At 56.6% G+C, this 55,781-nt stretch carries 53 protein-coding genes and 2 pseudogenes (2 of these 55 running past the window's edge); 28 read left to right on the forward strand and 27 right to left on the reverse strand.

What is annotated here, in order from left to right:
* Positions 1–147: the 5' portion of a tonB-system energizer ExbB gene (exbB, locus tag ATI02_RS16405; RefSeq protein WP_095187913.1), read on the reverse strand. 807 nt of this gene lie to the left of the window's left edge; 147 of the gene's 954 nt are visible here — the first part of the coding sequence; the start codon lies at positions 145–147; its stop codon lies off the left edge, out of view.
* A gap of 188 nt (positions 148–335) precedes the next feature.
* Between exbB and ATI02_RS16410 the strand changes: the two genes are divergently transcribed.
* Positions 336–1,193: an SDR family oxidoreductase gene (locus ATI02_RS16410; protein ID WP_100846811.1), complete on the forward strand. Its 858-nt coding sequence runs from the start codon at positions 336–338 to the stop codon at positions 1,191–1,193.
* Between the two features lie 141 nt (positions 1,194–1,334).
* Here the strand turns inward: ATI02_RS16410 and ATI02_RS16420 are convergent, their stop codons facing one another.
* The 6 genes from ATI02_RS16420 to ATI02_RS16445 form a co-directional block, all read right to left on the reverse strand.
* Positions 1,335–2,075: a putative periplasmic lipoprotein gene (locus tag ATI02_RS16420; RefSeq protein ID WP_095187915.1), complete on the reverse strand. Its 741-nt coding sequence runs from the start codon at positions 2,073–2,075 to the stop codon at positions 1,335–1,337.
* 69 nt (positions 2,076–2,144) lie between these two features.
* Positions 2,145–2,525 carry a deaminase RidA gene (locus ATI02_RS16425; RefSeq protein ID WP_003229509.1) on the reverse strand — a complete coding sequence of 127 codons (381 nt, stop codon included), beginning with the start codon at positions 2,523–2,525 and terminating at the stop codon, positions 2,145–2,147.
* A 24-nt stretch (positions 2,526–2,549) separates the two neighbouring features.
* Positions 2,550–4,655, reverse strand: coding sequence for a bifunctional GTP diphosphokinase/guanosine-3',5'-bis pyrophosphate 3'-pyrophosphohydrolase (gene spoT / locus ATI02_RS16430; RefSeq protein WP_095187916.1), 2,106 nt, complete (start codon positions 4,653–4,655; stop codon positions 2,550–2,552).
* Positions 4,656–4,712: 57 nt separating this feature from the next.
* The gene (rpoZ, locus tag ATI02_RS16435) at positions 4,713–4,976 is read right to left on the reverse strand and encodes a DNA-directed RNA polymerase subunit omega (RefSeq protein ID WP_007894670.1); all 264 of its coding nucleotides are present in this window, start codon (positions 4,974–4,976) and stop codon (positions 4,713–4,715) included.
* A 167-nt stretch (positions 4,977–5,143) separates the two neighbouring features.
* Positions 5,144–5,764: a guanylate kinase gene (gene gmk, locus ATI02_RS16440; protein ID WP_100846812.1), complete on the reverse strand. Its 621-nt coding sequence runs from the start codon at positions 5,762–5,764 to the stop codon at positions 5,144–5,146.
* 12 nt (positions 5,765–5,776) lie between these two features.
* Positions 5,777–6,640, reverse strand: a complete 864-nt coding sequence (locus tag ATI02_RS16445; RefSeq protein WP_095187979.1) for a YicC/YloC family endoribonuclease — start codon at positions 6,638–6,640, stop codon at positions 5,777–5,779.
* 270 nt (positions 6,641–6,910) lie between these two features.
* Here ATI02_RS16445 and rph point away from each other — a divergent pair, with 270 nt between their 5' ends.
* The 3 genes from rph (at position 6,911) to gltS (ending at position 9,631) form a co-directional block, all read left to right on the forward strand.
* The gene (gene rph / locus ATI02_RS16450; protein WP_095187917.1) at positions 6,911–7,633 is read left to right on the forward strand and encodes a ribonuclease PH; all 723 of its coding nucleotides are present in this window, start codon (positions 6,911–6,913) and stop codon (positions 7,631–7,633) included.
* Positions 7,634–7,661: 28 nt separating this feature from the next.
* Positions 7,662–8,030, forward strand: coding sequence for a DUF4870 domain-containing protein (locus tag ATI02_RS16455; RefSeq protein WP_095187918.1), 369 nt, complete (start codon positions 7,662–7,664; stop codon positions 8,028–8,030).
* Positions 8,031–8,422: 392 nt separating this feature from the next.
* The gene (gene gltS / locus ATI02_RS16460) at positions 8,423–9,631 is read left to right on the forward strand and encodes a sodium/glutamate symporter (protein ID WP_095187919.1); all 1,209 of its coding nucleotides are present in this window, start codon (positions 8,423–8,425) and stop codon (positions 9,629–9,631) included.
* Between the two features lie 103 nt (positions 9,632–9,734).
* Here gltS and ATI02_RS16465 read toward each other — a convergent pair whose 3' ends face one another.
* Positions 9,735–10,514, reverse strand: a complete 780-nt coding sequence (locus ATI02_RS16465; protein ID WP_007920349.1) for a catabolite repression control protein Crc — start codon at positions 10,512–10,514, stop codon at positions 9,735–9,737.
* 82 nt (positions 10,515–10,596) lie between these two features.
* On the opposite strand from ATI02_RS16465, the gene pyrE reads away from it, so the two are divergent.
* The gene (pyrE, locus tag ATI02_RS16470) at positions 10,597–11,241 is read left to right on the forward strand and encodes an orotate phosphoribosyltransferase (protein WP_095081295.1); all 645 of its coding nucleotides are present in this window, start codon (positions 10,597–10,599) and stop codon (positions 11,239–11,241) included.
* 167 nt (positions 11,242–11,408) lie between these two features.
* Here the strand turns inward: pyrE and ATI02_RS16480 are convergent, their stop codons facing one another.
* The 6 genes and pseudogenes from ATI02_RS16480 to coaBC form a co-directional block, all read right to left on the reverse strand.
* On the reverse strand, positions 11,409–11,792 hold the full coding sequence (locus tag ATI02_RS16480; protein WP_100846813.1) for a hypothetical protein: 384 nt from the start codon (positions 11,790–11,792) through the stop codon (positions 11,409–11,411).
* Entirely contained in the window at positions 11,779–12,351 is a 573-nt protein-coding gene (locus ATI02_RS16485) for a hypothetical protein (protein WP_095187921.1), read from the reverse strand. Before ATI02_RS16485 ends, ATI02_RS16480 begins: the two co-directional genes overlap by 14 nt.
* A 422-nt stretch (positions 12,352–12,773) precedes the next feature.
* Positions 12,774–13,679, reverse strand: a complete 906-nt coding sequence (gene argB, locus ATI02_RS16495) for an acetylglutamate kinase (protein ID WP_003229488.1) — start codon at positions 13,677–13,679, stop codon at positions 12,774–12,776.
* A gap of 17 nt (positions 13,680–13,696) precedes the next feature.
* Positions 13,697–15,073, reverse strand: a pseudogene (locus tag ATI02_RS16500) (phosphomannomutase/phosphoglucomutase); the annotation flags it as partial.
* Positions 15,074–15,403: 330 nt separating this feature from the next.
* Complete coding sequence (gene dut / locus ATI02_RS16505; RefSeq protein WP_095049326.1) at positions 15,404–15,859, reverse strand: dUTP diphosphatase; 456 nt, start codon at positions 15,857–15,859, stop codon at positions 15,404–15,406.
* 5 nt (positions 15,860–15,864) lie between these two features.
* Positions 15,865–17,073 carry a bifunctional phosphopantothenoylcysteine decarboxylase/phosphopantothenate--cysteine ligase CoaBC gene (coaBC, locus tag ATI02_RS16510; protein ID WP_095187925.1) on the reverse strand — a complete coding sequence of 403 codons (1,209 nt, stop codon included), beginning with the start codon at positions 17,071–17,073 and terminating at the stop codon, positions 15,865–15,867.
* A 134-nt stretch (positions 17,074–17,207) separates the two neighbouring features.
* Between coaBC and radC the strand changes: the two genes are divergently transcribed.
* A complete protein-coding gene (gene radC, locus ATI02_RS16515) occupies positions 17,208–17,882 on the forward strand; it encodes a RadC family protein (RefSeq protein WP_095187926.1) in 675 nt (224 codons plus the stop codon).
* A 130-nt stretch (positions 17,883–18,012) separates the two neighbouring features.
* Here radC and ATI02_RS16520 read toward each other — a convergent pair whose 3' ends face one another.
* Entirely contained in the window at positions 18,013–19,599 is a 1,587-nt protein-coding gene (locus ATI02_RS16520) for an ABC transporter substrate-binding protein (protein WP_100846815.1), read from the reverse strand.
* A 448-nt stretch (positions 19,600–20,047) separates the two neighbouring features.
* Here ATI02_RS16520 and rpmB point away from each other — a divergent pair, with 448 nt between their 5' ends.
* On the forward strand, positions 20,048–20,281 hold the full coding sequence (rpmB, locus tag ATI02_RS16525; RefSeq protein WP_007920377.1) for a 50S ribosomal protein L28: 234 nt from the start codon (positions 20,048–20,050) through the stop codon (positions 20,279–20,281).
* Positions 20,282–20,292: 11 nt separating this feature from the next.
* Positions 20,293–20,448, forward strand: coding sequence for a 50S ribosomal protein L33 (gene rpmG / locus ATI02_RS16530; RefSeq protein WP_003177274.1), 156 nt, complete (start codon positions 20,293–20,295; stop codon positions 20,446–20,448).
* 179 nt (positions 20,449–20,627) lie between these two features.
* Here the strand turns inward: rpmG and ATI02_RS16535 are convergent, their stop codons facing one another.
* Positions 20,628–20,990 (reverse strand): cupin domain-containing protein, encoded by a 363-nt coding sequence (locus ATI02_RS16535; RefSeq protein WP_100846816.1) that lies wholly within the window; start codon positions 20,988–20,990, stop codon positions 20,628–20,630.
* A 237-nt stretch (positions 20,991–21,227) separates the two neighbouring features.
* Between ATI02_RS16535 and ATI02_RS16540 the strand changes: the two genes are divergently transcribed.
* Together ATI02_RS16540 and ATI02_RS16545 are read left to right on the forward strand one after the other, a co-directional pair.
* On the forward strand, positions 21,228–22,721 hold the full coding sequence (locus ATI02_RS16540) for an aldehyde dehydrogenase (protein WP_095187929.1): 1,494 nt from the start codon (positions 21,228–21,230) through the stop codon (positions 22,719–22,721).
* Between the two features lie 187 nt (positions 22,722–22,908).
* Complete coding sequence (locus ATI02_RS16545) at positions 22,909–24,054, forward strand: MFS transporter (RefSeq protein ID WP_100846817.1); 1,146 nt, start codon at positions 22,909–22,911, stop codon at positions 24,052–24,054.
* A gap of 115 nt (positions 24,055–24,169) precedes the next feature.
* Here ATI02_RS16545 and ATI02_RS16550 read toward each other — a convergent pair whose 3' ends face one another.
* Positions 24,170–25,738 carry a phospholipase D family protein gene (locus ATI02_RS16550; RefSeq protein ID WP_100846818.1) on the reverse strand — a complete coding sequence of 523 codons (1,569 nt, stop codon included), beginning with the start codon at positions 25,736–25,738 and terminating at the stop codon, positions 24,170–24,172.
* A 60-nt stretch (positions 25,739–25,798) separates the two neighbouring features.
* Entirely contained in the window at positions 25,799–27,220 is a 1,422-nt protein-coding gene (locus tag ATI02_RS16555; RefSeq protein WP_100846819.1) for an aminotransferase-like domain-containing protein, read from the reverse strand.
* Positions 27,221–27,399: 179 nt separating this feature from the next.
* Between ATI02_RS16555 and ATI02_RS16560 the strand changes: the two genes are divergently transcribed.
* On the forward strand, positions 27,400–27,645 hold the full coding sequence (locus ATI02_RS16560; RefSeq protein WP_100846820.1) for a DUF1127 domain-containing protein: 246 nt from the start codon (positions 27,400–27,402) through the stop codon (positions 27,643–27,645).
* A 98-nt stretch (positions 27,646–27,743) separates the two neighbouring features.
* Here ATI02_RS16560 and ATI02_RS16565 read toward each other — a convergent pair whose 3' ends face one another.
* Positions 27,744–29,054: an NAD(P)/FAD-dependent oxidoreductase gene (locus tag ATI02_RS16565; RefSeq protein ID WP_100846821.1), complete on the reverse strand. Its 1,311-nt coding sequence runs from the start codon at positions 29,052–29,054 to the stop codon at positions 27,744–27,746.
* A 147-nt stretch (positions 29,055–29,201) separates the two neighbouring features.
* Here ATI02_RS16565 and ATI02_RS16570 point away from each other — a divergent pair, with 147 nt between their 5' ends.
* Positions 29,202–29,555, forward strand: coding sequence for a YkgJ family cysteine cluster protein (locus ATI02_RS16570; RefSeq protein WP_095187935.1), 354 nt, complete (start codon positions 29,202–29,204; stop codon positions 29,553–29,555).
* A gap of 118 nt (positions 29,556–29,673) precedes the next feature.
* Here the strand turns inward: ATI02_RS16570 and ATI02_RS16575 are convergent, their stop codons facing one another.
* Entirely contained in the window at positions 29,674–30,162 is a 489-nt protein-coding gene (locus tag ATI02_RS16575; protein ID WP_010465173.1) for an Lrp/AsnC ligand binding domain-containing protein, read from the reverse strand.
* A 155-nt stretch (positions 30,163–30,317) separates the two neighbouring features.
* Between ATI02_RS16575 and dadA the strand changes: the two genes are divergently transcribed.
* From dadA to ATI02_RS16605, 6 genes are all read left to right on the forward strand, one after another.
* Positions 30,318–31,622: a D-amino acid dehydrogenase gene (dadA, locus tag ATI02_RS16580; protein WP_095187936.1), complete on the forward strand. Its 1,305-nt coding sequence runs from the start codon at positions 30,318–30,320 to the stop codon at positions 31,620–31,622.
* On the forward strand, positions 31,594–31,947 hold the full coding sequence (locus tag ATI02_RS16585; protein WP_042561737.1) for a RidA family protein: 354 nt from the start codon (positions 31,594–31,596) through the stop codon (positions 31,945–31,947). Before dadA ends, ATI02_RS16585 begins: the two co-directional genes overlap by 29 nt.
* 95 nt (positions 31,948–32,042) lie before the next feature.
* On the forward strand, positions 32,043–33,116 hold the full coding sequence (gene alr / locus ATI02_RS16590) for an alanine racemase (RefSeq protein ID WP_100846822.1): 1,074 nt from the start codon (positions 32,043–32,045) through the stop codon (positions 33,114–33,116).
* Between the two features lie 88 nt (positions 33,117–33,204).
* Positions 33,205–33,753: a type II toxin-antitoxin system RelB family anti-toxin gene (locus ATI02_RS16595; RefSeq protein ID WP_025112726.1), complete on the forward strand. Its 549-nt coding sequence runs from the start codon at positions 33,205–33,207 to the stop codon at positions 33,751–33,753.
* A 182-nt stretch (positions 33,754–33,935) separates the two neighbouring features.
* Positions 33,936–34,349: a c-type cytochrome gene (locus ATI02_RS16600; protein WP_064389547.1), complete on the forward strand. Its 414-nt coding sequence runs from the start codon at positions 33,936–33,938 to the stop codon at positions 34,347–34,349.
* Between the two features lie 135 nt (positions 34,350–34,484).
* A complete protein-coding gene (locus ATI02_RS16605) occupies positions 34,485–36,407 on the forward strand; it encodes an acetyl-CoA hydrolase/transferase C-terminal domain-containing protein (protein WP_100846823.1) in 1,923 nt (640 codons plus the stop codon).
* Positions 36,408–36,539: 132 nt separating this feature from the next.
* Here ATI02_RS16605 and ATI02_RS16610 read toward each other — a convergent pair whose 3' ends face one another.
* Complete coding sequence (locus ATI02_RS16610; protein ID WP_007920398.1) at positions 36,540–37,112, reverse strand: xanthine phosphoribosyltransferase; 573 nt, start codon at positions 37,110–37,112, stop codon at positions 36,540–36,542.
* A gap of 56 nt (positions 37,113–37,168) precedes the next feature.
* A complete protein-coding gene (gene rep, locus ATI02_RS16615) occupies positions 37,169–39,178 on the reverse strand; it encodes a DNA helicase Rep (RefSeq protein ID WP_095187939.1) in 2,010 nt (669 codons plus the stop codon).
* A 262-nt stretch (positions 39,179–39,440) separates the two neighbouring features.
* Between rep and ATI02_RS16620 the strand changes: the two genes are divergently transcribed.
* Positions 39,441–41,114, forward strand: coding sequence for a putative bifunctional diguanylate cyclase/phosphodiesterase (locus ATI02_RS16620; RefSeq protein ID WP_095187940.1), 1,674 nt, complete (start codon positions 39,441–39,443; stop codon positions 41,112–41,114).
* 111 nt (positions 41,115–41,225) lie between these two features.
* Here ATI02_RS16620 and ATI02_RS16625 read toward each other — a convergent pair whose 3' ends face one another.
* A complete protein-coding gene (locus ATI02_RS16625; protein WP_100846824.1) occupies positions 41,226–42,620 on the reverse strand; it encodes a NorM family multidrug efflux MATE transporter in 1,395 nt (464 codons plus the stop codon).
* A gap of 158 nt (positions 42,621–42,778) precedes the next feature.
* Here ATI02_RS16625 and ATI02_RS16630 point away from each other — a divergent pair, with 158 nt between their 5' ends.
* From ATI02_RS16630 to ATI02_RS16640, 3 genes are all read left to right on the forward strand, one after another.
* Positions 42,779–43,699 (forward strand): LysR substrate-binding domain-containing protein, encoded by a 921-nt coding sequence (locus ATI02_RS16630; protein WP_100846825.1) that lies wholly within the window; start codon positions 42,779–42,781, stop codon positions 43,697–43,699.
* Positions 43,700–43,883: 184 nt separating this feature from the next.
* Positions 43,884–45,860, forward strand: coding sequence for a methyl-accepting chemotaxis protein (locus ATI02_RS16635; RefSeq protein WP_100846826.1), 1,977 nt, complete (start codon positions 43,884–43,886; stop codon positions 45,858–45,860).
* Between the two features lie 219 nt (positions 45,861–46,079).
* The gene (locus ATI02_RS16640) at positions 46,080–47,294 is read left to right on the forward strand and encodes an aldose 1-epimerase family protein (protein WP_100846827.1); all 1,215 of its coding nucleotides are present in this window, start codon (positions 46,080–46,082) and stop codon (positions 47,292–47,294) included.
* Here ATI02_RS16640 and ATI02_RS16645 read toward each other — a convergent pair.
* Positions 47,291–47,836, reverse strand: a pseudogene (locus tag ATI02_RS16645) (magnesium chelatase subunit ChlI family protein); the annotation flags it as partial. The gene ATI02_RS16640 and the pseudogene ATI02_RS16645 sit on opposite strands and share 4 nt — an antisense overlap.
* A 225-nt stretch (positions 47,837–48,061) precedes the next feature.
* On the opposite strand from ATI02_RS16645, the gene ATI02_RS16650 reads away from it, so the two are divergent.
* On the forward strand, positions 48,062–49,228 hold the full coding sequence (locus ATI02_RS16650; protein ID WP_100846828.1) for a hypothetical protein: 1,167 nt from the start codon (positions 48,062–48,064) through the stop codon (positions 49,226–49,228).
* A gap of 176 nt (positions 49,229–49,404) precedes the next feature.
* On the opposite strand, the gene ATI02_RS16655 is transcribed toward ATI02_RS16650, so the two are convergent.
* Both ATI02_RS16655 and ATI02_RS16660 read right to left on the reverse strand, forming a co-directional pair.
* On the reverse strand, positions 49,405–50,136 hold the full coding sequence (locus ATI02_RS16655) for a hypothetical protein (RefSeq protein WP_100846829.1): 732 nt from the start codon (positions 50,134–50,136) through the stop codon (positions 49,405–49,407).
* 343 nt (positions 50,137–50,479) lie between these two features.
* Positions 50,480–50,914: a hypothetical protein gene (locus ATI02_RS16660; protein ID WP_100846830.1), complete on the reverse strand. Its 435-nt coding sequence runs from the start codon at positions 50,912–50,914 to the stop codon at positions 50,480–50,482.
* 421 nt (positions 50,915–51,335) lie between these two features.
* On the opposite strand from ATI02_RS16660, the gene ATI02_RS16665 reads away from it, so the two are divergent.
* From ATI02_RS16665 to ATI02_RS32030, 5 genes are all read left to right on the forward strand, one after another.
* Positions 51,336–52,280 carry a replication initiation protein gene (locus ATI02_RS16665; RefSeq protein ID WP_192886606.1) on the forward strand — a complete coding sequence of 315 codons (945 nt, stop codon included), beginning with the start codon at positions 51,336–51,338 and terminating at the stop codon, positions 52,278–52,280.
* Positions 52,281–52,308: 28 nt separating this feature from the next.
* Positions 52,309–52,704, forward strand: coding sequence for a hypothetical protein (locus ATI02_RS16670; protein ID WP_100846831.1), 396 nt, complete (start codon positions 52,309–52,311; stop codon positions 52,702–52,704).
* A 14-nt stretch (positions 52,705–52,718) separates the two neighbouring features.
* Positions 52,719–53,372, forward strand: a complete 654-nt coding sequence (locus ATI02_RS16675) for a hypothetical protein (protein ID WP_100846832.1) — start codon at positions 52,719–52,721, stop codon at positions 53,370–53,372.
* A 17-nt stretch (positions 53,373–53,389) separates the two neighbouring features.
* The gene (locus ATI02_RS16680; protein WP_100846833.1) at positions 53,390–54,019 is read left to right on the forward strand and encodes a hypothetical protein; all 630 of its coding nucleotides are present in this window, start codon (positions 53,390–53,392) and stop codon (positions 54,017–54,019) included.
* A 282-nt stretch (positions 54,020–54,301) separates the two neighbouring features.
* Complete coding sequence (locus tag ATI02_RS32030) at positions 54,302–54,838, forward strand: hypothetical protein (RefSeq protein WP_146166133.1); 537 nt, start codon at positions 54,302–54,304, stop codon at positions 54,836–54,838.
* A gap of 24 nt (positions 54,839–54,862) precedes the next feature.
* On the opposite strand, the gene ATI02_RS16685 is transcribed toward ATI02_RS32030, so the two are convergent.
* Positions 54,863–55,781, reverse strand: partial view of a relaxase/mobilization nuclease domain-containing protein gene (locus ATI02_RS16685; protein WP_238156310.1) — the 3' portion only. It continues 779 nt past the right edge of the window; only the last 919 of its 1,698 coding nucleotides appear in the window; its start codon lies beyond the right edge, outside the window; it ends in the stop codon at positions 54,863–54,865.

A 55,781-nucleotide genomic window follows, 5' to 3' on the forward strand; every position in this document is an offset into this window, starting at 1 on the left:
CTGTTCGGTAGCAGCCGGTGTCGCAGGCGCTTGAGCGTCGGCGAAAGCAGCGGTCGGTGCCAGCATCAAGCTGAGCAGCAGAGCCGCCAGAGCGCTCCAGGCGCGAGGTCGGTTGGTTGGCGAAGCGGGGTTTTGATTACGTGTCATGCTGGCCGGACCTGAGATAGAAAAACGGTAATGCTCTTCCAGGCCTCGTGAGGCCGAGAACAAAAGTGGCCTGCATTATTGCAAGTAATTCTTGTTAACAAAAGTAATAGAGTATCTTTTTTTCCTTGATTGCTAGCCGCACGACTCGTGCCAAGGCTAGTCTGTCGCTTTCCGATGGGAGTTTTTTGATGTCCGCGCCTTCTGTTTTGATTGCTGGTTGTGGTGATGTCGGCAGTCGACTGGCTACGCAATTGCTGACCGCTGGCTGGGAAGTTCATGGTCTGCGCCGCAATGTCTCGTGCTTGCCGGACGGTGTTGTCGGCGTTGCCGGCGATCTGTTCAACGAAGACTGCCCGGCGACCTGGCCGGTGGGGGCCGTGGATTATCTGGTGTATTGCGCAGCGGCGACCGATCACGATGAGGCCGGCTATCGCGCGGCTTACGTGCAGGGTTTGCAGAACGTGCTGAGCTGGCTGGGCGACTATGGGCAAGTGCCTGAGCGCCTGATCTTCGTGTCCAGCAGCAGTGTCTACGGGCAACTGGACGGCGAGTGGGTGGATGAGACTTCCGAAACCGTCGCCACCGGTTACTCAGGTCGATTGATGCTCGAAGCCGAGCAGGTGGCACTCAATAGTGGAATCCCCGCGAGCGTCCTGCGCCTGACCGGTATCTACGGCCCGGGCCGTGAATGGCTGCTGACGCAGGTGCGTCGTGGTTATCGCGTCGCCGTTGATCCGCCGTTGTATGGCAATCGCATACATGCCGACGATGCAGCCGGATTGCTGGCGTTCCTGCTGGAGAAGGATCGTCAGGGCGTGAAGCTGGAGGATTTCTATATCGGCGTTGATGATGCACCGGCGCCGTTGGCTGAAGTAGTGGGTTGGTTGCGCGAGTATTTGGGTGTAACGGAATGGGCGGAAGATGCCAGCGTGCGGCGCACCGGCAGCAAGCGCTGCAGCAATGCCCGGGCTAAAGCGTTGGGCTGGATGCCGAAATACCCAAGTTATCGCGAAGGCTATGCTGCGATCCTCGAAGGTAAATGCTGACTCCCAGACACCCCTGAAAACAACTGTGGGAGCGAGCTTGCTCGCGAAGAGGGAGTGTCAGGCAACTTTAATGTCGACTGATCCACCGCTTTCGCGAGCAAGCCCGCTCCCACAGGTTTATGTGTTGTTCTCAGCGCGTGCTTACTGCTTCTCGAGCAACCACTTGCGCTCGCCCGGCGTGTACTGCGGCATTTCATCCGCCAGCGCGGTGTTCACCGCCTGGAAGATCTCCAGTTCCTTGCCCTTGCGCGCAAAGATATAGGCATTGCCCTGACCATTGAGTTGCAGCCACATGTTGTCATTGTTGCTGCTCATCGAAGCGCAATCGCCCGCCAGGCACAAGGCATAACGGTCGGCGCCCGGCAGGCCGCTGACTTGGCCGTCGGCCTGGAACTGCACGGTGCCGCCTTCTCCTTGGCCGCTGGCAATCTTCCAGTTGCCGCCCATGTAGGCGGAATACAGTGCGCGTTCGAAACTGGCGCCAATCGGCGCGCCTTCCGGTACCGGAATCTGCGCGCGGTCAAAAACCTGTTCCGGTTCGTTTTCGCTGGCGGCTTGTTGCAGTTGCCCGCCGTCGCGTTTCAGTTCGCTGGCCGAGCTGCCATAGAAGTCGACTTTCCAGGCGCCGGACTGTTCGCCCAGCAGCCGTCCTTCGACGTTCTCAAAACCGTTGGTGTAGCGGGCCTGACTGGCCTTGGTGTTGACGTCCCACTCCAGGTTCGGGCCGTAGGCCTGAAGCGCTTCGCGCAGGGGGCCGCCCTTGGCTGCGGCATCGATCGCCACCTGATTGATCCAGGTGCCGCTGATGTCACGGTCGGCGGGGTTGCTGGCGCAGCCGCCGAGGAAAATGGCGAGCAGCGGGAGAGCTAGCGCTTTGCGCATGGTGGAATCCTTTCAAAACCTTTTCTTGCTGAGCAGTCGGCGCGGCGTTTGAGGGCCGCGCCGTGCGCATCACTCGATGACCAGAATGGCATCCATTTCAACCTGCGAACCCTTTGGCAGGGCAGCTACGCCGATGGCGGCTCGGGCCGGGTATGGCTGGTCGAAGTACTTGCCCATGATCTCGTTGACCTTGGCGAAGTGGCTCAGGTCGGTGAGGAAAATGTTCAGTTTGACGATGTCCTTGAACGAACCGCCGGCGGCTTCGGCCACGGCTTTGAGGTTCTCGAACACCTGGACGGTCTGGGCTTCGAAGCCTTCAACCAGTTCCATGGTTTTTGGGTCCAGAGGAATCTGACCCGACATGTAGACGGTGTTACCGGCCTTGATTGCCTGAGAGTAAGTACCGATGGCGGCTGGGGCCTTGTCGCTGGTGATAACAGTCTTGGTCATGTATGACTCCTTGTTAGGTGTGAGTTATGCACGCATGCGGGTGATGCGGATCACCCCGGTCAAGGCGCGCAGCTTCTTGATTACGCGGGCCAGGTGCACACGGTCGTGGACGCTGACCACCAGTTGCACGACGCTGATGCGACCATCGCGTTCGTCCATGCTGATTTTCTCGATATTGCCGTCGGCTGCGTTGACGCTGCTGGCCAGCAGCGCAATCAGGCCGCGCTGGTGTTCCAGCTCGACGCGCAGTTCGACGTTGAATTCGCCGGTGACATCCTTGGCCCACGAGAGCTGGATGCATTTTTCCGGGTTGTGCCGGACCTCGCTGATGTTGCGGCAGTTGTCCAGGTGCACGACCATGCCTTTGCCCGCCGACAAGTGACCGACAATCGGGTCGCCCGGGATCGGCGTGCAGCATTTGGCGTAGCTGAGAACCAGGCCCTCGGTGCCGCGAATCGCCAGCGGGCCTTCGGGGCTTGGCAGTTGTTCGCCCTCGCCAAGCAGGCGGCGCGCCACTACATAGGCCATGCGATTGCCCAGACCAATGTCTTCGAGCAGGTCTTCGATCAGTTCGAGGCGGTATTCGGTGAGCATCGCCTTGACGCGCTCGGCCGGGATCTTTTCCAGGGCGCTGTCGAAACCATTGAGCACCTTGTTCAGCAGGCGTTCGCCGAGGCTGATGGATTCGGAACGGCGCTGCAGTTTCAGTGCATGGCGGATGTGCGTGCGCGCCTTGCCGGTAACCACGAAGTTGAGCCACGCCGGGTTTGGTCGCGCGCCGGGCGCGCTGACGATCTCGACTGTGGAGCCGCTTTGCAGCGGTTCGGACAGCGGTGCGAGGCGGCGGTTGATCCGGCAGGCAATGCAGCTGTTGCCGACGTCGGTGTGTACCGCGTAGGCAAAGTCGACCGCCGTGGAGCCTTTTGGCAGCTCCATGATCCGGCCTTTTGGCGTGAAGACGTAGACCTCGTCCGGGAACAGGTCGATCTTCACGCTTTCGATGAATTCCAGCGAGTTGCCGGCACGTTGCTGCATTTCCAGCACGCCTTTGACCCACTGACGAGCGCGGGCATGAGTGCCTTTGGGCTGCTCGTCACCGCTGGACTTGTACAGCCAATGGGCAGCGATGCCGTTGTTGGCCATCTCTTCCATTTCGCGGGTACGGATCTGGATCTCGATCGGTACGCCGTGCATGCCGAACAACGTGGTGTGCAGCGACTGATAGCCGTTGGCCTTGGGGATCGCGATGTAATCCTTGAAGCGCCCCGGCAACGGTTTGTACAAATTATGTACAGCGCCTAGCACGCGGTAGCAGGTATCGACCTTGTCGACGATGATCCGGAACGCGTAGACGTCCATGATCTCGTTGAAGGCCCGACGCTTGCCGCGCATTTTCTTGTAGATGCCGTAGAGGTGTTTCTGGCGACCGCTGACTTCGCCCTGGATGCCGTCGATTGCGAGGCAATGGCCGAGGGATTCTTCGATCTTGTTGACGATTTCCTTGCGGTTGCCCCGGGCGCGCTTGACCGCCTGGTAGATCCGCGCGGAACGCATCGGGTGCATGGCCTTGAAGCCGAGGTCTTCGAATTCGATACGAATCGCGTGCATGCCCAGGCGGTTGGCGATGGGTGCATAGATCTCTAGGGTTTCTTTGGCGATCCGACGGCGTTTTTCGCCGGACAGCACTTCCAGCGTACGCATGTTATGCAGGCGGTCGGCGAGTTTGACCAGGATCACGCGAATGTCGCGTGCCATGGCCATGGCCATTTTCTGGAAGTTTTCCGCCTGGGCTTCGGCCTTGGTCTCGAAATTCATCTGGGTCAGTTTGCTGACCCCGTCGACCAGTTCGGCCACGGTTTCACCGAACTGCGCTTGCAGCGCTTCTTTGGCGATACCGGTGTCTTCGATCACATCATGCAGCATCGCCGCCATCAGGCTCTGATGGTCCATGTGCATGTCGGCAAGAATATTGGCCACGGCAAGAGGATGCGTGACGTACGCCTCGCCGCTGCGGCGGCGTTGGCCGTCGTGGGCTTGTTCGGCGTAGAAATACGCTCGGCGGACCAGGTTGACCTGGTCATTGCCGAGGTAGGTCGATAAGCGATCGGCGAGGGCGTCTATGCTCGGCATGATGACTCCTGCCGTTGGCTGTGACCCCGCGCCGTGCTACGTCGACCAGGCATAGACTTAGACGGCCTCGTTGGACTCGTCCTCGAACGCTGCGAACAGCGGTTCGTCTTCGACGATTTCAGCGTTGGCGATGAACTCGTAGCTCATCAGGCCTTCAGCGATTTCACGCAGCGCTACAACGGTAGGCTTGTCGTTTTCCCACTGAACCAGTGGCTCTTTGCCGCCGGTGGCCAGTTGACGGGCACGCTTGGTGGACAGCATGACCAGCTCAAAACGGTTTTCCACGTGGTTCAGGCAGTCTTCAACGGTTACGCGGGCCATGGTATTCCTCGGAGCGAATGCAATATGCGCGCTGCCCGGTTGGGCGAGCGGACTCAACAGTTTAAAAAATCACCAGCGATTAGGGAAGCGCTGATTTTTTGACCAAGCCCTTCAACGCGCTGCAAGTGCCAATGTAAAGCCCTTGCAGCGGTTTTGGGAAGCTCTGTTTAGCCGAGCAGTTCAGCCAGCAATTTGCCGAAACGCACCTGTTGGCGCTTCTGTTGCAGCTGATTGGCGCGGAAAATCGCCTTCAGATCGTCCAGCGCATGAGCAAAGTCGTCGTTGATGATCAGGTAGTCGTACTCAACGTAGTGGCTCATCTCATTGACCGCTTCGCGCATCCGCCCGTCGATGATCTCGTCGCTGTCCTGGCCGCGATTCGTCAGGCGCTGGTGCAGCGCTTGCAACGATGGCGGCAAAATGAAGATCGAGCGGGCCTGCGGCATCAGCTTGCGCACTTGCTCGGCGCCCTGCCAGTCGATTTCCAGAATCAGGTCGTGGCCTTCGTCCAGCGTTTGTTGCAGATGGCTTTGCGAGGTGCCGTAGAAGTTGCCGAACACTTCGGCGCGCTCGAGGAAATCACCGTGCTCGCCCATCTTTACAAAGGCTTCGCGGGTCACGAAGTGATAGTTCACGCCGTTCACTTCACCCGGACGCATGGCGCGGGTGGTGTGCGAGATCGAGACGTGGATCTCCGGGTTGGCGTCGGTCAAAGCCTTGACCAGGCTGCTCTTGCCCGCGCCCGATGGCGCGGAAATGATGTACAGGGTGCCGGTGCTGTGGGTCATGTCGGGGTAGCCTTACTCAATATTCTGCACTTGTTCGCGCATCTGCTCGATCAACACCTTGAGGTTGACGGCGGCCTGGGTGCTGCGCGGGTCGAAGGCCTTTGAGCCCAGTGTGTTGGCTTCGCGGTTGAGCTCCTGCATCAGGAAGTCCAGGCGACGTCCGGCCGCACCACCGGACTTGAGCACCCGGCGAACTTCAATAATGTGGGTGCTCAGACGATCCAGTTCTTCGGCCACGTCGCTCTTTTGCGCGAGCATGACCATTTCCTGTTCCAGGCGCTGCGGATCCATCTCGGCCTTCATGTCGGCGAAGCGGTCGAGAACCTTCTGGCGCTGGGTGGCGAGCATCTGCGGAACCAGTTCACGCAGGGTCACGACGTCTTCTTCGATGGAAGTCAGGCGCTCGTTGATCAGTCGCGCCAGTTCCGCACCTTCACGTTCGCGGCCGGCCTTGAGCTCTTTCAGACCTTGAGTGAACAGGGCCAAGGCTTCGGCGTTCAGCGCTTGCGGGTCGGTTGCATCGGCAACCAGCACGCCAGGCCAGGCCAGCACTTCCAGTGGATTCAGCGCGGCGGGGTTTTTGATCAGGCCGGCGATCGTCTCTGCGGCAGCGACGAGTTGCGCGGCGCGCTCGCGATCGACTTGCAGCGGCTTGCCGGTGCTTTCTTCAGTGAAGCGCAGGGTGCATTCCAGTTTGCCCCGCGACAGCCCCTGACGCAGCGCTTCACGCACGGCGCCCTCGAGGTCGCGAAACGACTCTGGCAGGCGCAGGTGCGGTTCCAGATAGCGGCTGTTGACCGAGCGCAATTCCCAGCTCAGGGTGCCCTGGACGCCGGCTTTTTCGACGCGGGCGAAGGCGGTCATGCTGTGCACCATGGCGGTGACCTCGCAATGCAGATCGGCGCAGAACTTCAGTTCCGCAGACGCGATATGAATGAATTTAAGCCGACTGGCAGCAAAGGCGCAGGATTGTAGCGCAGTGCGGCGAATGCGCCCAAACACACGGTGTGACAAAGGGCTGCAGCCCGTCGGTAATCAGTGTTTCAAGGCCTTGAGTCGTCCGCGCGGATTTTTAACCAGTGCCCACTGGCGGTGCACCGCTCTATAATGCTCGGCAGTTTTCCGTCCCCAGTACAGGTATTCCCTATGAAACGTCCAAGTGGTCGCGCTGCCGATCAGCTCCGCTCGATCCGCATTACCCGCAACTACACCAAACACGCCGAGGGATCCGTACTGGTCGAATTCGGTGATACCAAAGTCATCTGCACCGTCAGCGTCGAAAACGGCGTGCCGCGGTTCCTCAAAGGCCAGGGCCAAGGCTGGTTGACCGCTGAGTACGGCATGCTGCCGCGCGCCACCGGCGAGCGAAACCAGCGTGAAGCGAGCCGTGGCAAGCAGGGTGGTCGTACCCTGGAAATCCAGCGCCTGATCGGCCGTTCCCTGCGCGCGGCTCTGGACATGTCCAAGCTCGGCGACGTCACTCTGTATGTCGATTGCGACGTGATCCAGGCTGACGGCGGCACCCGCACTGCGTCGATCACTGGCGCCATGGTTGCGCTGGTCGATGCGCTGAAAGTGATCAAGAAGCGCGGCGGCCTGAAAGGCGGCGATCCGCTCAAGCAAATGATCGGTGCGGTATCGGTCGGCATGTATCAGGGCGAGCCTGTGCTGGATCTGGACTATCTTGAAGATTCCGCTGCCGAGACTGACCTCAACGTGGTGATGACCAGCTCCGGTGGCTTCATCGAAGTGCAAGGTACTGCTGAAGGCGCGCCGTTCCAGCCTGAAGACCTGAACGCCATGCTGGAACTGGCCAAGAAAGGCATGAACGAAATCTTCGAACTGCAGAAAGCCGCACTGGCCGACTGAGCAGGTTCTAACCCGCAAGGAGGACGCGATGAGTGACGAGCAAGAGCTGCTGCCCAAACCGAGCCAGGAGGTTCGTCAATGGGCGATGTTTTGTCACCTGTCCGCCTTGCTGGGGATCTGGATTCCGTTTGGCAATCTGATCGGCCCGCTGATTCTGTGGCAAATGAAGCGTGAGACGGATCCGTTCATCGACGCTCAGGGCAAGGAAGCGCTGAATTTTCAGATCACCGTGGCGATTGCTTCGGCCATCTGCCTGTTGCTGATGTTGTTGATTATCGGCTTCTTCCTGTTGGGCCTGCTGGCCATCGGTGCGCTGGTCTTGACGATCATCGCTGGAGTGAAAGCCAATGACGGGTTCCCTTATCGATACCCGTTCACCTGGCGACTGATCAAATAACGATCAATTCGAAACCTCAGCGCTTCGCAAGGTTTTAATACAAATGCCCTGACTTATCGGGGCATTTGTGTTTCTGCAACTTGACTAATTACTCTTTCATGTAGGACTGGTTCTACGCGCGACAAGTGGTAGTAAATGTTTGTATGTATATTTCAACGCTTACACTTTTAGTCACAACTACAATGGGTTAGCGCGATCTCAGTCCTTGGCAATAAGACTTGGCGATTGTTAAGGTTACTCCGCACAACGTTGCTTCAGAAATATCTCGTTATATTCAAGCCATCGAAGGCTCTTGAATTCCAATTCAATCAGTGTTGAGACAATCAGCCGATTCTGTGGGCGTGCGCGGGTAAAAAGTGCGCCTGATGAATATACAGCCAAGAATAATCCCAATGATTCAGCTCGATTTTTATGGAACGCTCGTCGCCGCCTCTCTGGTGCTTTTGCTGGGGCGCGGACTTATTGCACGAGTCGGTTTCCTGCGTAATTACAATATTCCTGAGCCCGTGGCTGGTGGCCTGGTGGTTGCTCTGGTTTTATTGATGCTGCGTACTTTTGATATAGAAATCAGATTCGATACTTCGCTGCAAACGCCTTTGATGCTGGCATTCTTTGCCACTATCGGTTTGAGCGCAGACTTTGCCAGCCTGAAAAAGGGTGGTCGCGTAGTCGGCATTTTTCTCCTGGCGGTTACCGGGCTTCTGGTGGTTCAGAACGCCTTGGGTATTGGTCTGGCCAAAACGCTGGGGCTTGATCCGTTGATGGGCCTGCTGACGGGCTCGATCACGTTGGCGGGCGGTCACGGTACGGGGGCTGCCTGGGGAACGGTGTTCAGTGAAAAGTACGGCCTGGCTTCGGCGTCCGAACTTGCTATTGCTTCGGCAACATTCGGCCTGGTCCTGGGTGGCTTGATTGGTGGGCCGGTGGCTCGGTTACTTATCAAGCGCGTGCAAGTACCGGGTTGCCAACCTCAGGAAACGCCACGGTTGCCAAAGGGTTTCGAGCAGCCGAACAAAGAGCGCTCGATTACTCCTTTTTCGTTCATCGAGACACTGGCTCTGATCGCCGTCAGCCTGTTGGCCGGCAACGTTCTGAACGGCCTGCTATACGGAACCGCTTTCGAATTGCCAACGTTTGTCTGCGTTTTGTTCGTGGGCGTGTTGCTGCGTAATGGTCTGTCGGCGCTGGGCCTGTATCAGGTATTCGAGCGTGAAGTGTCGGTGCTGGGCAATGTCAGCCTGTCGCTGTTTCTGGCGATTGCCTTGATGTCGCTAAAGTTATGGGATCTGGCTGCGTTGGCATTGCCGATCTTTATCATCCTGGCTGCACAAACACTGGTCATGGCGCTTTTTGCGATTTTCGTGACCTTCAGAGTAATGGGCCGCAATTACGATGCGGCGGTATTGGCGGCTGGGCACTGCGGTTTCGGGTTGGGTGCGACGCCAACGGCCATCGCTAACATGCAGGCGGTGACGCAGCGCTTCGGCCCTTCGCAGATCGCTTTTCTCGTCGTGCCGATGGTGGGGGCGTTCTTTATCGACATCATTAACGTCATCGTGATCAAGCTGTATCTGTCGCTGCCGTTTTTCGTCGCAGTGTGATCTACGGACGTTTACAGCGTAGATGGGGCTGCTTTCGCCCCACAGACGCATAAAAATGCCCGTATATTTCGATACGGGCATTTTTATGTCGGCGAAGCGACGCTTAGATGGTCAGCGTCCAGTCGTAGTCGACGATCAGCGGTGCATGCTGCGAGAACCGTGGCTGACGCGGCAGGCGTGCGCTGCGCACGAAGCGCCGCAGGCCCGGGGTCAGGATCTGGTAGTCAAACCGCCAGCCCAGATTGAGCATCTCGGCCTGTTCGTTGTCCGGCCACCAGCTGTACTGGTCGCCTTCACGGCTGACTTCACGCAGGGCATCGACATAGCCCATGTTGCCGACAATCTCGTCCATCCAGGCGCGTTCTGGCGCCAGGAATCCCGGGGATTGCTGGCTGTCGCGCCAGTTCTTGATGTCGAGCTTCTGCTGCGCCACGTACAGCGAGCCACAATAAATGTACTCGCGACGTTTGCGTCGCTGTTTGTCCAGATACTTGCCGAAGTCGTCCATGAGCTTGAACTTCTGGTTCAAGTCCTCATCGCCGTTCATCCCCGAAGGGAGCAGCAAGGTGGCAATACTGACTTTGTCGAAATCTGCTTGCAGGTAGCGCCCGTAGCGGTCGGCCGTCTCGAAACCGAGACCGCTGATGACAGCCTTCGGTTGCAACCGCGAATACAAAGCCACGCCACCTTGGGCAGGGACTTCAGCATCGCAGGCATAAAGGAAGTAGCCATCCAGTTGGAAGGCTGGGTCATCCAGTTCAAAGGCGGAGGCACGGGTGTCCTGCAGGCAGATGACGTCGGCATTCTGTGCTTGCAGCCAACTGAGCAAACCACGCTCGACTGCAGCCTGAATACCATTGACGTTCACACTGATGATCCGCATAAATGGCCCCAAAAATCGCGTGCGTGTATGATACACGGCGTCAAGCTAATTAGCTAAATCCGTGGTATTTGGGGTTTTTTTCATGCAAGCGTATCAGCGCGATTTCATTCGTTTTGCCATCGATCGCGGCGTTTTGCGCTTCGGTGAGTTCACCCTCAAGTCCGGGCGCACCAGTCCCTACTTCTTCAATGCCGGGCTGTTCAACTCGGGTTCGGCCCTGGCGCAGCTCGGTCGCTTCTATGCGGCGGCCATTGCTGAAAGCGGGATTGCCTTCGACGTTCTGTTTGGCCCGGCCTACAAAGGCATCCCGCTGGCGGCGACCACCGCTGTGGCGCTGGCCGAGCACCACGACCGTGACCTGCCATGGTGCTTCAACCGCAAGGAAGCCAAGGCTCACGGCGAAGGCGGCAGCCTGGTCGGCGCACCGCTGACCGGTGACGTGCTGATCATCGACGATGTAATCACCGCCGGCACCGCAATCCGCGAAGTGATGCAAATAATTGCTTCCCAGGACGGTGCCAAGGCCGCCGGCGTGCTGATCGCCCTGAACCGTCAGGAGCGCGGCAACGGTGAGTTGTCGGCCATCCAGGAAGTGGAGCGCGATTTCGGCATTCCGGTGATCAGCATTGTTTCGCTGAACCAGGTGCTGGAATTCCTCGCTGACGATCCGCAGCTCAAGCAGCACCTGCCAGCCGTGGAAGCGTACCGGGCCCAGTTCGGCGTCTGACTGCGGTCAGCTTTTGTGGGAGCGGGCTTGCTCGCGAATGCAGTTGTTCATTCAGCATTGATGTCGACTGATACGACGCATTCGCGAGCAAGCCCGCTCCCACAGGGGATGTTCGGTGATAAGAAGACCCCGTTCATTCAGGATGAACGGGGTCTTTTTGTTTGCGGTTAATGTAAGTTTCGCCATTTCTTCAGCAGTTTCAGAGTCAATCCCGCGTTGATCAGCGCGAATGCCAGCAACGCCACAACCACCATCACGTATAGCGTGCGATCAACCTCAAAATCCCATAGATCCAGTGTGCTGCTGCCGATAATGCCCACGGCGGCTGGCAGGTTGACGTAAAACAGCGCTGCAAAGGCGCCGGTCAGTGGCAGCGCACACTTCAAGAGCACCCCCAAGACCTTTTCCCTGCTGCGCTTTCTTGCCTGAAGGCCTTGTTGATGCTCATCCAGCGCCAACGCCTCATTGAGCGTCGGCCAAGCCAGATTGAACAGGAAGGTGGTCAAGGTCAGCAGCAAGCCACTGACCGCGACGATGTCACTGAACGGCATTGAGTCCCAACGTTGCGCACAACAAATCGTGGGAGTCCTCGCTGATTTCAAACTGCCCGGCGCTGCCCTTGCGTTTGATGATGGGTTTGAAGGTCGGCTCGTTTTGCGTGATGAGCATGTTCAACTCATCGCGGATCACGTCTGAACTGATGACCACCAGATAGACATCCTTCGCATGTTCCGCAGACTCGACGACCCCGCGCATGCTGTGCTGCAGGATGTCGTCGAGCTGATTGCGGAAGCGCGACACGGTGTTCTTCAGCAAGGTTTTGCTTTGGCTTTGGGTCAGTTGGAAGATCGTCGATATCTGCGATTCAGTCGGTAAAGTCTGCCCGAAGTAGCTTTGAATCAGGTAAAGCAGGCGATCCTGCTTGGCCTCATCGGCCCGACTGGGCATGCCGCCCTCGACCAGCATTTTCAGGTATTCCGTCAGGCTGGCCTTGGCGATACGCTGCAGGGCGTGGGCGATTTCGGCGTCGCCAATACGCAAGGTCTTCTTGACCGGTTCCTTTTGTTCCTGCTCGAAAGCGTCGGCGTCGATCGTGAACGATATCTGCATGGCTCAGGCGCTCCGGGGTTATTTTTCGTTGCTGTCCGGGTACGGATCCTGGGGTGCATCACCTTGGCCGCGGAGCACTTTCCAGCCTTTGAGCGGGTGCGAGGCTTCTGTGAAGTCGGGGCAGGGCGGCATCGATGATTGCGACGGGCCTGAATACTCTCGGCCGCAGTCCACGCAAGCGTAGGTACCTGCTGAAATGTCACTGCCGTATGGAACGTGGTCTTTTTGCATGAGTAAATCTCCGGTGGGTGAAGGGAAGATCCTAGGGAGATTTGTTCTGATGGGCTGTCGGACGTTTCGCTGAGTGAAGTCAGACGCTTCCTGCGCGGATAAAAAAGATCGCAGACTTCGTCAGTTCCTACAGCACTTTCGTACTGTGTTGCAGGAGCTGACGCAGACTGCGATCTCTTGTGTTTCAGCGATCAGGGGCGTTTGCGATTGCTGATCAGCGTACCCACACCGGTATCCGTGAAGATTTCCAACAGGATTGCGTTAGGCACGCGGCCGTCGATGATCAACGAGCTGCCGACACCGCCCTGAACTGCTTCCAGTGCACAACGAATCTTCGGCAACATGCCGCCGTAGATCGTGCCGTCGGCGATCAGGTCGTCGACCTGCTGTGTGCTCAGACCAGTCAACACCGTGCCGGACTTGTCCATCAGGCCGGCGATGTTGGTCAGCAGCATCAGCTTCTCGGCCTTCAGTGCTTCGGCAACCTTGCCGGCCACCAGATCCGCGTTGATGTTGTACGACTCGCCGTTTTCACCCACGCCGATCGGCGCGATCACCGGAATAAAGTTGCCCTTGACCAGCAGGTTCAGCAGCTCGGTGTTGATCCCGACCACTTCGCCGACCTGACCGATGTCGATGATTTCCGGCTGGGTCATCTCCGGGGTCTGGCGGGTAACGGTGAGCTTCTTCGCACGAATCAGCCCGGCGTCTTTACCGGTCAGGCCGATGGCGCTGCCGCCGTGACGGTTGATCAGGTTGACGATGCTTTTGTTGACCTGACCGCCCAGGACCATTTCCACCACGTCCATGGTCGCGGCGTCGGTGACGCGCATGCCATCGACGAAGTGGCTTTCGATCGACAGACGCTTGAGCAGATCACCGATCTGCGGGCCGCCACCGTGAACCACGACCGGGTTGATGCCCACGGCTTTCATCAAGACGATGTCGCGGGCGAAGCCGGTTTTCAGCTCCTCGCTTTCCATCGCGTTGCCGCCGTATTTGATCACCAGGGTCTTGCCGACATAACGTCGGATGTAAGGCAACGCTTCGGACAGGACCTGGGCGGTGTGGGCGGCGGCTTCGCGTTCGAGGGTCATTCAGGGCTCCGGGTGGATCAGAACGGTAGTTGGAGATCAGGTGCAACGCGTTTCAGTTGGGCGTGGAATACATCCTTGATGCGTTGCAGTTCAGCCTCGTCATCGGCCTCGAAACGCAGCACCAGCACCGGTGTGGTGTTGGACGCGCGCACCAGGCCCCAGCCTTTGGCGTAATCGACACGCACGCCGTCGATGGTGGTCAGGTCAGCGCCTGCGCCCCACTGTGCGTCGTGCAGAGCATCAATGATGCTGAATTTGCTCTCTTCGGTCACATGGATATTGATTTCCGGCGTAGAAATATCGTTCGGGAAGGTCGCAAACAGCTCTTCTGCCGTGGATTTTTCCTTACTGAGAATCTCCAGCAGCCGGGCGGCGCTGTAGATGCCATCGTCGAAACCGAACCAGCGCTCCTTGAAGAAGATGTGCCCGCTCATTTCACCGGCCAACAGCGCGCCGGACTGTTTCATTTTCTTTTTGATCAACGAATGACCCGTCTTCCACATTAGCGGCCTGCCACCGTATTCCTTGATCAGCGGTATCAGGCGACGGGTGCATTTGACGTCGAAGATGATTTCCGCGTCTGGATTACGCGCCACCACGTCACGGGCGAACAACATCAGCAGGCGATCCGGATAGACGATGCTGCCGGTATTGGTCACTACGCCGACGCGGTCACCGTCGCCGTCGAAGGCCAGGCCGATGTCGGCGTTGGTTTCCTTGACCTTGGCGATGAGGTCGACGAGGTTTTCCGGTTTGCCCGGATCCGGGTGGTGATTGGGGAAGTTGCCGTCGACTTCGCAGAACAACGGAATGACTTCGCAGTTCAGCGCTTCGATCAGTTGCGGGGCGATCACGCCGGCCGCGCCGTTGCCGCAGTCGACCACGACTTTCAGGCGACTGGCCAGTTTGATGTCCTGGACGATTTCAGTGTTATAGCGATCGAGGATCTCGACCTCGGTAACGCTGCCCGTGCCGCTGCTCAGATTGTTGGTCTTGAGGCGTTCGTGCAGGGCCTGAATCTGTTCGTTGGCGAGGGTGTCGCCGGCGATCACGATCTTGAAGCCGTTGTAGTTCGACGGGTTGTGGCTGCCGGTGAGCATTACCCCGGACTTGCCGGCCAAAACGTTGGCGGCGTAATACAACGCAGGCGTTGGCACCAGACCGACATCGCTGACGTGGCAGCCGCTCTCGGCGATGCCACGAATCAGTTCTGCAACCAGTTCCGGGCCGGACAGGCGGCCGTCGCGACCGACAGAAACATTCGGTTCGCCCTGGGCCAGGCTCTGCGAGCCGATGGCGCGGCCAATCCAGTAAGCGGTTTCGGCATTGAGGAATTCCGGCACGGTGCCGCGAATGTCGTAGGCGCGGAAGATGCTGTCGGGCAGCTTCGGGGCGATCTTGGCTGGGGTGCTCATCTGCACAAATGCTCCATCTCGAAAGGGGCGGGACAGACCGACGAATCGTTCGACGGCAGGCTCAAACTGAAGGGTATGACGGCGTTTTCCACAGAGAGTTCGTGGTATGAAAGGGCCATGATGCCTCGGCTGGCGTGGCTTTCGTACGCCAAAACCTTGATTTACGGTGTTAAACCTTTCAGCTGATCTGCCTGAAATTTTCCCCTGTAGGAGCTGCCGCAGGCTGCGATCTTTTGATTTTTTTTTTGAAGAGTCAAGATCAAAAGATCGCAGCCTTCGGCAGCTCCTGCAGGGATGTTTCAGTGCCGATTATTTGGTGCCGGTATGGCCGAAACCGCCTGTGCCGCGCTCGGTCTCAACGAACTCTTCAACCATTTCGAAATGCGCCTGTACCACCGGCACTAGCACCAGTTGTGCCAAGCGCTCACCAACGGTCATGGTGAAATCGGTCTGGCCACGGTTCCAGCAAGACACCATCAGAGGGCCCTGGTAATCGGAGTCGATCAAACCGACGAGGTTACCCAGCACGATGCCGTGTTTGTGGCCCATGCCCGAGCGCGGCAGGATCAGCGCGGCAAGGTTCGGGTCGCCGATGTAAACCGACAGACCGGTAGGGATCAGCACGGTTTCACCCGGTTTGATCACGATGTCCTGATCCAGCATGGCGCGCAGGTCGAGGCCGGCGGAGCCTGGGGTGGCGTATTGCGGCAGCGGGAATTCGGTACCGATGCGTGGGTCGAGGATTTTGGCTTGCAAAGCGTGCATGTAAATTAAACCTGGTTCAGACGTTCGGCGATAAAAGTGACCAGTTGGCGAGCGATCTTGCTCTTGCTGGTCTGGGCGAAAACCGTGGCGTGCAGCTTACGGTCAATCACGCTGCAGGCGTTTTCTTCGCTGTTGAAACCGATGCTCGGGTTGGCGACGTCGTTGGCGACGATCAAATCGAGATTCTTGTCCTTCAGCTTGCGTGCAGCGTAGTCGAGCAGGTGTTCGGTCTCAGCGGCGAAGCCGACACTGAACGGACGGTCGGGACGGCTTGCGATGGTGGCCAGGATGTCCGGGTTACGCACCATTTGCAGGACGAAGCCGTCACCGCTCGTAGGATCTTTCTTGAGTTTTTGCGGGGCAACGACTTCTGGGCGGTAGTCCGCAACCGCTGCCGAGGCAATGAACACGTCGCAAGGGATCGCGGCTTCGCACGCGGCGAGCATGTCGCGGGCGCTGACCACGTCGATGCGCGTGACGCGATCCGGAGTCGGCAGGTGCACCGGGCCGCTGATCAGGGTGACGCGGGCGCCTGCTTCTACCGCGGCTTCGGCCAGGGCAAAGCCCATTTTTCCGGAACTGTGGTTAGTGATGTAGCGCACCGGGTCGATGTTTTCCTGGGTCGGGCCGGCGGTGATGACCACGTGTTTGCCGGTCAGCGCCTGACGCTGGAAGCACTCCGCCGCGCATTGCGCCAGATCGGTGGCTTCCATCATGCGGCCCATGCCGACGTCGCCGCAGGCCTGGCTACCCGAGGCCGGGCCGAAAGTTTTCAGGCCACGGCTTTCGAGGAGTTGCAGGTTGGCCTGGGTCGCCGGGTCACGCCACATTGCCTGGTTCATGGCTGGAGCGACTGCCACCACGGCGTCGGTGGCCAGCACCAGAGTGGTCAGCAAATCGTTGGCGATGCCTTGGGCCAGACGGGCGAGCAGGTCGGCGGTGGCCGGAGCGATCAACACCAGATCGGCCCATTTCGCCAGCTCGATGTGGCCCATCGCCGCTTCGGCGGCCGGGTCGAGCAAATCCAGGTGAACCGGGTGGCCGGACAGGGCCTGCATGGTCAGCGGGGTGATGAACTCGGCGCCGCCGTGGGTCATGACCACGCGCACTTCGGCACCCTGGTCGATCAGGCGACGAACCAGATCAGCGCTCTTGTAGGCCGCAATGCCGCCGCCGACGCCCAGAACGATGCGTTTCCGATACAGCCGCTGCATAGGTCTGCCTTTCATTTCGTTGATGACTGCAGTGCGACGCCCCCTCCCCAGGGATAAATCGACCGCCAAAAAGATGGGCTACGATATCACAGCGACCTCTACGGAACAGCGGCGCCCACAGACAAGGAATGTGTATGAGTATTCGCGATTGGCCCGCGGCGGAACGGCCGCGGGAGAAGCTACTTGAACACGGCTCGGGCAGTCTGTCCGATGCTGAATTGCTGGCGATCTTTCTTCGAACCGGGGTCACTGGGAAAAGCGCGGTGGATCTGGCGCGACACCTGTTGAATCAGTTCGGCAGCCTGCGCGCGCTGCTGGAGGCCGATCTGGTGGCGTTCAGCAAGCAATTGGGATTGGGGCCGGCAAAGTTTGCCCAGTTGCAGGCGGTGCTGGAGATGAGCCGTCGGCATCTGGCTGAGCGCATGCGTAAAAAACCGGCGCTGGAGAACCCGCAAGCGGTTCGGGATTATCTGAAATCCATGCTGCGTCATGAGCCGCACGAGGTGTTCGGTTGCCTGTTTCTCGACTCCAAGCATCAGGTTCTAATGTTCGAGGCGCTGTTTCGCGGTTCGATTGATAACACCAGTGTGCATCCCCGGGAAGTGGTGAAGCGGGCCTTGGCCAACAACGCGGCAGCCGTGATCCTCTGTCATAACCATCCGTCGGGCAATACCGATCCGAGCCAGGCGGATCGATTGCTCACCAAGCGGTTGCAGAAGGCTTTGGATCTGATTGATGTGCGGGTGCTGGATCACTTCATCATTGGCGATGGTGAGCCGTTGTCGATGGCGGAGTGTGGCTGGATGTAAATCTCAGGAAAACGCTAATCCCTGTGGGAGCTGGCTTGCCAGCGATAGCGGACTCATCGTCAACATTTGTGTTGAGTGTGCCGCCGTCATCGCTGGCAAGCCAGCTCCCACAGGTTCGGGGTTGTACCCGTTATTTCAGCGAGACCCTGGAGTAGTCCTGCCGGCCGAACGGGCTGACCGAATAACCCTGCACATCCTTGCGGGTCAGTGCGTACGCGGTTGGATGCGCCAGCGGCAGCCACAGCGCCTGCTGCTGAATCTGCGCCTGGGCCTGTTCGTACAGCTTGGTACGCACCCCTTGCTCGCTGGTGGTTTTGCCGGCACTGATCAGCTTGTCCAGATCGGCATTGCAGTAACGGGCGAAGTTGGTGCCGGACTTGACCGCGGCGCAGGAAAACTGCGGCGTCAGGAAGTTATCCGGGTCACCGTTGTCACCGGCCCAGCCCATGAACAGCAGGTCATGCTCGCCCGCCTTGGCGCGGCGGATCAACTCGCCCCACTCGATCACGCGGATCTCCGCCTGAATGCCGATTTCCGCCAGATCCGACTGCAGCATCTGCGCGCCGAGGCTCGGATTCGGGTTGAGCAGACTGCCGGACGGACGCGTCCAGATGGTGGTCTGGAAGCCGTCCTTCAAACCGGCCTTGGCCAGCAGTGCCTTGGCTTTCGCCACGTTGTGCGGGTAGCCCGACAGGTTTTTCGCATAGCTCCAGGTGTTCGGCGGGTAAGGGCCGTTGGCGGCTTCGGCGGTGTCTTCGAACACGGCTTTGATGTAGTTGGCCTTGTCGAAAGCCAGGTTGATGGCCTGACGCACTTCCGGCTTGTCCAGTGGCGGATGCTGGCTGTTGATGCCGACGAAAGCGGTCATGAAGGCGTCGGTCTTTTCAACTTTCAGTGTCGGCTCTTTCAACGCGGCCTGCACGTCCAGTGGTTTTGGCGACAGGGCGATCTGGCACTCGTTACGCCGCAGTTTTTGCAGGCGTACGTTGGCATCCGGGGTGATGGCGAAGATCAGCGGGTCCACCGATGGTTTGCCTGCGAAGTAATCCGGGTTGGCCTTGTAACGGATTGCGGCGTCTTTTTGGAAACGCGTGAACACGAACGGGCCGGTGCCGATCGGCTGATTGTTGAGCTTGTCGGTCGCGTTGGCCTTGAGCAGCTTGTCGGCGTACTCGGCGGAATAGACCGAGGCGAAACCCATGCTCAGGGTCGCCAGGAAGGTGGAGTCGGGGTGATCGAGGGTGAAGCGCACGGTCAACGGATCCAGCGCGTCGATTTTCTTGATCAACGCCGGTAGCTGCATTGACTGCGCGTGAGGGAAACCGCTCTGGGCGACTTTGTGCCATGGATTGGCTGGGTCGAGCATGCGGTCGAAGCTGAATTTGACGTCTTCGGCGGTCAGCTCGCGGCTTGGCTTGAAGTAATCGGTGGTGTGAAACTTCACCTGCGGGTGCAGTTTGAAGATATAAGTCAGGCCGTCAGTGCTGACTTCCCAACTGTCGGCCAGGCTCGGGACTACCTTGCCGCTGGCGGTGTCGAAATCCACCAGACGATTCATCAGCACATCGGCCGAGGCGTTGGTGGTGGTCAGCGAGTTGTATTGCACCACGTCGAACCCTTCCGGGCTGGCCTCGGTGCAGACACTCAGCGCGGCGGCCTGGGCCAGGGGGCTCAGCAGGAGCGGGGCGAGCAACAGGGGTAGGGCAGCGAGGCGCATGGTCGGTTTCCTTTTACAGATCGAAGGCCCATCTGCAAGTGCAGTCTGGAAAAGGCCTACCCTAGAGGGCGCGATTGCAAATGACTATCCCCTTTTTGCATTTTAAGGGCACAGTGATGGCCGTTTTTCAGATCGCGGTGCTTCGCAAAAAGTCTGAAACGCCTGCTTGGGCGACTTTCTGCGACGAGTGGTAAAAATCGATGCCGGCCTTTATCCAAAGCGTTCGCAGACCGAAAAAGCGCCTTTTTACCGATTGATTTCACACCGAATGTTGTTGCACCCCGGTCTTTCTGGTATAAAGCAGCGCTCTTTTCTAGGGGCCCGGTTCCTTCACTGTAGGTGTAGCCGGTAAGACCTCTAAAGAAACGCGGCGCCTGGCGCCAAATGACTGAGAGATTAAGCGGCCAACCCATGCCGGGTTGGGCATGTGGTTTTAGAGGGCTGAGGCATGTCGAGAGTATGTCAAGTTACCGGTAAGGGTCCGGTGACTGGGAATAACATTTCCCACGCAAACAACAAAACCCGTCGTCGTTTCCTGCCGAACCTGCAGCATCACCGCTTCTGGGTTGAAGAAGAGAAACGTTTCGTGCGTCTGCGCGTATCTGCCAAAGGCATGCGTATCATCGACAAGCGCGGCATCACTGTCGTGCTCGCCGAACTTCGCCGCGATGGCAAGATTTAAGGGAGCTAATCATGCGTGAATTGATTCGTTTGATCTCGAGCGCCGGTACTGGTCACTTCTACACTACCGACAAGAACAAGCGTACTACCCCGGACAAAATCGAGATCAAGAAATATGATCCGGTTGTTCGCAAGCACGTGATCTACAAGGAAGGCAAAATCAAGTAATTGATTTTTCCCGACTTACAGAAAAGGCCCGTATCTCACGATACGGGCCTTTTTTGTTGCCTCGGGTTTTGTGCTGACTATTGCGACGCTTTCGCGAGCAGGCTCGCTCCCACATTTGGCCGCATTTCATTGTGGGAGCGAGCCTGCTCGCGAAGAGGCCGGTAAAAGCAGCGAAGAACTCAGACCTTCTGTTCAAAGATCACATAGATCTTGCGGCAAGCTTCGAGCACTTCCCAAGTGCCACGAAACCCTGCCGGAATCACAAACCGATCCCCGACACGCAACGTCTTGGCATTGCCATCGCTGTCACGCAGTACCGAAACGCCCTGCAGAATCTCGCAATATTCATGCTCGGTGTAGTTCACCGTCCATTGGCCCACCGCACCTTCCCACACGCCAACGTTCATCTGCCCACAAGGACTGTCGTATTGATTGAACACCGCTTGCTCGGGATCGCCCTTGAGCACTTTGGCCGGGTCCGGGCGGTAGCGTTCGGCTTCACTCGTGGTCAGGCTGATGTCGACGACGTTCTGGATGTTCATTGTTGTTTTCTCCGGTGATGGCGGCGCTGTGGCTGGAAAGGGCCAAAGTCTATGTTTATTAAATTGAACACCGCAAGGCCGTATGGCGCGCTTATGTCAAATATATTGAAACAACCCCGGCCGCTGGTTTAGGGTGGCGGGTGCCTTGGGTCGAAAAGCAGGCTGGCCGGGCAGAATTCCTGAGGACGCTGGCGAATATCGCGCGGCGCTCGTATTCAACAAGAGGAGGACACTCAAATGACCACCCTGACTCGTGCCGACTGGGAACAACGCGCCCGCGATTTGAAGATCGAAGGCCGCGCTTACCTCAATGGCGAATACACCGACGCCGTCTCCGGTGAGACCTTCGAGTGCATCAGCCCGGTCGATGGCCGTCTGCTGGGCAAGATTGCCAGCTGTGACGCCGCCGACGCCCAGCGCGCCGTGGAAAACGCCCGCGCCACCTTCAATTCCGGCGTCTGGTCGCGCCTGGCGCCGACCAAACGCAAAGCCACCATGATCCGTTTCGCCGGTCTGCTCAAGCAGCACGCCGAAGAACTGGCCCTGCTCGAAACCCTCGACATGGGCAAGCCGATCAGCGATTCGCTGTACATCGACGTTCCGGGCGCGGCGCAAGCGCTGAGCTGGAGCGGTGAGGCGATCGACAAGATCTATGACGAAGTCGCGGCCACTCCACACGATCAACTGGGTCTGGTGACCCGTGAGCCAGTGGGCGTTGTCGGCGCCATCGTGCCATGGAACTTCCCGCTGATGATGGCCTGCTGGAAACTCGGCCCGGCCCTGTCGACCGGTAACTCGGTAATCCTCAAGCCATCGGAAAAATCCCCGCTGACTGCCATCCGCATTGCCGCGCTGGCCGTTGAAGCCGGTATTCCAAAAGGCGTGCTCAACGTGCTGCCGGGTTACGGCCATACCGTCGGCAAGGCGTTGGCACTGCACAACGATGTCGACACGCTGGTGTTCACCGGTTCGACCAAGATCGCCAAGCAACTGATGATCTACTCCGGCGAATCGAACATGAAGCGCGTGTGGCTGGAGGCCGGTGGCAAAAGCCCGAACATCGTCTTTGCCGATGCGCCGGATCTGCAAGCCGCAGCGGAGTCCGCCGCCAGCGCCATCGCCTTCAACCAGGGCGAAGTCTGCACCGCCGGTTCGCGTCTGCTGGTCGAACGTTCGATCAAAGACAAATTCCTGCCGATGGTGATCGAAGCGCTGAAAGCCTGGAAGCCCGGCAATCCGCTGGACCCGGCCACCAACGTCGGCGCGCTGGTGGATACCCAGCAGATGAACACCGTACTGTCGTACATCGAATCCGGGCATACCGATGGCGCCAAACTGGTTGCCGGCGGCAAGCGCATTTTGCAGGAAACGGGTGGTACCTACGTCGAGCCGACTATTTTCGACGGCGTGAGCAACGCGATGAAGATCGCTCAGGAGGAGATCTTCGGCCCGGTGCTGTCGGTCATCTCCTTTGATACCGCTGAAGAAGCGATCCAGATCGCCAACGACACACCTTACGGCCTGGCCGCTGCGGTGTGGACTCAGGACATCTCCAAGGCGCACCTGACCGCCAAGGCGTTGCGTGCCGGCAGCGTGTGGGTCAACCAGTACGACGGCGGCGACATGACCGCGCCGTTCGGTGGTTTCAAGCAGTCGGGCAACGGCCGCGACAAATCGCTGCACGCGTTCGACAAGTACACCGAGTTGAAGGCGACGTGGATCAAGCTGTAAGTCGTTAAGGGAGCCCGCTCTTTCCGGGCTTCCTGACGAAACAGTGATCCCCCTGTGGGAGCGGGCTTGCTCGCGAAAGCGGTGTATCAGTCAGCACATTTGCTGAATGTGAAGCCGGATTCGCGAGCAAGCCCGCTCCCACAATGGTTTTGTGGTGCACATAAAAATATCCACAGGAGCGTGGAACATGCGTTGGGCGACTTATTTCGCCGTGTTGTCGTCTGTCTTGAGTGTCGGCCTGGCCCTGGGGGTCAGCATGCCGCTGGTGTCGTTGCGTCTGGAGGGTTGGGGTTATGGCTCCTTCGCCATCGGCGTGATGGCGGCGATGCCGGCGATTGGCGTGCTGTTGGGTGCGAAGATTGCCAGCCATCTGGCGGCGTATTTCGGCACGGCGAATCTGATGCGTCTGTGTCTATGGGCCGGAGCACTATCGATCGGCTTGCTGGCGCTGTTACCGAGCTATCCGGTCTGGTTGCTGCTGCGCCTGATGATCGGGGTGATCCTGACCATCGTCTTCATCCTCGGCGAGAGCTGGATCAATCAACTGGTGGTCGAGCAGTGGCGCGGCCGGCTGGTGGCGCTGTATGGCAGCAGTTACGCGTTGAGCCAACTGTCTGGTCCGTTGCTGTTGGGCGCGCTGGGTACCGAGCATGATTACGGCTTCTGGGTTGGCGTGGTGCTGCTGACCATTTCGCCCTTGCTCCTTGTGGGCCGCAGCGGTGCGCCGAGCAGTGAAGCGAGCAGCGTGACCTTCCGCGACCTTTGGGCCTTCGCTTGCGCGCTGCCGGCGATTGCCTGGGCGGTGTCATTGTTTGCCGCATTTGAGGCGATGATCCTCATGCTGCTCCCGGTGTACTGCCTGCAACAGGGTTTTACGGCGGAGATCGCCTTGGCGATGGTCAGCACCGTGGTGGTCGGGGATGCGTTGCTGCAACTGCCAATTGGTGCATTGGCCGACTATCTGTCACGACGCACGTTGTTCACCGGTTGCGCGGTGGTGTTGATGCTGTCGAGCCTGGCGATTCCCATGCTGATCGATACCTTGCTGATCTGGCCGTTGTGGGTGTTGTTTGGCGCCAGTGCCGGTGGCTTGTTCACCTTGTCGCTGATCCTGATTGGCGAGCGTTATCGCGACGATGCGCTGGTGCGGGCCAATGCGCATATTGCGCAGTTGTGGGGTGTGGGCTGTCTGGTCGGGCCGTTGGCAGCGGGGGCGGGCAGTCAGTGGATCAGCGGGCATGCGTTGCCGCTGTTGATGGCGATTGGAGCGTTTGGGTTAGTGCTGCTGCTTTTGCGCCAGGGTGCGTTTGGCCCGGTGACCGAGCCTGCCTGAGAATGTTTTTGTGGGAGCGGGCTTGCTCGCGAATACGGTTTCACATCCAGCAAATTTGCCGACTGATACTCCGCTTTCGTGAGCAAGCCCACTCCCACAATGGATCTGTGTCTGATTACAACATTCGCTCAAGCCCGACAGTGGTGCTGAACCAGGCATTGAAGCGGCGCCACCAGCTCCCCGGCTCCTTGGTCAGCGTATGCATCTCGCCATTGTCCTCGGTTTTCCAGACGATCTGCCCGTTCTCAAGCTTCGCCTCATAGCTAAGCGCCGGCGCCATGCCTTGCAGGGCCAGTTCGCGCACATGCTCGGCCAGCTCCGGGCTGTCCACCAATACCCCGACTTCGGTGTTCCAGAGCACCGAGCGCGGGTCGAAATTGAATGAGCCGATAAACGATTTCTGCCGGTCGAAGATCATCGCTTTGCTGTGCAGGCTGGAATCCGAGCCGCGAAACGACTTGCTGTAAAAAATATGCGGGCCGCTCCCACCACCGTCACCGGGCTGGCGGCGCAGTTCGAACAGTTTGACCCCGTGCTCCAGCAACGCCTTGCGATACGGCGCATAACCGCCGTGCACTGCCGGCACATCGGTGGCTTCCAGCGAGTTGGTCAGCAGGTTCACCGATACGCCGGCGTCAGCGTGCCCGGTCAGGTACACCAGCCCCGGCTGGCCCGGCACGAAGTAGGCCGAAATCATGATCAGCTCTTTGCTGACGCCCGTGAGTTCCGGCGCCAGTTGCGTGGTCAGCAGCAATTGCGGGTCCGGCTCACCCTTGGCCAGCACCTTGCTCGGCGCGTCCCACAGCGCCTGACTCCAGGCCCAGATCAGCTCTTTGCGCCAGATGTCCATCCGCGGTTCGGTTTTGAAGGTCATCAACTGCTGATACAGCACGTGATTCTGCTTGCGGGTTTCTTCCAGCGATTCTTCCAGGCGCGTGCGGGTGTTCTGCAAGTCCTTGGCCGAGGGTTCGCTGGAGAGAAATTCTTCGATGGGTTTGCTCAGGGCGCTGTTCCAGTACTGGTCGAAGCTATGCCCGAGCTGCTCGGCCACAGGTCCCACGCTGAGCATGTCGATGTCGGTGAAATTCAGGTTCGGCTCGGCATCGAAATACTCGTCGCCCAGATTGCGCCCACCAACGATGGCCACGCTGTTGTCCGCCAGCCACAGCTTGTTGTGCATGCGCCGATGTTGCAGCGACAGATTGAGCAGGCGTCCGGCAGCCCGGGTCACGCCCGTGCTGCGGCCAAGATGCAGCGGGTTGAACAGGCGGATCTGGATCTGCGGATGCGCCGCCAGCGTGGCGATGATCTGGTCGAGGCCGTCGCTGGTGGTGTCGTCGAGCAGGATGCGCACGCGCACGCCACGGTCGGCAGCCTTGAGCAATTCCTCCACCAGCATTCGCGTGCTGACGCCGTCGTGGACGATGTAGTACTGCAAATCGAGGCTGCTCTGCGCATTGCGGATCAGCTCGGCGCGGGCGGTGAACGCCTCGGTGCTGTTAGACAACAGGCGGAAACCGGAACGGCCCTGATACGGCGCCGCTTGAGCCTGGATCGAACGCCCGAAGCTGGAGCCGGACGCCGGCAGCGCCTGACTCGGTTCGCGCGGCACATCAAGGCTGGCGCAACCGCTCAGGAGCGAAGCGAGCATCAGCAAAGCGAGTAGGGGCTGTCTGAAGCTCACGTGGGATCGTTCCGGTCGGCGGCAAAAGTCGGTATATGGACGCTGGTCAATCGAAAAAGGTCAGTCGGCTTCGGCCAGCAGTTTGATTGCTGCCGCGCCGACCTTGCGTACCGCCTCTTCGATCTGCGGTGTCGGTTTGGCAGCGTAGTTCATCCGCAGGCAATTGCGGTACTTGCCCGAGGCGGAAAAGATGCTGCCAACGGCAATCTGGACGCCTTGGTCGTGCAGCGCACGGTTCAGTTTCAGGGTGTCGAACCCTTCCGGCAGTTCGACCCACAGCATGAAGCTGCCTTGTGGGCGGCTGGCGCGGGTGCCGGCGGGGAAGTAGCGCGTGACCCAGTCGATCATCATGTCGCGATTGCGCTGGTATTGCGTGCGCATCCGCCGTAAATGGGGTTCGAAGTGGCCGGACTTGATAAATTCGGCGATGGCGATTTGCGGTTGCGGCGCGGTGGAGCCAGTGCTGATGTATTTCATGTGCAGCACCCGTTCCAGATACCGCCCCGGTGCGACCCAACCGATGCGCAGGCCTGGGGCCAAAGTCTTGGAAAACGAACTGCACAACAACACGCGGCCATCTTCGTCGAAGGATTTGATCGTGCGCGGACGCGGATAGGTGTAAGCCAGTTCGCCATACACATCGTCTTCGATGATCGCCACGTCGAAGCGCTGAGCCAGGTTGAGCAGGGCGCGTTTGCGCGACTCCGGCATGATGTAGCCCAGCGGATTGTTGCAGTTGGGCGTGAGCTGGATGACCTTGATCGGCCACTGTTCCAGCGCCAGTTCCAGGGCTTCGAGGCTGATGCCGGTGAGCGGATCGGTGGGGATTTCCAGGGCTTTCATACCCAGCCCCTTGAGGGTCTGCATGGCGCCGTGAAAGCTCGGTGAATCCACCGCGACGATGTCGCCGGGCTCACAGATGGCGTGGATGCTGGTTGACAGTGCTTCGTGGCAACCGGTGGTGACGACGAGGTCGCTGGCGCTCAACTGGCATCCGGAATCGAGCATCAGCCGGGCGATCTGTTCGCGCAGTTCGAGGGTGCCATGGATGTTGTCGTAATACAGGCCGGGCATGTCCTGGCGGCGGCTAATCCGCGCCAGCCCGCGCAGCAGCGGTTTCATGGTTGGCGAGGTGACGTCGGGCATGCCGCGACCGAGTTGCACTACATCCTTGCGCGGCACCGCGCGAATCAGCTCCAGCACCTGATCCCACTGCGAAATCTCCACCGGTCGCTGCGCCGGGCGCCCGACTGCAGGCAGCTCCGGCAGCTCGCGCCCAACCGGCACAAAGTAGCCGGACTTGGGCTTCGGCGTGGCCAGCCCGCTGTCTTCCAGCACGCGATAGGCCTGCTGCACCGTGCTGAGACTGACACCATGTTCTACGCTCAAGGCACGCACCGACGGCAGTCTGTCACCTGGACGATAGAAGCCTTGTTCGATGCGCGTGCCGAGCAGTTCGGCGAGGTTCACATAAAGCGTCATGGCACTGCCTCGATGCTGATGATTCGAAAAACCAGTACAGATGCGGGGTAAATCGACAATTCAGTGGCATTAACAGCAAATCTGTATGGAGTTAATACAGGTTGGTTGAATCTGTAATGCTTTTGCCGACCCGCGCATCATGGAATCTCTGGCTACCCAAGTAAACAGGAGCGATAAAAATGAACGGCTTGAGCGATGTGCGGCTGACGTTACACAGTCAGGAACTGGCGGCGGGACAGGAGGACAGTGCGTGGAATGCGGCCATGCGCAACGCGCCGTCCGACCTCAGTCGCTGGGGCCTGTTCTGGCATCGTCTGCACACGCGCAAGGCATTGCTCGGTTTGACGTCCGAGCAGCTCAAGGATGTCGGGCTGACACGGGAGCAGGCGCTGGAGGAGGGGTTGAAACCGTTCTGGCGGATCTGAAATCCATTCGCGAGCGGGCTCGCTCCCACAGGGAAAGGCATTCCATATGTGGGAGCGAGCCTGCTCGCGAAGGCGTCATTAAACGCGGCACATATCCATCAGATCAGCTCTTTGAGGCGATGCCACAACATCCCCAGCGCCAGCAGCGGCGAGCGCAAATGCTTGCCGCCCGGGAAGGTGATGTGCGGCACTTTGGCGAACAGATCAAAGCCTCCGCTGTGCTGCCCGCTGATCGCCTCGGCGAGCAACTTGCCCGCCAGGTGCGTGGCATTCACCCCGTGCCCGGAATACGCCTGGGCGTAATACACATTCGGCTGCTCATTGAGTCGGCCGATCTGCGGCAGGCGGTTGGCGCCGATGCCGATCATCCCGCCCCACTGATAATCGATCTTCATCCCTGCCAGTTGCGGAAAGACTTCAAGCATCTTCGGCTGCATGTACGCCGCGATGTCCTTTGGATCGCGCCCCGAATAATGGCAGGCGCCGCCGAACAGCAAACGCCGATCCGCCGAGAGCCGATAGTAATCCAGCGCCACCCGTTGGTCGCAGACCGCCATGTTTTGCGGCAGCAGGTTATGCGCCTGCTCTTCACTCAGCGGTTCGGTAGCGATGATGTAGCTGCCGGCGGGCAGGACTTTGCCGCTGAGCTGTGGGTTGAGGTCGTTGAGGTAGGCGTTGCAACCGAGCACCAGGGTTTTCGCACGTACCGAGCCTTGCGCGGTATGGACCTTCACTTCGGGGCCGTAGTCGATGCGGGTCACCGCCGATTGCTCGAACAGCTTCACGCCCAGTTGCTGCGCCGCCGCCGCTTCACCCAAGGCGAGATTCAACGGATGCAGATGCCCGGAGCCCATGTCGATCAGCCCGCCGACGTAGCGTTTGGAGCCGACCACGGTGTGCATTTCATTGGCTTGCAGCAAGCGGGTTTCGTAGCGGTAACCGAGGCCGCGCAGTTCTTCGGCATCTTCGGCAAACCCTTCAAGGTCCGCAGGTTTGTTGGCGAGGTCGCAATAGCCCCAGGTCAGATCGCAGGCAATCTGGAATCGCTCGATGCGTTGGCGAACGATTTCCACGGCCTCCAGGCCCATGAGTTTCATCTGCCGCACGCCGTCGGCGCCGATTACATGGGTGAATTGATCGAGGCCATGACCGACCCCACGAATCAACTGCCCACCATTACGCCCGCTGGCGCCCCAACCGATCTTGTGCGCTTCCAGCAACACCACGCTGAGACCGCGCTCGGCCAGTTCCAGCGCAGTGTTCAGCCCCGAGAACCCGCCGCCAACCACGCACACGTCGGCAATCACTTCACCTTGCAGTGCCGGGTGGTCGGGCTGCGGCAAGCTGCTGGCGGCGTAGTAAGAGGCAACGTGAGGTTGGCTCGCGGTGGTTTGGGCGCGGGCAGTCATGGGCGTCATCCAACGGCTAAGTGTCGAGAAAATTTGACGGAGGATAAGCCGCACGCGCGAACTCGGGCAACACTGGTCGGTCTGCGGTGTCTGGATCTTGGCTTTTGCGGCACAATTGCGGCCTATTTCACCTTGGTCACCGCTTCGATGAGCTGCAACAGCGAGAAAATCCGCACCCTGCGCCAGCAGATCCCCACGTTCGACTGTGTGCCGGGCTGTCACGACTGCTGCGGGCCGGTGACCACCTCGCCCGAAGAGATGGCGCGCCTGCCGCGCAAGACCCGCGCCGAGCAGGACGCGGCGATGGAAGAGCTGAACTGTGTGCACCTGGGGCCCAATGGCTGCACGGTGTATGGCGAGCGGCCGCTGATCTGCCGGCTGTTCGGCACGACGAAGACCTTGCCTTGCCCGAATGGGCGGGGGCCGGTGGAGCTGATTCATCCGAAGGTGGAGAAGCAGATTTTCGAGTACATGGCGGCAAATCGGCAGGTGTTGGTTTAACGGCTTCACCCGGAATCGAGTCGACGCCTTCGCGAGCAAGCCCGCTCCCACAGGTGAATGCATTCCAAATGTGGGAGCGGGCTTGCTCGCGAAGAGGCCCGCTCAGACAGCACAAATATCAATCCGGAATCGGCAGGCAGAGGCTCTCTTTTACCTCTTCCATCACGATATAACTCTTCGACTCACGCACATGCGGCAGTTTCAACAGAATGTCGCCCAGCAGCTTGCGGTACGAGGCCATCTCGGAAATCCGCGCCTTCACCAGATAGTCGAAATCCCCTGACACCAGATGGCACTCCAGCACATGCGGCAGTTTCAGCACCGCGCGTCGGAACTCTTCGAAAGTGTCGCCGGATTTGTAGTCGAGGCTGATCTCGACAAATACCAAGAGACTACCCTTCAAGTGCTGCGGATTGAGACGGGCGTTGTAGCCCATGATGATCCCCTCTCGCTCGAGCCTGCGTACCCGCTCGGTACACGGCGTGGTGGAGAGGCCGACTTTCTCCCCGAGTTCGGTGAAGGAAATCCGCCCGTCCGCCTGCAGGATCCGCAAGATGTTGCGGTCGATCTTGTCCAGCTCACGTTTGGTCTGAGTGTTGGTACGCATAGGGGATGCGCCTCCGTGAAAAGGGTTTTTGCCGAGAATTGTCGCCAAATATAGGCGCTTATATAGTGAAAAGCACTGGCATTTATTTTTTACACTGCGCGCATCATTGCTCTAACAACAGACGTACGCGGCACCGCCGCGATGAGGGATACAACATGCGCGTAATGGTCTTGGGTAGCGGCGTCATCGGTACCGCCAGTGCTTACTATCTGGCCCGTGCCGGGTTTGAAGTGGTGGTGGTCGACCGGCAGCCAGCTGCGGCCATGGAGACCAGTTTCGCCAACGCCGGCCAGGTCTCGCCGGGCTATGCCTCGCCGTGGGCTGCGCCGGGCGTGCCGCTGAAGGCGATCAAGTGGCTGCTGCAACGCCACGCCCCTCTCGCGATCAAAGCTACCGCCGACATCGACCAGTACCTGTGGATGGCGCAGATGCTGCGCAACTGCACCGCCAGCCGTTATGCGGTGAACAAGGAGCGCATGGTGCGTCTGTCCGAGTACAGCCGCGACTGCCTCGACGAACTGCGCGCCGAAACCGGTATCGCCTACGAAGGCCGCAGCCTCGGTACCACTCAGTTGTTCCGCACTCAGGCGCAACTGGATAACGCCGCCAAGGACATCGCCGTCCTGAAGGAATCCGGCGTGCCGTTTGAAGTCCTCGACCGCGCCGGCATCGCCCGCGTCGAGCCAGCCCTGGCTGGCGTGACCGACATTCTCGCCGGTGCCCTGCGCCTGCCGAACGACCAGACCGGCGACTGCCAGATCTTCACCACCCGTCTCGCCGAAATGGCGGTGAAACTGGGCGTGGAATTCCGTTTCGGCCAGGACATCCAGAAGCTCGACTTCGCCGGTGATCGCATCAACGGCGTGTGGATCGACGGCAAGCTGGAGACCGCCGACCGCTACGTGCTGGCCCTCGGCAGCTACTCGCCGCAACTGCTCAAGCCGCTGGGCATCAAGGCCCCGGTGTACCCGCTCAAGGGCTACTCGCTGACTGTGCCGATCACCAACCCGGCGATGGCCCCGACTTCGACCATTCTCGACGAGACCTACAAGGTCGCGATCACCCGTTTCGACAACCGCATCCGCGTCGGCGGCATGGCCGAGATCGCCGGTTTTGACCTGTCGCTGAACCCGCGTCGACGCGAAACCCTGGAGATGATCGTCAACGACCTTTATCCTCAGGGCGGCAATCTGGCCGAGGCAAGCTTCTGGACCGGCCTGCGTCCGACTACGCCGGACGGCACGCCGATCGTTGGCGCCACGCCGTTCAAGAACCTGTTCCTCAACACCGGTCACGGCACGCTCGGTTGGACCATGGCGTGTGGTTCCGGTCGTTTGCTGGCCGATCTGATGGCGAAGAAAAAGCCGCAGATCAGTGCTGAAGGCCTCGATATTTCCCGTTACGGCAACAAGCCACAGGAGTCCGCAAAACATGGCAATCCAGCGCCAGCTCACCAATGAGCGCATGAGTCAGATCGTCAGCCACAACGGCACCGTGTATCTGGCCGGGCAGGTCGGCGACGACTTCGACGCCGGGATTGAACAGCAGACCCGCGAGGTACTCGCCAATATCGAGCGCTTGCTCGATCTGGCCGGGACCGACAAACAGCATCTGCTGTCGGCAACGATCTACCTGAATGACATCGAGGCGCACTTTGCAGGGATGAATTCGGTGTGGGACCAATGGCTGCCCAAAGGCGCTGCCCCGGCCCGTGCCACCGTCGAAGCGAAGATGGCCAAGCCGAGCATCCTGGTCGAGATCTCCATCGTCGCTGCGCTGCCGTAACACGTAGTAAAGATCCCTCTCCCGGTGCTGTTGGCGGTTCACACCGTCAGCCAGCGCCGGTTTTTCTTCCCATGACCGCCAAGAAGTCTGCTGCCATGCGTCCTGCCCGTGCCCTGATCGACCTAGAAGCCCTGCGCCACAACTACCGAATTGCCCGCGAAGTCACCGGCGCCAAGGCGCTTGCGGTGATCAAGGCCGATGCCTATGGCCATGGCGCGGTGCGCTGCGCCCAGGCACTGGAAGCTGAGGCCGACGGCTTTGCGGTTGCTTGTATCGAAGAGGCGCTGGAGCTGCGCGCCGCCGGCATTCGTGCCCCGGTGTTGTTGCTTGAAGGGATTTTCGAGGCCAATGAGCTCGCGCTGATCGTCGAGCATGATTTCTGGTGTGTGGTGCATTCGCTGTGGCAGCTCGAAGCGATCGAGCAGGCAGGGCTGAGCAAACCGATCACCGTGTGGCTGAAGCTCGACTCCGGCATGCACCGCGTCGGTCTGCATCCGAAGGATTACCAGGCGGCCTATCAACGGCTGCTGGCCAGCGGCAAAGTGGCGAAGATCGTGCTGATGAGCCACTTCGCCCGCGCCGATGAGTTGCACGAACAGAGCAGCGCCGATCAGGTCGCAGTATTTGAAACCGCGCGTCAGGGCCTGGCGGCCGAAGTCAGCCTGCGCAATTCGCCGGCCGTGCTCGGTTGGCCGCAGATCCACAGCGACTGGGTACGCCCGGGCATCATGCTTTATGGCGCGACGCCGTTCGAAGAATCCAACGCGGTGGCCGAGCGCCTGCGACCGGTGATGACGCTGGAATCGAAAGTGATCTGCGTGCGTGAGTTGCCTGCTGGCGAACCGGTGGGTTACGGCGCCAGATTCATCACCGACAAGCCGATGCGCATCGGCGTGGTCGCCATGGGCTACGCCGACGGCTACCCGCGTCAAGTCCCGACCGGCACGCCAGTGCTGGTGGCCGGCCAACGCAGTCGCATCATCGGCCGCGTGTCGATGGACATGCTGTGTATCGACCTTACCGATGTGCCTGAAGCGGGCCTGGGTTCGACTGTCGAGTTGTGGGGCAAAAATATCCTCGCCAGCGAAGTGGCGAAGTGGGCTGACACCATTCCCTACCAGATTTTCTGCAACCTGCATCGAGTGCCAAGGCTCTATTCCGAGGGTTGAAGCCGCTGCGGAGCCCACGTGTTGTAAATACTGAACGCTGTCGCCATGATAACGCTCAATATTCTTACAACATCAGGAGGCTCCCGCCTTGGACGTCGGTGAACGACTGCAATCGATCCGCAAGCTCAAAGGGCTTTCCCAGCGTGAACTCGCCAAGCGCGCGGGCGTCACCAACAGCACCATTTCGATGATCGAAAAGAACAGCGTCAGCCCTTCGATCAGTTCGCTGAGGAAGGTGCTTGGCGGCATTCCCATGTCCATGGTCGAGTTCTTTTCCGAAGAAATACTCCAGGAAATACCGACCCAGATCGTCTACAAGGCCAACGAGCTGATCGACATTTCCGACGGCGCCGTGACCATGAAGCTGGTCGGGCGCGCGCACCCCAGCCGCGCTATCGCCTTCCTCAACGAAATCTACCCACCGGGCGCCGACACCGGCGAAGAAATGCTCACCCACGAGGGCGAGGAAACCGGGATTCTGGTCGAAGGTCGTCTGGAATTGGTGGTGGGCCTGGAAACTTTTATTCTCGAAGCTGGCGATAGCTACTATTTTGAAAGTACCAAGCCGCATCGTTTCCGTAATCCGTTCGATTTACCTGCGCGACTAATCAGCGCAGCAACACCAGCGAATTTTTAAAGATAGAGGCGCCAAGCCATGACGGCGAAGGCGTTCGGACAGTTTATCTACCGTGCGGTATAACCCCTTCGACTATGGGGTTGTTTCAGTGTGGCGGGCTACCCGCTATACTTGCGCCCGCCTGCGAACCGTGGCCGCAGGCGTGAATAGCCACCATTGAGGGTGAACGCGTGAACCTAATTATGAAAATGCTGGCTGCACCAGCAACCGTACTGGCCCTCTGGGCTGTCAGCGCTCAAGCTGCGACGAATGACGACATCGCCAAGCGCCTCGAGCCTGTTGGCCAGGTGTGTGTCCAGGGTCAGGAATGCAAGGGAATGGAAGTGGCTGCAACTGCTGGCGGTGGTGATGCCAAGACTCCAGACTCAATCATTGCCAAACATTGCAACGCTTGCCATGGCTCCGGCCTGTTGGGTGCGCCGAAGATTGGTGACACCGCAGCGTGGAAAGAGCGTGCCGATCACCAGGGCGGCCTCGACGGCATCCTGGCCAAGGCCATCACCGGCATCAATGCGATGCCGCCAAAAGGCACCTGCGCCGATTGCACCGATGCCGACCTGAAAGGCGCGATCGAGAAGATGTCCGGCCTGAAATAAGCCGCGTTTCTGATGAAAAAAACCGTCTTCGGACGGTTTTTTTGTGCCTGCGATTCAAGCCTTGGGCTGTCCTTTGCAGCAAAGTCGAGGCAAGCTCGGTCTACCTCTATTCACGGAACGGGCAGGAGGCTTCAGATGGTGCAGTTGTGTTCGATCGAACAGGCAGTGGACGACGTGCTCGCGCGGTTGCCGGCGCATATCCACATGGGCTTGCCGCTGGGGTTGGGCAAACCCAATCACTTCGTCAACGCGCTGTACCGGCGAGTCAAAGGGCTGCCCGAGCGGCAACTGACGATCTACACCGCCCTGTGCCTCGGCCGGCCGAATCTTGGCGACGGTTTGCAGAAACGCTTTATCGAGCCTTTCGTCGAGCGCGTTTTCGGCGATTACCCGGAGTTCGATTTTCTCGCCGACCTGCAACGTGACAGTCTGCCGGCCAATATCCGCGTCCAGCAGTTCTTCATGCAGCCCGGCAGCCTGCTCAACAGCGCGCCGGCCCAGCAGAATTACGTCAGCAGCAATTACAGCCACGCCGCCCGCGACATCAACGCCGCCGGCCTGAACCTGGTGGCGCAACTGCTCGCCAGCAGCAGCGAACATCCTGACCGCCTGAGCCTGAGCTGCAACCCGGACATCACCCTCGACCTGTTGCCGATGATCGCCAAGCGCCGCGCCGCCGGGGAAACCATTCTGCTGGTCGGTCAGGTACACAGCGATCTGCCGTACATGCCCGGCGATGCCGAGGTCGATATCGACACCTTCGACCTGCTGATCGACGCGAAGGACAGCAGCACGCTGTTTTCCACACCGAACATGCCGGTGGGGTTTCAGGACCATTTCATCGGTCTGCACGCCAGCACCTTGGTGCGTGATGGCGGCACGTTGCAGATCGGCATCGGCTCGATGGGCGATGCGCTGACCGCCGCGTTACTTGCACGCCAAGCCGATAACGCCGGTTATCAAGCGTTGCTCAGTGACATCAACCTCAGCCAGTGGGCGCAGTTGATCGATCGCGAGGGCGGCACCGGGCCGTTTGCCAAAGGTCTGTACGGCTGCAGCGAAATGTTCGTCAACGGCCTGCTGGTGTTAGCGGATGCGGGGATTATTCGGCGCAAGGTCTACCCCGATGTGCCCACCCAGGAACAAGCCAACGCCGGCACCCTCGACGAGGCGGCGCAGACTGACGGCATCTCGGTGCACGGCGGGTTCTTCCTTGGGCCGCGCAGTTTCTACGCGCGTCTGCACGAAATGACGCAAAGCAAGCGCCTCGAATTCAACATGACCCGCATCAGCTACATCAACGAGTTGTATGGGCAGGAAGAACTCAAGCGTTTGCAGCGCCTCGATGCGCGCTTCATCAACACAGTGTTCACCATGACTTTGCTTGGCGCGGGCGTGGCCGATCAACTCGAAGACGGACGAGTGCTAAGCGGTGTCGGCGGACAGTACAACTTCGTGGCGCAGGGGCATGCGTTGCACGATGCGCGTTCGATTTTGATCCTGAGAAGCTGGCGCGAATCCGGTGGTGACGTCAGTTCCAACATCGTCTGGGAATATGGCCACTGCACGATTCCACGGCATCTGCGCGATATCGTCGTTACCGAGTACGGCATCGCCGATCTGCGCGGCAAAACCGACGCGGCGGTGATCGAGGCATTGTTGAATATCAGCGATTCACGCTTCCAGCCGGGATTGATCGAACAGGCGCAGAAGGTCGGCAAGCTGCCGAAGGATTTCCGCATCGATCCGCGTTTTGCCGAGAACACGCCGCAACGCTTGCAGGCGATTGCCGCGCGACATCCGAACCTGTTTCCGGAATATCCGTTGGGCTGTGATTTCACGGCGATCGAAAGGGATCTGCTGCGGGTGCTGAACTGGCTGAAGAGCAAATTCAAGCTGAGCGAGATTCTGGAATTGGGCAAGGCAGCGCTGGATGCGCCGGAGCCTTCGCTATATCCCGAGCACCTTGAGCGCATGCAACTTACAAACCCGCAAGGCCTGAAAGAAGACCTGTTCCAGCGCCTGCTCCTCACCGGCCTCAAAGCCACCACTCAATAACTGCCCATCGCAAAACCCACTGTGGGAGCGAGCCTGCTCGCGAAAGCGGTGTATCAGTCAACCAAAATGTCGACTGACCCTAAGCATTCGCGAGCAGGCTCGCTCCCACAGGGGTAATGCGGTATTGCTGGATTATTCGATGAAGGTTACAACGCCATCCTTCAGCGATTTAACGCGGGCCAGCGATTCAACGCGATAACCCTGCGAATCCAGCTCGGCACGGCCGCCCTGGAACGACTTCTCGATCACGATGCCCAGGCCGGCAACGGTGGCGCCAGCCTGTTTGATGATCGAGATCAGCGCCTGGGACGCCTTACCGTTGGCCAGGAAGTCATCGATGATCAGCACGCGGTCGCTGCTGGTCAGGTGACGCGGGGAGATGGCCACGGTGCTTTCGGTCTTTTTGGTGAACGAATAAACGGTCGCCGACAGCAGGTTTTCGGTCAGGGTCAGGGACTGTTGTTTGCGGGCGAAGATCACCGGCACGCCGAGGTTCAGACCGGTCATGATCGCCGGGGCTATCCCTGAGGCTTCGATGGTGACGATCTTGGTGATGCCCGAATCCTTGAACAGCGAGGCGAATTCGTCGCCGATCAGCTTCATCAGGGCCGGGTCGATCTGGTGGTTCAGGAAGGCGTCGACCTTCAGGACCTGGTCGGAAAGCACGATGCCTTGTTCGCGGATTTTCTGGTGCAATGCTTCCATGAAGCTGTCCTCGTTCGGCGCTTGTGCGCCCTAAGCTTTAAAAAAAGTGGTCAATTCTAGCGCTTTAACATCGCGCGTATATCAGCCAATGCGCTGTTGCCGCGCACGGCTTTGACTTCGGTCGGTGTGTCGTCGTTGCCTTCCCACGCCAGATCGTCCGGCGGCAGCTCATCGAGGAAGCGGCTCGGCGCGCAATCGATGATCTCGCCGTACTGCTTGCGCTTGGCGGCGAAGGTGAAGGCCAGGGTCTGACGCGCGCGGGTAATGCCCACGTAGGCCAGGCGGCGTTCTTCTTCGATGGTGTCGGCTTCGATGCTGGAGCGGTGCGGGAGGATTTCCTCTTCCATGCCCATGATGAACACGTATGGGAATTCCAGACCCTTGGACGCATGCAGCGTCATCATCTGCACGCCTTCGGCGCCGTCCTCTTCTTCCTGCTGACGTTCCAGCATGTCGCGCAGGACCAGTTTGCCTATGGCGTCCTCGACGGTCATTTCGCCTTCTTCGTCCTTCTCGAGGGTGTTTTTCAACGCCTCGATCAGGAACCAGACGTTACTCATCCGGTAATCGGCAGCCTTGTCGCTGGAGCTGTTGGTGCGCAGCCAGTTCTCGTAGTCGATGTCCATGACCATGCTGCGCAGCGCCGAGATCGGGTCTTCGCCGGCACACTGCTCGCGGACCTTGTCCATGAAGCGCTTGAAGCGCGACAGGCGATCGGTGAAGCGGCTGTCCAGATGCTCGCCCAGGCCGATTTCGTCGGTGGCGGCGTACATCGAGATCTTGCGTTCGGTGGCGTAGTTGCCAAGTTTTTCCAGGGTGGTCGAGCCGATTTCACGGCGCGGCACGTTGATCACCCGCAGGAAGGCGTTGTCGTCGTCCGGGTTCACGATCAGGCGGAAGTAGGCCATCAGGTCCTTCACTTCCTGACGGCCGAAGAAGCTGTTGCCGCCGCTCAGGCGATACGGCACCTGGTGGTGCTGCAGTTTCAGCTCGATCAGCTTGGCCTGGTAGTTACCGCGATAGAGGATCGCGAAATCGCTGTACGGGCGGTCGGTGCGCAAGTGCAGGCTGAGGATTTCCATGGCCACGCGCTCGGCTTCGGCGTCCTCGTTGCGGCAGCGGATCACGCGGATCTCATCGCCGTGGCCCATCTCACTCCACAGCTGTTTCTCGAATTCGTGCGGGTTGTTCGAGATCAGCACGTTGGCGCAACGCAGGATGCGGCTGGTGGAGCGGTAGTTCTGCTCGAGCATCACCACTTTCAAGGACGGATAGTCGTCCTTGAGCAGCATCAGGTTTTCCGGCCGTGCGCCGCGCCAGGCGTAGATCGACTGGTCGTCGTCGCCTACTACGGTGAACTGGTTGCGCTTGCCGATCAGCATCTTTACCAGCAGGTACTGGCTGGCGTTGGTGTCCTGGTATTCGTCGACGAGCAGATAGCGAACCTTGTTCTGCCACTTTTCGAGAATGTCGGCGTGCTCTTCGAAGAGTTTTACCGGCAGCAGGATCAGGTCGTCGAAGTCCACCGCGTTGAACGCCTTGAGCGTGCGCTGATAGTGGGTGTAGACGATGGCGGCGGTCTGCTCTTTCGGGTTACGCGCGTTTTCCAGCGCCTGCGGCGGCAGGATCAGGTCGTTTTTCCAGGCGCCGATCATGTTCTTGATCTCGTCGACGCCGTCGTCGCCCGCGTATTCCTTTTGCATGATGTCGGTCATCAAGGACTTCACGTCGGTCTCGTCGAAAATCGAGAAACCGGGTTTGTAGCCCAACCGCGCATGTTCCTTGCGGATGATGTTCAGGCCCAGGTTGTGGAAGGTGCAGACCGTCAGGCCGCGACCTTCGCCGGCACGCAGCAGGGTGCCGACCCGTTCCTTCATCTCGCGCGCAGCCTTGTTGGTGAAGGTCATGGCGACGATGTACTGGGCGCGGATGCCGCAGTTCTGGATCAGGTGCGCGATTTTGCGCGTGATCACGCTGGTCTTGCCGGAGCCAGCACCGGCGAGCACCAATAGAGGGCCGCCGACGTAGTTCACGGCTTCTTGCTGCCGGGGATTGAGTCGGGACATACGAAAATTCGGGAGTCGTTGACGAAATGGGCCGGCATTTTAACAGGCTCAGCGATTTGTGCTGGTCTGTCCGACTTGTGACGTACCACGCGATTCAAATTTGCCGGTTTTGTTACTTTCACGCAGGATGCGCGGAGATTTTGCGGCTAATGTTCTCATTCGTGACACAAAATAACGTTCTGATAACCATTGTCATTTGGTCATTGAAGGGCGCAACGGCATAATGCCCCGCCCACATCATTGCAGAGTCTAGGGAGCTAGCTTGTCTACGCCTGTCGAACCCTTGCGTTTGCTGCTACTGGCCGAAGAGCCAGCGTGGACAGCGTTATTGCGCGAGTGTCTGGCTCCGATGGGGAGCGCGGCGGTGCTGATCAGCGCGCCGAGCTGGGAGTCGGTCAGCAGTTTGTTCGAAGACAACCGCCACGCGGTGCTGTTGACCCTTCCGGCGTTGCAACCGGCCCCGGGCCGTTGCAGCCTGCCAACGGTATTGCTGCTGGATCACGAGCCGGCCACCGCGCCCGTTGGTGTCAGCGACTGGCTGGTGTTCGATGCCCTCGACGCCGGCATGCTGCGCCGTTGCCTGCGCCACGTGCGCGAACGTGGCGTGCTGGAAAACACCCTGCAACGCCTCGCCGAACAGGATCCGCTCACCGGCATCGCCAACCGCCAGGGTTTCCAGACCTTGCTGGCGGCGCGCCTCGCGGAAAACGACGGCCGTGGCCTGGCCCTCGGGCATCTTGATCTCGATAACTTCCGCCATGCCAACGACGCCCTCGGCCATCAGGCCGGCGACCGCTTGATTCTGCAAGTCGTCGCACGGCTGAAAAGTCAGCTGGAGGCCGGCGATCAACTGGCGCGGCTGGGCAGCGACGAATTCGCCTTGCTGATCGACACCCGCCGTGCACCGCAACGCGCCGAGTGGATGGCCGAACGCATCACCGAGGCCTTGGCCGAACCTTACTGGGTCGATGGCGAAAGCCTGTTGATTGGTTCGAGCCTTGGCATCGCCCATGCCCGCGCACAGGGCGGCGCCGATCCGCTGATGTGGCATGCGCACATTGCCATGCAACAAGCGAAAAGCACGCAGGGCTGCACTTTTCATATCTTCAACGAACGCATCAACCGCAACGCGCGGAGCATGGCCGACCTCGAAAGCGAGCTGCGCCGGGCCTTGCGTCGCGATGAACTGGAACTGCACTACCAGCCACGGCTGAATCTTGAGGACGGCCAGATCGTCGGCCTCGAAGCCTTGGTACGCTGGCGCCATGGCGAACGCGGGCTGCTGCCGCCGAGTGAGTTCGTGCCACTGGCCGAGCAGAGCGGTTTGATCGTGCCGCTAGGCTACTGGGTGATTTCCCGTGCCCTGCGCGACATGCAGGCGCTGCGCGAGCGAGGTCTGCCGGCGCTGCACATGGCAATCAACCTGTCGTTCCGCCAGTTTCAGGACAGCCAGTTGCTGCCGACGCTCAGTCGGTTGATTGCCGAACGCGGCGTCGAGGCGCAGTGGCTGGAGTTTGAACTCACCGAAACGGCCGTGATGCGCCGCAGCGATCTGGTCAAACAGACCATGGACGCCCTCGGTCGCCTCGGCGTGCGTTTCTCGCTGGATGACTTTGGTACCGGGTTCTCGTCGTTCGTGCACCTCAACAGCCTGCCGATCACCTTGCTGAAAATCGACAAGAGCTTCGTCGGCGGTATGGAGCAACGCGAAGAGAATCGCAAACTGGTGCACGCGATGATCAACCTCGCGCACAACCTGCACCTGGAAGTGGTGGCCGAAGGGGTGGAAACTCCGGAGCAGCTGGAACTGCTGCGCGGGTTTGGATGCGATCAGGTGCAGGGGTATCTGATCAGCCGGCCGTTGCCGTTGGCGGAATTGGTTGAATATCTAACCTTCGGTTCTAGCCAGCAGCCAGCCCTCGAAGTTGTGAGCTGAACACGAAACCTAATGTGGGAGCGGGCTTGCTCGCGAAGACGTCGTGTCAGTCAGAGCATGTGCTGCCTGACCCACCGCTTTCGCGAGCAAGCCCGCTCCCACAGGGGAATTTTATTCAGCCTGAGCGATATTGAAGCCTTGCGATTGCGGCTCACGCCGAATCATCCGCTTCATTTTCCATTCAAACGCCAGCGTCAAACTCACTGCCGCACACGCCAGCCCCAGCGCCAGACCCCACCAGACCCCCGTCGGCCCCCAGTTCAGGTGGAATGCCATCCACCAGGCCGCCGGCGCGCCGATCAGCCAATAGCAAGCAAGCCCGACCAGGAATGTGGTTTTGGCATCCTTGAGTCCACGGATGCAACCCATGGCAATGGTCTGCGTGCCGTCGAACAACTCGAACCACGCCGCTACGGCCAGCAGGCTCACGGCCAAGCGGATCACCTCGGCAAACGCCGGATCGTTATGGTCGAGGAACAAGCCGACCAACTGATTCGGCAACAGCCAGAACACCATGGCAAATGCCAGCATGACCACCGCGCCGAAGGCGATGCCGACCCGGCCGGACATTCGCGCATCGAGCAGTTGCCCGGCGCCGTAATGCTGGCCGATACGCATGGTGATCGCGTACGACATACCGGCGGGCACCATGAATGCCACCGAAACGATCTGCAGAGCGATCTGGTGCGCGCCCATTTGCGTGCTGCCCATGGTGCCCATGCACAGCGCCGCAAAGGCGAACAAGCCGACTTCCACTGCGTAGGTGCCGCCAATTGGCAGGCCGAGGCGCCAGAGTTCCTTGAGGTATTGCCGGTTCGGCCGAGACAGCCCGGTGCGCAACGGATAAGCGTCGTAGGCCGGATGCCGACGAATGTGCCAGGCCAGCGCCAGCGCCATGCAGTTGGCAACAATTGCCGTCACCAGCCCGATCCCCATCAACCCCGGTTTCGGCAAGCCGAACATACCGGTGATCAGTGCGTAATTGAGCAGAAAGTTAGCCACGGTGCCGCCGAGGCTGATAACCATCACCGGCGTTGCCCGGCCAATGGCGCTGGTGAAGCCGCGCAGGGCCATGAAGCTCAGATAGCCGGGCAGGGCGAAGGGTAGGGCGATCAGAAATTGCCCGGCAGCGATGACGTTGGTTTCGGTCTGGCCGAACAGCAACAACAGCGGTTTCAGATTCCACAGCAGTAAACCGGCGCCGAGCGCCATCAGCCACGCCAGCCACAAACCAGCCTGGGTCAGGCGTGCAGCGCCAATGATGTCGCCAGCGCCCTGACGGATCGCCACCAGCGTGCCGACGGCAGCGATCACACCGATGCAGAAAATCGACACGAACGAATAGCTCGCTGCGCCCAGACCGCCGCCGGCCAGCGCTTCGGGGCTGATGCGCGCCATCATCAGGGTGTCGGTCAGCACCATCAACATGTGCGCCAACTGTGAAGCAATCAACGGCCCCGACAGCCGCAGGATGGCCCAGAGTTCGTTACGCACAGGATGCTGCATGGTGATCACCACTCATCAACAGAGGGAACAGAAGAGCGTCGATTCTCGGCGCTTGGCAGGGAATGCACAAAGGGATAAAACGGATGGGTCGCATGATTAAAACTCATCCTGAACAGATTCTGATAAGTTGGTCGCATCCCGCTGTAGGAGCTTTCGCAATGTCTCGTCGTCTTCCTCCTTTGTATGCCCTGCGCGCATTTGAAGCAGCGGCGCGGCACAGCTCGTTCACCCGTGCGGCCGAGGAGCTGTCGATCACCCAAAGCGCGGTGAGTCGGCACATACGCACGCTTGAGGAACATTTCGCCTGCCGACTGTTTCACCGCAGCGGCCGCAACCTGCAGCTGACCGAAGCGGCGCGCCTTTTACTGCCCGGCATCCGCGAGGGTTTCACTGCCCTTGAGCGCGCCTGCAATACCTTGCGCGCCGAAGACGACATCCTGCGCATGAAAGCGCCGTCGACCCTGACCATGCGTTGGCTGCTGGCTCGCCTGAGTCGCTTCCGCCATTTGCAGCCGGGCAACGAAGTGCAACTGACCAGTGCCTGGATGGATGTCGATTCGGTGGACTTTAACGATGAGCCCTTCGACTGTGCCGTGTTGCTCAGCGACGGCCATTTCCCGCCGGACTGGGAGGCCAGCCTGCTGTTTCCCGAGGAACTGATCCCGGTGGGCGCGCCGAACCTGCTGAACGATCAACCATGGGATGTTGCGCGTCTGGCGTGCGCCGAGTTGCTCCATCCCACCCCGGATCGCCGCGACTGGCGCAGCTGGCTGGAGCATATGGGGTTGGCCGATCAGGTCTCGCTCAAGGGCGGGCAGGTGTTCGATACACTCGAGTTGGGGATGATCGCGGCGGCCCGCGGTTATGGCGTGTCGATGGGTGACCTGTTGATGGTCGCCGAGGATGTTGCGCAAGGTCGCTTGAGTCTGCCTTGGCCAACGGCGGTGGCCAGTGGACTTAATTATTACCTGGCGTGGCCGAAAACCCGTCCCGGGGGTGAACGTTTGCGCCGCCTCAGCGATTTCCTGCAAGGCGAAGTCCGCGCCATGGTGCTGCCGGCGGTCATGCGCTTGAGCTGAAACGTTCGAGCCGTCACAATGCTGGCCCTGTGCTATAACCCTGCTATCCGCTCAAGTATTCGGGTCTACCGCCGAATACGTGCATGTGGAGCCGTCGTGCCGGTATCCACGATTCACCCCCACTATTAGAAGATTATCCGAGCTGCGGTCAAGGAGGACCGGAAAGTTCGGCCAGGAGCTGTCCATGTCTCAACCTCGCGCTCGGATCGCCTCGCAGCTGGGCCTCGCGCTCGCCGTGATACTGGCGATAGTCATCAGCGGCAGTACAGTCTTTGCTTTGCGTTCACTGGATACGGCCAACCTTGCTACCCGTGAAGAGCACCTTGCCAGTGAAGCGCGTCTGCTCGCAGACCAATTGAGCACCTTCCACGGCACGCTGCGCGAAAGCACCCAGCGTCTGAGCGGGCTGTTCGAGAAGCGTTTCAGCGCAGGTTTGAGCATTCACCCGAGTGAGCCGGTGACCGTCGCCGGGACCCAGACACCGGGTCTGCACTTGGGCAGTGAAGTGCTGAACAACAACTTCAAGGAAGTCGACGAGTTCAAGCAGATGACGGCGGGCGTTGCCACGCTGTTCGTGCGCAGCGGCGAAGATTTTGTCCGCGTCAGCACCTCCCTGACCAAGCAGGACGGTACCCGCGCCATCGGCACTCTGCTCGATCACGCGCATCCGGCCTATGGGAAGTTGATCGCCGGGCAGAGCTACGTCGGCCGCGCCTTGTTGTTCGATCGCTCCTATATGACCCAATACACCCCGGTGCGTGATAGCAGCGGCAAGGTGATTGCGGTGCTGTTTGTCGGCTTCGATTACACCGACGCGCAAAACGCCCAGTTCGACAACCTCAAGCGCTTCCGCATCGGTCAGACCGGTTCGCTGGCGCTGCTGGATGAGCAAAACAAATGGCTGGTGGCTCCGGCGGGTGTGCAGACACTGGATCAGGCGGTTACGGTAATCGGCGGCCTGGCCAAAACCCCTGGCAAAGGCCAGTTCTGGAGCGACAAGGCTGAAGACTTCTACAGCGTTTCGGTGCCATTCGACGGCGGGCCGTGGGCAGTCGTGGCAAGCATGCCGAAAGCTGAAATCCGGGCGGTGACCTGGAGTGTCGGCACTCAACTGGCGATCGGCAGTTTGCTGGCAATGTTGCTGGCGGTCGGTTCGGTGGTCTGGCTGCTGCGCAGCAAACTGGCGCCGCTGAGTGATCTGGTGCGTCAGGCCGAAGCCTTGGGCGCCGGTGATTTGAGCGTGCGCCTGAACGTGACAAGCAAAGACGAGATTGGCCAGCTGTCCCGTGCGTTCAATCAGATGAGTCAGGCGCTGTCGACCATGGTCGAGCACATCCGCCGCTCTTCGGAAGAGGTCAACAGCCGTGCACAAGCATTGTCCGGTCTGTCCGGCGGTGCGTATGAGGGTATGGAACAACAGTCTGGCGAGATCACCAGCATGGCTGGTGCGGTTGAAGAATTCAGTGCGACCTCGCTGAATATCGCCGACAACATGGGGGCCACCCAGCGCCTGGCACAGGAAAATGCTCAGCAGACGCAGATCGGTCGCACCTCGATGGACGAAGCATCTTCGTCGCTTGAGCAAATCGCTGGCGCTCTGAACACCACCGCCACCGTGATCAACACCCTCGGCCAGCGTTCGCAGGAAATCGGCGGCATCGTCAGTGTGATCACTTCGATCGCCGAGCAAACCAACCTGCTGGCACTCAACGCGGCCATCGAAGCGGCCCGCGCCGGTGAACAAGGGCGCGGCTTTGCGGTAGTGGCCGACGAGGTACGCAACCTCGCTTCGCGCACCCGTCAGGCGACCGATGAAATTTCCGGCATGATCCAGAGCATTCAGCAGGAAACCGGCAACGCGATCAGCACCATGGAACAGGGCAATGTGCTGATGCAGGAAGGTCTGTCGCGTAACGCCAATGTCGCTTCGGCGCTGGCGCGAATCGACGAGCAGAGCCGTTCGGCGGGGCAGCAGTTTGCAGCGATCACCACGGCGACGCAGGAGCAGAGCAGCACCGCGACGTTGTTGAGCAGCAACTTGCAGAGCATTGCGCTGGCCAACAGTGAGCAGCGTGAGGTGGTTTCCAACCTGGCCGTGACGGCCAAGGAGCTTGAGAAGCTGGCGGCGGATCTGCGTTCCGAGGTTGATCGCTTTCGTTGATGTGCGCCTGAAATAGCTATCGCGAGCAGGCTCGCTCCTACAGTGTCCGGTGCGAATCACAGATTTTGTGAAGATCCGGATCCCCTGTGGGAGCGAGCCTGCTCGCGATTGCATCACTGAAGATCTTCGGCAGAACATGCGGTCTGTCGATCTAATACACTTGCTGAAACGTTTCCGCAGCGCTATAAAAATGGCACAACTCCAATAAAGGCTGCTGCCATGACCCCGCTCAAACTCGTCGCCGCCCTCGGCGCATTCTCTGCTGCTTCCCATGCCATGGCCTGGGATTACGTCCTCCTCGACGCTGACAAACCCGCGCAGAACTGGACCATCACCAGTGAGCAGCTCGGCGTGAAAACCGACAAACCCTTCTCGGTAAGCCTGCGTACCTTGCACGGTGGGCGGCAGGAAGGCGTCAGCATCGTCGACATCGATAACGGCACGATGAAACTCTCGGTGGTGCCGACTCGTGGCATGAACGTTCTGCACGCCTCCGTTGGCAACGTGCGAATGGGTTGGGATTCGCCGGTCAAGGATGTGGTTAATCCGGCCTTCATCGAACTCAATGGCCGTGGCGGTCTGGGTTGGCTGGAGGGCTTCAACGAGTTGGTGACCCGCTGCGGCTACGAATGGGTCGGCCATCCCGGCATGGACAATGGCGAACTGCTGACCTTGCACGGTCGCGCCGCCAACATCCCGGCCAGTACCGTCACCCTGCACATCGACGAAAAGCCGCCTTATGCCATCAGTCTGCGCGGCGATCTGAAAGAGCAAGCCTTCAAGAAAGTCGATTTCTCGGTCGTCACTGAACTGGTCACCGAGCCCGGCAGCGCGCGTTTCGCACTCAACGATACGCTGACCAACAACGGCGATTATCCAAAGGAATACCAGGCGCTGTATCACAGCAACTTCAGTACACCGTTCCTCGAACAGGGCGCCCGTTTTGCTGCACCGGTAAAACAGGTCTCGCCGTTCAACGACAAGGCCAAGGGCGATCTGGCTGACTGGCAGACTTATCGTGCGCCGACCAAGGACTACGATGAAACCGTCTACAACGTCGTGCCCTATGCCGACGCCAAAGGCGAAACCCTGACCGTTTTGCACAACAAGGCCGGCAGCCTGGGTGTCTCCGTAGGCTTCAACACTCAGCAATTGCCGGTGTTTTCCCTGTGGAAAAACACTGACACCCAAGGGCAGGGCTATGTCACTGGGCTGGAGCCTGGCACCAGTTTTTCCTACAACCGCCGCTATCAGCGTCCGCTGAATCTGGTGCCGACCATTGCACCCAAGGAACATAAGCAGTTCCAGATCAGCTACAGCCTGCTCGCGGACAAGGGGGCTGTGGATAACGCCTTGAAGCGTGTGAGCGAGATTCAGGCCGGGCGTGAAACCGAAGTGCGGCAGACGCCTCTGGTTGATCTGACCGAGCATTAAGGTGTCGCTGGCCGGTATTGCAGCGCTTCGGCCAAGTGATCACGGCTGATTGCATCGACTTGCTCAAGGTCTGCCAGGGTTCTGGCGACTTTGAGCAAACGATGGGCCGAGCGCAGCGACAACGTCAGTCGCTCACAGGCGGACTCCAGCCAGGTTTCGTCGGCTGTGGATAACTTGCAGTGCCGCTTCAACCCCGGCAGATCGAGAAACGCATTGGCACAGCCCTGACGCTTCTGCTGTCGTTCGCGTGCCTCGGCCACCAATGCCGCAGCGCTGGCACTGTCTTCTCCCGGCTTTACCTGCGGGTTCAACGCCGTCGCTTCTCGCGCCACTGTCAGGTGCAAGTCGATCCGATCCAGCAACGGTCCCGACAGCTTGTTGCGATAGCGCTGCACCATGTCCGGCGTGCAGGAACACTTGCCGCTCGGCTCGCCAAGATATCCACAGGGACACGGATTCATCGCCGCCACCAGTTGGAAGCGCGCAGGAAAGCGCACGCGGTCCTTGGCTCGGGCAATCACGATATGACCGGACTCAAAAGGACAGTCTTTTCTCACACTTCTTGAAGCGGGTTTCCCGGTTGTTAAACGCCCGGAAAACGGCATGTTTTTCAGATCGAGGTGGTTTGGAGTGCCGGGACTCGTACCGGTGCGAGAAATCGCCAGTTACGCGGTGTGTGCGTCGCCCTGCATCCGTGCAAGAAACCGCCAGACGTACTTGACCAGCCACCACGTTCAATGACAATGACGGAAAGACTAGGAGCCGTCATGAAAGCAAATTGGATTTTGGCGTTGATTGGTGCAGCTATCGTCATTGGTGTAGTGGTTGCGGTGGGGGTGCTCTGGGCTTATGGATACTACCTTGGCCCGGTTTCGAGGAACGCAACCGACTGGGGTAGTTTCGGTTCCGTCATGAGCGGTGCTTTCACCTTGTTAAGTTCTTTCGCAACCATCGGGACGTTGCTTTTCCTTTATCTACAACAATTGAAGGGTGAAGAACGTCAGATTGCACAAGATGTTGAGAATCTAGCCAAACAACAGAAACACGATATTGTCGTAGAAAAACAATTGGCGGCATTGACCTTTGAGCAATACCTGAATCATCGAAAGGTATTTTTTGAACGGTTACATGAACAAGCAAGCTTCTTTAAGGAAAAAATACACTTTCCTAATCCTGAGCGGATTTATACAGCCATCTTTCCGAAAAATAGCCCTAGTCATTGTGAGTATCAGGTAGTCATTGATGGTCCTGAACCAGTGAAGGCACATGATCTGACTGACTGTAAACACATCTACACAAGTATTACCGGGCTACTTGATAATTACAGAGACATGGAAAAGCACTTGGAGCTAATCCAGAAAATATTTCATTTACAAGGTTGCCTTGGAATAGATTATGTAGGCACACCAAGAGAAGGCGATATTTACTTTCTTAAGTTCAATACAGGTATAAATATTTATGAGATTTCAAAATCCTTGTATTTATTGGAGTGTGTTTTCAACTCAATTCTTTTCTATACCGGCAATGAAAATGTAAGCCAGATACATCATAAAGGCCAAGGAACACTTTTACGTGACGGAATTTATAGGACGCTATCTGAATACCATAGAGCACGGGGTGCGGTAGAAATATGGCATGAGATTGAAGCTCTACCATTTCTGCATCAGCTTTATGAGTTAAGTCAAACCCACTTTATCGTCAGTGAAAGAATCCTTGATGAGACGTACAGGCATTTGAGTGAGATTTTTGATAGTCACGAAGAAATTCAGAAGCTGAAAAACTTTGATTATGCTGACAGATTAACGGACGTGATTCTGTATGAAATCAAAGGAGCCATAGAGCAGTATGGTAGCGATCAAGATAAATTGAACATCCTAAACAGAGCGGATAGCTATCTGTGGTCTGCAATGGAGTGTCTTGGGGTAACAAGATAATGGCGAGCGGTGGCTCGCCTATTCTGGTGTCGCTTCGCTTTAAAATCAAAAGCTTTTTAAAGTCAAGAAAAAGGGCCTAAGCACAATAGACCGTAGATGGAAAGAAAACGGAAAAATTACGTTATGGGAATGTGTGCTACCCCTTCGGGGTAGTAGGTTAGAACGGAAAATTGACATTAAAAAAGCCCTTTCGGGCTGATTTTGATTTTCATCATGTCTACTAGACTTTTATAGTGTTTGTTCGTGTCGTTAAAAGTCACCATCACATCAACGCCATCAATTGTGTAAACAGGATTTAAAAGTGATGGTCTTGTGGCTTTTATCTCTTCGCTTTCTGTCTCTTGATAGTCGAATGGCTTCAACGTTTGAATCAACGTTAAATGACCTAAATTACATTTTAACGTCTTTATTACCTTGCGATCTTTTACGATTCTGATCGTGATTCTATATTCGTATTTCAATTCTTTGAAAAAGAAAAAATCCCTTGGCGTCATCGCTTCATGAAAAGCTTCTCTATGAACCGGATCAATGTCTACATTGTTGATTGCGACTAACTCATCTTTATCAATCAATCTCGCATAATTTTCACATGTTGAAATCCTAGAAATCGCTTTGTATTTTTTTGTTTTGCATATTTGTATTACTGAATAGTCATAGTCAAATTGAGCGTCTAAATCGAACAAATGGATTTTTTTCTGTGTAGCGTCTTCGTATTCTTCTGACTTGAAATAATCGCTAAACACATAATTAGCAACGCCAATTGACGATGTTGACTTACTGACTAATAAAAATCTTGTAGGATTTTCTTTTCTGTTTTTGAAGGTTGTATCTACGCTGAATACTGCACATGAGTGAAATGCTTCTTGTGCCAATTCGACTAAATTAAATTTCTTTTTGATGTTTTTCATAAATCTCCTTTTTGTATGTTGTTACTTAAATGAAAACACATAAAAAGAAGAAGTCAACAGAAAGGGCCTAACTATTTTAATCGACAGGGCTTATTGTCTAACCCTATTATTAAATAATGTTCGACCTTAAATATATTTTCAATCTGCTATTGACACGTAATTAATGGCTTATGCAAGCCATAAAACGACCATCGTAAAAAAGGTAAAACTCAATAATTCGCGATATTTTCTAAAATAAAATCATCGAAATTTTGTCGAAAAATAATTTGTCAAAAGAAAGGGCCTAAATCCAACAGACACAAAAAAGCCCCAATCAAGGGGCTTAATTTTTTCTCAAAAAATGTCAGGCAGTGACAGGAACGCCGCCAAGCTTTTTGATCAGTGCATCAAAGTCAGCGACTTTGTTTTTCTTCATCAGGTCGGCCAGATAATCAGCATAGGTCGTGAAGCCTAGTGCTTCAATTGTCTTGCCAACAGCCCCAGCCTTTTTGCTTTGCAAGATCGTTTCAACACCATTGATCTTGACTTTAAACTTCGGGGCTTTCGCCTTCGTGGTCTTCACGCTCACGCTTTTAGGTGTTTTAGCGGCTGTTTTAACGCCGTGAAGGGAATGCACCACATCGACAAAATCGGGCACCTTATAGCCGTATTTATTGCGAAGGGCTTCAAGCTCTTCAACAAATTTCATGACTTTTGCTTCTTGTTCATTCGATTGAAGGTTTTTGATTTGCTCTTCAAGCTGTTTTTGCTGTGCCAGTAGATCAAGCAATTTAGACATTTTCAACGATCCCGGTTGTGGTTTTTCAGGATCATAAATTTCTTGATGAAAAAAGTCAAAATAAAGGGCCTAGGCTCTTAACGGTTTAGATTTAAGATTTTTTGATCTACCAGAATGGCTTTTGACTTTGGCCTACATCTTATATATAGATTTACGAAGTAAATATCTTTTCTTTTCCTGAAACAATCAAATAAGCCCGAGAGAATAAGGAAATTTCAAAAATCCCGGTTAACGCTCCTTATTTATTTACCCCCTTTCGGTTAACGCTCCTTATTTTTTAAAGCGGTTTATCTTTTAAAATATGGATAATCTCAAAGCACGATAATACGGTTAACAGCATTTGTTATTTTTTTACTGTTTTAATCTTGTAATTTGTTTTTTTTGTGGTTAATTATAAGTATAACAAGGGTAAAAAATAACCATGAAATACATTTTAAAAGAAAACGGCAAAGAAAAAAAAGTGTTCAAGCTGAAAGGTTTTGTTTCAGTTCCTCGCATTTTTCTCGCTCTTCCATTGTTCAATACAATAAATTCTCACAAAGAGCCGAAAGGCTTTGAAATAGCTAAAAACCACAATGCTAAAAACATACATATTGCTTCCACGTCATTGACTATATTCAATGACTTTGAGGTATTTCTTTTTATTTTGCGAAAAGTATACAGCAGCAAAAGCAATGAATTTGAGTTTACCCTTGATGAAATAATGAATGACTTTGATGTTAAAACATCACATAGAACAATGTATTTTTCGATCTTTAAGCAGTCAATTAGAAAGCTCAACAAAATCAATATTGAATATGAAGAAGAAACGGAAGAGGGAACCAAAACTGTTTTTCTAAACTTCATCACTGGCGAGATGACTAAAAAAGGCGGAAAGATTGAAGTATCAAAACGTTTTATTGAGTTTTTTGGAAGTCTTAAAGAGCTATACGAGATCGACACGAAGATGTTGAGCCTGTTGACTAATGAGTATCAAAGAATTCTTTATGTGTTGTACATTTGTAATAGACGCAACAAAACCAATTATTTTAGTGTTGAGATGCTAAAAGAAAGATTCCGCATCAGCGATAAAATGCCGTCTAAAATGTTTGTAATGAAAATAAGAAAGGCAAATGCAGCACTTAAAGAATTGGGTTTAATTGAAGACTTTAAAGAAGAAAAAGAAGAAAAGAACAATCGAACAACGTCAAGGTTTTTAGTCGATTATAGTTATAAGTCACTTTATAAAGATTATGAAAGCAAAAAGGCAATTGCAGAAATGAAATTGAAGGCATTCAAAAAAGTCGATTTCTCAGCATTAGATCAAGAAGAAGCAAAACCAGTGGCACAAGCAGAAGATGAATCATTTGACGAAAATGATTTTTAAACAAATAACCAAAATATGAGGATCTAAAATGGAAGCAGAAGAAATCAAAGAAATAGATTTAAAACACATCAGCATAGCCGCTCAGGCGTTGATTACGCACATCGAAAGCTTATTGCCACTTATCCCTAATGACAGGGTTAAAACGCTCGTAGCGATGAAATTAGGCACTGCTATCAGTGAGGGTGGAAATGAGGCGATGCTGCGTCAAATTTTGTTGTTAGCTAGAACGGCAATCGAAAACAGCGAATTGATTGAGCATAAAATGAATACCGGGGATCTTGAATACAACCCGTTTACCGGGGAAATACTCAGCGAAATAAATTGTATGCCTGCGGCGATTCCAGTCATCAAAATGCTGAAAGAAATTAATGAAAAGAAAGCAAGAAAGAACAAGCCAAATGAACAAAAGCCGCCAGCGGTTTAACGATCAGGAGAATCATGAATGCAAGAAACGTAATCACATTTTTAACGCTGCTTTTCCTTCCTGCCGTTGCGTTCGCTAGCGGTGAAGCTTCAAACGTCATTTCTCAGCTAATTACAAGCTACCAAAAGCTAATTTTAACCTTTGGTTTTTTAGTTGGATTGGGCCTTACGGTTTCCGGTGGCTACAAACTCACGCTAATGAACGAACAAGGACAGAAGAACGCAAAGACTGTTCCTTTGATGAGCCTTCTTGCGGGTGCGTTAATGATGAACGCAATGGCATCACTTGGGCTTTTTAGTGAGACGTATTTTAGTACCTCAGATCTTTGCTTCGTCGTTAAAGATGGCGTCGTTAACAGCAGTTGTATGAGTGATGAAATGTCAGGCATCACCGGAGAATTAAAAACAAGAATTGAAAAACTTTCCAGTGGTTCTACCGCACAAGTATTTTTAACCAACGTCAGCAACATAGTTGGGCTTTTTCAAATCATCGGTTTAATTTACTTTTTAATCGGTGTTTATGGATTAACACAAGTCGCCAACGGATCGGCTCAGAATGGCTACGGGAAGCCAGTTATCACGATGTTTGCTTCGTCTTTGATTGTCGCTCTTCCGCATACCGTTCAGATAATGATTGATACGCTAGAAACCGTAGGATTTAACTTTTAAATAATCAGGGGGAATTTATGAAAAAAATGATGTTGCTTTTACCGCTTTTATTCTCAGTTAATGCTTTTGCTGTTGAGAATCCTTGTGCAAACGGTTGCACATATTCGCAAATACAGGACTACAACAAAGCAAATTTCAAATCTTCTGAGCAGATGATTCAAGAAGCTGACGAAATGGAAGCAGAAATGTATAGAAAATGGGTTAAAGAACATGAAGAAGCACAAGCAAGAGCCGACGCTTTACCGAAATATGTAGCGAAACCGATGGGTGAAAAAGACAACTGCGTTTCAAGATTTTACAAAGAAGCTGATGGCATTATCGGTGATAAGTCGATCCTCTACATCGACGTTAGAGAAATCGGCGGCGGAAAATGCACTTTCGAAATAAAATTGATGGCAGAAGAAATGTGTAATTATTTTGATAGTTTTTCAAGCATGGCAACGCCGGGATGGTCAATGGCTGAATGGTGTCGATATACCGCAGAGAAAAACGCGGCAATGGCTCCTTTTAGTGGTGTCAGAGCAACTGACGATGTTAAAAGACAAATCAAAGCAAAATTATTACCGGTTGAACAAAAGCACCATGAAAACATTACTCGACTTTTCAATGGGGAAGAAGAACGAGTTAAATCATTGAACAGAAAATGACGACTTTTGTTCGCATTTGATTTTTTAATATTATTATATATAATAATATTAACAACATCTTTTCCAACATGAAAAATTCAAAAATACTCTACTGCTCACACTTCGCAATTATCGCGTCGTGTGCTTTTTTCGTTTCTATTAAATTTACAATGCCGGAAGCAATAACAACGCCAAGCACAGTTTTTTTGCAGCGTTAGAATGCTTCGCAATTTTTGCTTTATTCAAAATGCACGGCATCAACAAAAAGGATAAACAAACAACCAACAATAACGAGGTATCACAATGATCAGACTTTCACTTTTAACAATCGCATTATTTTCTTCAATATCAGTTCAAGCAGCTTACGTTATCAAAGTGCCAATGGAACAAAATCGCGGCGGGCCTTTACAAAATAATAGTATTGCTTTCGTCAGTGGAAACGTTGGTAATGGTGGGAATGGTTCAAATCCAACAACACCAGATCCAACACCAGAAGAACCAAAACCAGAGGAACCATCAAGGGAAAGCGTTTGTATTGCTGCAAAGCAAAATGTAATCAGTATCGCAGCAGCACAAAATCTAGGCGTGACTGTGAAATACATTACCCCGATGCAGGCTGATAGATGCGTCTTGATGGTTATGTCAATTGGAAAATTTACAGATAAAGCATCATTGGTTAATTTTGGTAATTCAATATTAAGCTTGAATATTGAAAATTATTCTGTCGGCGTACAAAGGTACAGCAGCTCAACATTAGACACCTTTATAAGCTCAGGAATTACAGACGTTAACGCACAAGCTGATAAATTGTGGTCGCGATACCTAACTGATAAGAAATAAAAGAAACGCCTTGAAGGCGTTTTTTTAATGAGGTCTTAACTGTTGTAGTCTTCTTCTTTCGTTTTGATGAGCTTCGTTTTCTGCACTTTGTTGCTGACTTCTAGCTTCTCTATCAAGTGATGCCATTTCTGCCAACATTTCAGCTTGAACGCCAACAACGTCTTTTGATGTGAACACATCAACAGCAGCATTCAACACACCTTCCGCCACAATAGACACACCTTCAACCGCAATTCCTGCACCTTTCAAAGCAGTGTTTTCAGCAGTCGCACCAATTGAAGGTTTTTCATCCGCGATTTCAGGAGCTTTTTCAACCGATAAAGCTTTGATATTACGTTCTTCAATAGGCTTCTTAAAATCAGGGTTTTCGAGCTTCAATTTTTCAAGTGGTGCTTTTTCGATTGGTAAAGATTTAACATTATTTTCATCTGGTCGATTATAGAACTTCGTTTGATCGTCAAGCTTTCTTTGTAGTTCTTCAATGTCTTTCTTTGACGGTTTATAACCTTTGAGCGTGTAGCCTTTTTCATCGAGCTTCATCAAATTGAATTGCATCCAGATTTCGCGTCTGTATTTGTCACCGCCCGAAGTGTACAAGGTAGATGGATTTCCATCTTCTGTTAATTTTTGCAGGCCGGCTTTTGCTGATGACGGTGTAACATTCCTATGTGTAACCGTTCCAGATGTTGCATCGAATTCAAAAGCTTTTTGTTTATTGATGTTGTAATAGTAGTTACCTTGATCATCATAGTGATAATTTTTATACAAGGTTTTTTGCATCTTTAAACCTTTGTAAAAATCCGCCATTTCTTTGCGGCTTTCGTTGCTCGCTTGCGATCCATAATTGCTGTAAGACTTTTGAGGTTCTGGCTCAGGTTCATGATCCTGAGCTGGTGGCTTCTGTGGTTGATTGGTTGGGGCTTCATTGGTAGGGGCCGCAATC

Source organism: Pseudomonas baetica (assembly GCF_002813455.1).
Taxonomy (GTDB): Bacteria; Pseudomonadota; Gammaproteobacteria; order Pseudomonadales; family Pseudomonadaceae; genus Aquipseudomonas; species Aquipseudomonas baetica.

Bases quoted from the DNA above. Each gene is read 5' to 3' on its own strand.
- ATI02_RS16410 (WP_100846811.1), top strand. From the start codon at position 336: ATGTCCGCGCCTTCTGTTTTGATTGCTGGTTGTGGTGATGTCGGCAGT.
- ATI02_RS16420 (WP_095187915.1), bottom strand. From the start codon at position 2,075: ATGCGCAAAGCGCTAGCTCTCCCGCTGCTCGCCATTTTCCTCGGCGGC.
- ATI02_RS16425 (WP_003229509.1), bottom strand. From the start codon at position 2,525: ATGACCAAGACTGTTATCACCAGCGACAAGGCCCCAGCCGCCATCGGT.
- spoT (WP_095187916.1), bottom strand. From the start codon at position 4,655: ATGCCGAGCATAGACGCCCTCGCCGATCGCTTATCGACCTACCTCGGC.
- rpoZ (WP_007894670.1), bottom strand. From the start codon at position 4,976: ATGGCCCGCGTAACCGTTGAAGACTGCCTGAACCACGTGGAAAACCGT.
- gmk (WP_100846812.1), bottom strand. From the start codon at position 5,764: ATGACCCACAGCACCGGCACCCTGTACATCATTTCCGCGCCATCGGGC.
- ATI02_RS16445 (WP_095187979.1), bottom strand. From the start codon at position 6,640: ATGGTGCACAGCATGACCGCCTTCGCCCGCGTCGAAAAAGCCGGCGTC.
- rph (WP_095187917.1), top strand. From the start codon at position 6,911: ATGAAACGTCCAAGTGGTCGCGCTGCCGATCAGCTCCGCTCGATCCGC.
- ATI02_RS16455 (WP_095187918.1), top strand. From the start codon at position 7,662: ATGAGTGACGAGCAAGAGCTGCTGCCCAAACCGAGCCAGGAGGTTCGT.
- gltS (WP_095187919.1), top strand. From the start codon at position 8,423: ATGATTCAGCTCGATTTTTATGGAACGCTCGTCGCCGCCTCTCTGGTG.
- ATI02_RS16465 (WP_007920349.1), bottom strand. From the start codon at position 10,514: ATGCGGATCATCAGTGTGAACGTCAATGGTATTCAGGCTGCAGTCGAG.
- pyrE (WP_095081295.1), top strand. From the start codon at position 10,597: ATGCAAGCGTATCAGCGCGATTTCATTCGTTTTGCCATCGATCGCGGC.
- ATI02_RS16480 (WP_100846813.1), bottom strand. From the start codon at position 11,792: ATGCCGTTCAGTGACATCGTCGCGGTCAGTGGCTTGCTGCTGACCTTG.
- ATI02_RS16485 (WP_095187921.1), bottom strand. From the start codon at position 12,351: ATGCAGATATCGTTCACGATCGACGCCGACGCTTTCGAGCAGGAACAA.
- argB (WP_003229488.1), bottom strand. From the start codon at position 13,679: ATGACCCTCGAACGCGAAGCCGCCGCCCACACCGCCCAGGTCCTGTCC.
- dut (WP_095049326.1), bottom strand. From the start codon at position 15,859: ATGCACGCTTTGCAAGCCAAAATCCTCGACCCACGCATCGGTACCGAA.
- coaBC (WP_095187925.1), bottom strand. From the start codon at position 17,073: ATGCAGCGGCTGTATCGGAAACGCATCGTTCTGGGCGTCGGCGGCGGC.
- radC (WP_095187926.1), top strand. From the start codon at position 17,208: ATGAGTATTCGCGATTGGCCCGCGGCGGAACGGCCGCGGGAGAAGCTA.
- ATI02_RS16520 (WP_100846815.1), bottom strand. From the start codon at position 19,599: ATGCGCCTCGCTGCCCTACCCCTGTTGCTCGCCCCGCTCCTGCTGAGC.
- rpmB (WP_007920377.1), top strand. From the start codon at position 20,048: ATGTCGAGAGTATGTCAAGTTACCGGTAAGGGTCCGGTGACTGGGAAT.
- rpmG (WP_003177274.1), top strand. From the start codon at position 20,293: ATGCGTGAATTGATTCGTTTGATCTCGAGCGCCGGTACTGGTCACTTC.
- ATI02_RS16535 (WP_100846816.1), bottom strand. From the start codon at position 20,990: ATGAACATCCAGAACGTCGTCGACATCAGCCTGACCACGAGTGAAGCC.
- ATI02_RS16540 (WP_095187929.1), top strand. From the start codon at position 21,228: ATGACCACCCTGACTCGTGCCGACTGGGAACAACGCGCCCGCGATTTG.
- ATI02_RS16545 (WP_100846817.1), top strand. From the start codon at position 22,909: ATGCGTTGGGCGACTTATTTCGCCGTGTTGTCGTCTGTCTTGAGTGTC.
- ATI02_RS16555 (WP_100846819.1), bottom strand. From the start codon at position 27,220: ATGACGCTTTATGTGAACCTCGCCGAACTGCTCGGCACGCGCATCGAA.
- ATI02_RS16560 (WP_100846820.1), top strand. From the start codon at position 27,400: ATGAACGGCTTGAGCGATGTGCGGCTGACGTTACACAGTCAGGAACTG.
- ATI02_RS16565 (WP_100846821.1), bottom strand. From the start codon at position 29,054: ATGACTGCCCGCGCCCAAACCACCGCGAGCCAACCTCACGTTGCCTCT.
- ATI02_RS16570 (WP_095187935.1), top strand. From the start codon at position 29,202: ATGAGCTGCAACAGCGAGAAAATCCGCACCCTGCGCCAGCAGATCCCC.
- ATI02_RS16575 (WP_010465173.1), bottom strand. From the start codon at position 30,162: ATGCGTACCAACACTCAGACCAAACGTGAGCTGGACAAGATCGACCGC.
- dadA (WP_095187936.1), top strand. From the start codon at position 30,318: ATGCGCGTAATGGTCTTGGGTAGCGGCGTCATCGGTACCGCCAGTGCT.
- ATI02_RS16585 (WP_042561737.1), top strand. From the start codon at position 31,594: ATGGCAATCCAGCGCCAGCTCACCAATGAGCGCATGAGTCAGATCGTC.
- alr (WP_100846822.1), top strand. From the start codon at position 32,043: ATGCGTCCTGCCCGTGCCCTGATCGACCTAGAAGCCCTGCGCCACAAC.
- ATI02_RS16600 (WP_064389547.1), top strand. From the start codon at position 33,936: ATGAAAATGCTGGCTGCACCAGCAACCGTACTGGCCCTCTGGGCTGTC.
- ATI02_RS16605 (WP_100846823.1), top strand. From the start codon at position 34,485: ATGGTGCAGTTGTGTTCGATCGAACAGGCAGTGGACGACGTGCTCGCG.
- ATI02_RS16610 (WP_007920398.1), bottom strand. From the start codon at position 37,112: ATGGAAGCATTGCACCAGAAAATCCGCGAACAAGGCATCGTGCTTTCC.
- rep (WP_095187939.1), bottom strand. From the start codon at position 39,178: ATGTCCCGACTCAATCCCCGGCAGCAAGAAGCCGTGAACTACGTCGGC.
- ATI02_RS16625 (WP_100846824.1), bottom strand. From the start codon at position 42,620: ATGCAGCATCCTGTGCGTAACGAACTCTGGGCCATCCTGCGGCTGTCG.
- ATI02_RS16630 (WP_100846825.1), top strand. From the start codon at position 42,779: ATGTCTCGTCGTCTTCCTCCTTTGTATGCCCTGCGCGCATTTGAAGCA.
- ATI02_RS16635 (WP_100846826.1), top strand. From the start codon at position 43,884: ATGTCTCAACCTCGCGCTCGGATCGCCTCGCAGCTGGGCCTCGCGCTC.
- ATI02_RS16640 (WP_100846827.1), top strand. From the start codon at position 46,080: ATGACCCCGCTCAAACTCGTCGCCGCCCTCGGCGCATTCTCTGCTGCT.
- ATI02_RS16650 (WP_100846828.1), top strand. From the start codon at position 48,062: ATGAAAGCAAATTGGATTTTGGCGTTGATTGGTGCAGCTATCGTCATT.
- ATI02_RS16655 (WP_100846829.1), bottom strand. From the start codon at position 50,136: ATGAAAAACATCAAAAAGAAATTTAATTTAGTCGAATTGGCACAAGAA.
- ATI02_RS16660 (WP_100846830.1), bottom strand. From the start codon at position 50,914: ATGTCTAAATTGCTTGATCTACTGGCACAGCAAAAACAGCTTGAAGAG.
- ATI02_RS16665 (WP_192886606.1), top strand. From the start codon at position 51,336: ATGAAATACATTTTAAAAGAAAACGGCAAAGAAAAAAAAGTGTTCAAG.
- ATI02_RS16670 (WP_100846831.1), top strand. From the start codon at position 52,309: ATGGAAGCAGAAGAAATCAAAGAAATAGATTTAAAACACATCAGCATA.
- ATI02_RS16675 (WP_100846832.1), top strand. From the start codon at position 52,719: ATGAATGCAAGAAACGTAATCACATTTTTAACGCTGCTTTTCCTTCCT.
- ATI02_RS16680 (WP_100846833.1), top strand. From the start codon at position 53,390: ATGAAAAAAATGATGTTGCTTTTACCGCTTTTATTCTCAGTTAATGCT.
- ATI02_RS32030 (WP_146166133.1), top strand. From the start codon at position 54,302: ATGATCAGACTTTCACTTTTAACAATCGCATTATTTTCTTCAATATCA.